The sequence below is a fragment of the Flavobacterium sp. N1719 genome (assembly GCF_025947045.1).
In the GTDB taxonomy this organism is placed as follows: Bacteria; Bacteroidota; Bacteroidia; order Flavobacteriales; family Flavobacteriaceae; genus Flavobacterium; species Flavobacterium stagni.
Genome location: NZ_CP109993.1, coordinates 1,672,473 through 1,730,143, shown reverse-complemented (window position 1 = coordinate 1,730,143; position 57,671 = coordinate 1,672,473). Strand labels below are relative to the sequence as shown.

The 57,671-nt window shown below is 40.0% G+C and carries 49 protein-coding genes and 2 tRNA genes (2 of these 51 cut by a window edge); 28 read left to right on the top strand and 23 right to left on the bottom strand.

Going from position 1 to position 57,671, the window contains the following annotated elements; genetic code table 11:
* Positions 1-821: the 5' portion of an aminotransferase class I/II-fold pyridoxal phosphate-dependent enzyme gene (locus OLM45_RS07420; RefSeq protein ID WP_264509374.1), read on the bottom strand. 439 nt of this gene lie to the left of the window's left edge; only the first 821 of its 1,260 coding nucleotides appear in the window; its start codon is at positions 819-821; its stop codon lies beyond the left edge, outside the window.
* 254 nt (positions 822-1,075) lie between these two features.
* Between OLM45_RS07420 and OLM45_RS07415 the strand changes: the two genes are divergently transcribed.
* The 5 genes from OLM45_RS07415 to OLM45_RS07395 all read left to right on the top strand — a co-directional run bounded on the left by OLM45_RS07415 (position 1,076) and on the right by OLM45_RS07395 (position 6,180).
* The gene (locus OLM45_RS07415) at positions 1,076-1,651 is read left to right on the top strand and encodes a non-canonical purine NTP diphosphatase (protein WP_264509373.1); all 576 of its coding nucleotides are present in this window, start codon (positions 1,076-1,078) and stop codon (positions 1,649-1,651) included.
* A 209-nt stretch (positions 1,652-1,860) separates the two neighbouring features.
* Complete coding sequence (locus OLM45_RS07410; protein WP_264509372.1) at positions 1,861-3,756, top strand: DEAD/DEAH box helicase; 1,896 nt, start codon at positions 1,861-1,863, stop codon at positions 3,754-3,756.
* 154 nt (positions 3,757-3,910) lie between these two features.
* Positions 3,911-4,678 carry a carboxypeptidase-like regulatory domain-containing protein gene (locus OLM45_RS07405; RefSeq protein WP_129460845.1) on the top strand — a complete coding sequence of 256 codons (768 nt, stop codon included), beginning with the start codon at positions 3,911-3,913 and terminating at the stop codon, positions 4,676-4,678.
* Positions 4,679-4,819: 141 nt separating this feature from the next.
* Complete coding sequence (locus OLM45_RS07400; protein ID WP_264509370.1) at positions 4,820-5,476, top strand: hypothetical protein; 657 nt, start codon at positions 4,820-4,822, stop codon at positions 5,474-5,476.
* A 2-nt stretch (positions 5,477-5,478) separates the two neighbouring features.
* Positions 5,479-6,180 carry a hypothetical protein gene (locus OLM45_RS07395; protein ID WP_264509369.1) on the top strand — a complete coding sequence of 234 codons (702 nt, stop codon included), beginning with the start codon at positions 5,479-5,481 and terminating at the stop codon, positions 6,178-6,180.
* Here the strand turns inward: OLM45_RS07395 and OLM45_RS07390 are convergent.
* On the bottom strand, positions 6,131-6,808 hold the full coding sequence (locus OLM45_RS07390; RefSeq protein ID WP_264509368.1) for a TrmH family RNA methyltransferase: 678 nt from the start codon (positions 6,806-6,808) through the stop codon (positions 6,131-6,133). The genes OLM45_RS07395 and OLM45_RS07390 overlap by 50 nt on opposite strands.
* Positions 6,809-6,966: 158 nt before the next feature.
* Between OLM45_RS07390 and OLM45_RS07385 the strand changes: the two genes are divergently transcribed.
* A complete protein-coding gene (locus tag OLM45_RS07385) occupies positions 6,967-7,659 on the top strand; it encodes an SIR2 family NAD-dependent protein deacylase (protein ID WP_264509367.1) in 693 nt (230 codons plus the stop codon).
* 52 nt (positions 7,660-7,711) lie between these two features.
* Positions 7,712-9,055: an adenylosuccinate lyase gene (gene purB, locus OLM45_RS07380; protein WP_264509366.1), complete on the top strand. Its 1,344-nt coding sequence runs from the start codon at positions 7,712-7,714 to the stop codon at positions 9,053-9,055.
* A gap of 149 nt (positions 9,056-9,204) precedes the next feature.
* On the opposite strand, the gene guaB is transcribed toward purB, so the two are convergent.
* From guaB to OLM45_RS07365, 3 genes are all read right to left on the bottom strand, one after another.
* A complete protein-coding gene (guaB, locus tag OLM45_RS07375; protein WP_264509365.1) occupies positions 9,205-10,677 on the bottom strand; it encodes an IMP dehydrogenase in 1,473 nt (490 codons plus the stop codon).
* A 148-nt stretch (positions 10,678-10,825) separates the two neighbouring features.
* The gene (locus tag OLM45_RS07370; protein WP_264509363.1) at positions 10,826-11,689 is read right to left on the bottom strand and encodes a hydroxymethylglutaryl-CoA lyase; all 864 of its coding nucleotides are present in this window, start codon (positions 11,687-11,689) and stop codon (positions 10,826-10,828) included.
* Between the two features lie 41 nt (positions 11,690-11,730).
* The gene (locus OLM45_RS07365; protein ID WP_264509362.1) at positions 11,731-12,753 is read right to left on the bottom strand and encodes a quinone-dependent dihydroorotate dehydrogenase; all 1,023 of its coding nucleotides are present in this window, start codon (positions 12,751-12,753) and stop codon (positions 11,731-11,733) included.
* Between the two features lie 98 nt (positions 12,754-12,851).
* On the opposite strand from OLM45_RS07365, the gene rlmH reads away from it, so the two are divergent.
* Positions 12,852-13,325, top strand: coding sequence for a 23S rRNA (pseudouridine(1915)-N(3))-methyltransferase RlmH (gene rlmH, locus OLM45_RS07360; protein ID WP_264509361.1), 474 nt, complete (start codon positions 12,852-12,854; stop codon positions 13,323-13,325).
* Positions 13,326-13,393: 68 nt separating this feature from the next.
* Here rlmH and OLM45_RS07355 read toward each other — a convergent pair whose 3' ends face one another.
* Together OLM45_RS07355 and folP are read right to left on the bottom strand one after the other, a co-directional pair.
* Positions 13,394-14,029 (bottom strand): hypothetical protein, encoded by a 636-nt coding sequence (locus OLM45_RS07355; RefSeq protein WP_264509360.1) that lies wholly within the window; start codon positions 14,027-14,029, stop codon positions 13,394-13,396.
* Complete coding sequence (gene folP / locus OLM45_RS07350) at positions 14,022-14,849, bottom strand: dihydropteroate synthase (protein ID WP_264509359.1); 828 nt, start codon at positions 14,847-14,849, stop codon at positions 14,022-14,024. Before folP ends, OLM45_RS07355 begins: the two co-directional genes overlap by 8 nt.
* 106 nt (positions 14,850-14,955) lie before the next feature.
* Between folP and OLM45_RS07345 the strand changes: the two genes are divergently transcribed.
* The 7 genes from OLM45_RS07345 to OLM45_RS07315 all read left to right on the top strand — a co-directional run bounded on the left by OLM45_RS07345 (position 14,956) and on the right by OLM45_RS07315 (position 25,134).
* Positions 14,956-15,498, top strand: coding sequence for a DUF1599 domain-containing protein (locus tag OLM45_RS07345; protein ID WP_129460833.1), 543 nt, complete (start codon positions 14,956-14,958; stop codon positions 15,496-15,498).
* A gap of 58 nt (positions 15,499-15,556) precedes the next feature.
* On the top strand, positions 15,557-16,654 hold the full coding sequence (locus OLM45_RS07340) for a MauE/DoxX family redox-associated membrane protein (RefSeq protein ID WP_264509358.1): 1,098 nt from the start codon (positions 15,557-15,559) through the stop codon (positions 16,652-16,654).
* Positions 16,655-16,658: 4 nt separating this feature from the next.
* The gene (locus OLM45_RS07335; protein WP_264509356.1) at positions 16,659-17,165 is read left to right on the top strand and encodes a TlpA family protein disulfide reductase; all 507 of its coding nucleotides are present in this window, start codon (positions 16,659-16,661) and stop codon (positions 17,163-17,165) included.
* Positions 17,165-17,914 (top strand): triose-phosphate isomerase, encoded by a 750-nt coding sequence (gene tpiA, locus OLM45_RS07330; protein ID WP_264509354.1) that lies wholly within the window; start codon positions 17,165-17,167, stop codon positions 17,912-17,914. Before OLM45_RS07335 ends, tpiA begins: the two co-directional genes overlap by 1 nt.
* A gap of 291 nt (positions 17,915-18,205) precedes the next feature.
* Positions 18,206-19,102: an ABC transporter ATP-binding protein gene (locus OLM45_RS07325; protein WP_264509353.1), complete on the top strand. Its 897-nt coding sequence runs from the start codon at positions 18,206-18,208 to the stop codon at positions 19,100-19,102.
* Between the two features lie 6 nt (positions 19,103-19,108).
* The gene (locus tag OLM45_RS07320; protein WP_264509352.1) at positions 19,109-19,948 is read left to right on the top strand and encodes an ABC transporter permease; all 840 of its coding nucleotides are present in this window, start codon (positions 19,109-19,111) and stop codon (positions 19,946-19,948) included.
* Positions 19,949-20,025: 77 nt separating this feature from the next.
* Positions 20,026-25,134 (top strand): T9SS type B sorting domain-containing protein, encoded by a 5,109-nt coding sequence (locus OLM45_RS07315; protein ID WP_264509351.1) that lies wholly within the window; start codon positions 20,026-20,028, stop codon positions 25,132-25,134.
* Positions 25,135-25,204: 70 nt separating this feature from the next.
* Here the strand turns inward: OLM45_RS07315 and typA are convergent, their stop codons facing one another.
* Positions 25,205-27,010 carry a translational GTPase TypA gene (gene typA / locus OLM45_RS07310; RefSeq protein WP_129460825.1) on the bottom strand — a complete coding sequence of 602 codons (1,806 nt, stop codon included), beginning with the start codon at positions 27,008-27,010 and terminating at the stop codon, positions 25,205-25,207.
* A 140-nt stretch (positions 27,011-27,150) separates the two neighbouring features.
* Here typA and OLM45_RS07305 point away from each other — a divergent pair, with 140 nt between their 5' ends.
* Entirely contained in the window at positions 27,151-28,848 is a 1,698-nt protein-coding gene (locus OLM45_RS07305; RefSeq protein WP_264509350.1) for a PAS domain-containing protein, read from the top strand.
* A 5-nt stretch (positions 28,849-28,853) separates the two neighbouring features.
* Positions 28,854-29,258 (top strand): response regulator, encoded by a 405-nt coding sequence (locus tag OLM45_RS07300; protein ID WP_264509349.1) that lies wholly within the window; start codon positions 28,854-28,856, stop codon positions 29,256-29,258.
* A gap of 63 nt (positions 29,259-29,321) precedes the next feature.
* Here OLM45_RS07300 and rpsT read toward each other — a convergent pair whose 3' ends face one another.
* The 4 genes from rpsT to proS all read right to left on the bottom strand — a co-directional run bounded on the left by rpsT (position 29,322) and on the right by proS (position 31,479).
* Positions 29,322-29,573, bottom strand: coding sequence for a 30S ribosomal protein S20 (gene rpsT / locus OLM45_RS07295; RefSeq protein WP_129460822.1), 252 nt, complete (start codon positions 29,571-29,573; stop codon positions 29,322-29,324).
* Between the two features lie 158 nt (positions 29,574-29,731).
* Positions 29,732-29,803, bottom strand: a tRNA-Glu gene (locus OLM45_RS07290).
* A gap of 48 nt (positions 29,804-29,851) precedes the next feature.
* Positions 29,852-29,923, bottom strand: a tRNA-Glu gene (locus OLM45_RS07285).
* Positions 29,924-30,000: 77 nt separating this feature from the next.
* Positions 30,001-31,479 carry a proline--tRNA ligase gene (proS, locus tag OLM45_RS07280; protein ID WP_264509348.1) on the bottom strand — a complete coding sequence of 493 codons (1,479 nt, stop codon included), beginning with the start codon at positions 31,477-31,479 and terminating at the stop codon, positions 30,001-30,003.
* A 101-nt stretch (positions 31,480-31,580) separates the two neighbouring features.
* Between proS and OLM45_RS13230 the strand changes: the two genes are divergently transcribed.
* The 4 genes from OLM45_RS13230 to OLM45_RS07260 all read left to right on the top strand — a co-directional run bounded on the left by OLM45_RS13230 (position 31,581) and on the right by OLM45_RS07260 (position 36,080).
* Positions 31,581-32,603, top strand: a complete 1,023-nt coding sequence (locus OLM45_RS13230; RefSeq protein WP_319799966.1) for a hypothetical protein — start codon at positions 31,581-31,583, stop codon at positions 32,601-32,603.
* Between the two features lie 30 nt (positions 32,604-32,633).
* Positions 32,634-34,169, top strand: a complete 1,536-nt coding sequence (locus OLM45_RS07270; RefSeq protein WP_264509347.1) for an OmpP1/FadL family transporter — start codon at positions 32,634-32,636, stop codon at positions 34,167-34,169.
* Positions 34,170-34,272: 103 nt separating this feature from the next.
* The gene (gene rimO / locus OLM45_RS07265) at positions 34,273-35,574 is read left to right on the top strand and encodes a 30S ribosomal protein S12 methylthiotransferase RimO (protein ID WP_264509346.1); all 1,302 of its coding nucleotides are present in this window, start codon (positions 34,273-34,275) and stop codon (positions 35,572-35,574) included.
* Positions 35,575-35,609: 35 nt separating this feature from the next.
* Positions 35,610-36,080, top strand: coding sequence for a hypothetical protein (locus tag OLM45_RS07260; RefSeq protein ID WP_264509345.1), 471 nt, complete (start codon positions 35,610-35,612; stop codon positions 36,078-36,080).
* A gap of 67 nt (positions 36,081-36,147) precedes the next feature.
* Here OLM45_RS07260 and OLM45_RS07255 read toward each other — a convergent pair whose 3' ends face one another.
* Entirely contained in the window at positions 36,148-36,561 is a 414-nt protein-coding gene (locus OLM45_RS07255; protein WP_264509344.1) for a DUF1573 domain-containing protein, read from the bottom strand.
* A 177-nt stretch (positions 36,562-36,738) separates the two neighbouring features.
* Here OLM45_RS07255 and OLM45_RS07250 point away from each other — a divergent pair, with 177 nt between their 5' ends.
* Genes OLM45_RS07250 through OLM45_RS07240 form a run of 3 tightly spaced genes read left to right on the top strand, consistent with a single transcriptional unit; the run spans position 36,739 to position 39,078 of the window.
* Positions 36,739-38,010 carry a sensor histidine kinase gene (locus OLM45_RS07250; RefSeq protein WP_264509343.1) on the top strand — a complete coding sequence of 424 codons (1,272 nt, stop codon included), beginning with the start codon at positions 36,739-36,741 and terminating at the stop codon, positions 38,008-38,010.
* On the top strand, positions 37,997-38,683 hold the full coding sequence (locus tag OLM45_RS07245; RefSeq protein ID WP_129460814.1) for a response regulator transcription factor: 687 nt from the start codon (positions 37,997-37,999) through the stop codon (positions 38,681-38,683). Before OLM45_RS07250 ends, OLM45_RS07245 begins: the two co-directional genes overlap by 14 nt.
* Before the next feature lie 2 nt (positions 38,684-38,685).
* Positions 38,686-39,078 carry an RDD family protein gene (locus tag OLM45_RS07240; protein WP_264509342.1) on the top strand — a complete coding sequence of 131 codons (393 nt, stop codon included), beginning with the start codon at positions 38,686-38,688 and terminating at the stop codon, positions 39,076-39,078.
* A 67-nt stretch (positions 39,079-39,145) separates the two neighbouring features.
* Here OLM45_RS07240 and OLM45_RS07235 read toward each other — a convergent pair whose 3' ends face one another.
* The 4 genes from OLM45_RS07235 to OLM45_RS07220 all read right to left on the bottom strand — a co-directional run bounded on the left by OLM45_RS07235 (position 39,146) and on the right by OLM45_RS07220 (position 45,500).
* Complete coding sequence (locus OLM45_RS07235) at positions 39,146-41,764, bottom strand: T9SS-dependent choice-of-anchor J family protein (RefSeq protein ID WP_264509341.1); 2,619 nt, start codon at positions 41,762-41,764, stop codon at positions 39,146-39,148.
* Positions 41,765-42,011: 247 nt separating this feature from the next.
* Positions 42,012-43,553, bottom strand: coding sequence for an acyl-CoA carboxylase subunit beta (locus tag OLM45_RS07230; RefSeq protein ID WP_264509339.1), 1,542 nt, complete (start codon positions 43,551-43,553; stop codon positions 42,012-42,014).
* 10 nt (positions 43,554-43,563) lie between these two features.
* Positions 43,564-45,006 (bottom strand): acetyl-CoA carboxylase biotin carboxylase subunit, encoded by a 1,443-nt coding sequence (gene accC, locus OLM45_RS07225; protein WP_264512949.1) that lies wholly within the window; start codon positions 45,004-45,006, stop codon positions 43,564-43,566.
* A gap of 8 nt (positions 45,007-45,014) precedes the next feature.
* The gene (locus OLM45_RS07220; protein ID WP_264509337.1) at positions 45,015-45,500 is read right to left on the bottom strand and encodes an acetyl-CoA carboxylase biotin carboxyl carrier protein subunit; all 486 of its coding nucleotides are present in this window, start codon (positions 45,498-45,500) and stop codon (positions 45,015-45,017) included.
* A gap of 155 nt (positions 45,501-45,655) precedes the next feature.
* On the opposite strand from OLM45_RS07220, the gene OLM45_RS07215 reads away from it, so the two are divergent.
* Together OLM45_RS07215 and OLM45_RS07210 are read left to right on the top strand one after the other, a co-directional pair.
* Complete coding sequence (locus OLM45_RS07215; protein WP_264509336.1) at positions 45,656-46,771, top strand: tetratricopeptide repeat protein; 1,116 nt, start codon at positions 45,656-45,658, stop codon at positions 46,769-46,771.
* Positions 46,768-47,775 (top strand): FAD:protein FMN transferase, encoded by a 1,008-nt coding sequence (locus OLM45_RS07210; protein WP_264509334.1) that lies wholly within the window; start codon positions 46,768-46,770, stop codon positions 47,773-47,775. Before OLM45_RS07215 ends, OLM45_RS07210 begins: the two co-directional genes overlap by 4 nt.
* 62 nt (positions 47,776-47,837) lie before the next feature.
* Here the strand turns inward: OLM45_RS07210 and OLM45_RS07205 are convergent, their stop codons facing one another.
* The 6 genes from OLM45_RS07205 to OLM45_RS07180 form a co-directional block, all read right to left on the bottom strand.
* Positions 47,838-48,638 (bottom strand): T9SS type A sorting domain-containing protein, encoded by an 801-nt coding sequence (locus OLM45_RS07205; RefSeq protein WP_264509333.1) that lies wholly within the window; start codon positions 48,636-48,638, stop codon positions 47,838-47,840.
* 11 nt (positions 48,639-48,649) lie between these two features.
* Entirely contained in the window at positions 48,650-49,183 is a 534-nt protein-coding gene (locus OLM45_RS07200; RefSeq protein ID WP_264509332.1) for a YceI family protein, read from the bottom strand.
* A 12-nt stretch (positions 49,184-49,195) separates the two neighbouring features.
* Positions 49,196-49,540 (bottom strand): hypothetical protein, encoded by a 345-nt coding sequence (locus tag OLM45_RS07195; protein ID WP_129460806.1) that lies wholly within the window; start codon positions 49,538-49,540, stop codon positions 49,196-49,198.
* A gap of 13 nt (positions 49,541-49,553) precedes the next feature.
* Positions 49,554-50,417, bottom strand: a complete 864-nt coding sequence (locus tag OLM45_RS07190; protein WP_264509331.1) for a DUF5777 family beta-barrel protein — start codon at positions 50,415-50,417, stop codon at positions 49,554-49,556.
* A gap of 15 nt (positions 50,418-50,432) precedes the next feature.
* Positions 50,433-50,831, bottom strand: a complete 399-nt coding sequence (locus OLM45_RS07185) for an OB-fold protein (RefSeq protein ID WP_129460804.1) — start codon at positions 50,829-50,831, stop codon at positions 50,433-50,435.
* Between the two features lie 82 nt (positions 50,832-50,913).
* Positions 50,914-53,091 carry a B12-binding domain-containing radical SAM protein gene (locus tag OLM45_RS07180; protein ID WP_264512947.1) on the bottom strand — a complete coding sequence of 726 codons (2,178 nt, stop codon included), beginning with the start codon at positions 53,089-53,091 and terminating at the stop codon, positions 50,914-50,916.
* Positions 53,092-53,162: 71 nt separating this feature from the next.
* On the opposite strand from OLM45_RS07180, the gene OLM45_RS07175 reads away from it, so the two are divergent.
* Together OLM45_RS07175 and bshC are read left to right on the top strand one after the other, a co-directional pair.
* Positions 53,163-56,729: a T9SS type B sorting domain-containing protein gene (locus OLM45_RS07175; RefSeq protein ID WP_264509330.1), complete on the top strand. Its 3,567-nt coding sequence runs from the start codon at positions 53,163-53,165 to the stop codon at positions 56,727-56,729.
* Between the two features lie 33 nt (positions 56,730-56,762).
* A protein-coding gene (gene bshC, locus OLM45_RS07170) for a bacillithiol biosynthesis cysteine-adding enzyme BshC (RefSeq protein ID WP_264509329.1) crosses the window boundary here: on the top strand, positions 56,763-57,671 show its 5' portion. Its footprint extends 687 nt past the window's final position; the window shows 909 of its 1,596 coding nt (coding positions 1-909); its start codon is at positions 56,763-56,765; its stop codon lies beyond the right edge, outside the window.

The following is a 57,671-nucleotide window of genomic DNA, read 5'->3' as shown; positions in this document are numbered from 1 at the left end:
AAATTGTATTTCAAATAATCAATTACATCTTGGTCAGCTGCTACAAAAGCACCAATACTTGCCATCGATTTAGCAAATGTAGAGAAATACACATCAATTCCGTCTTGGCAACCTTGCTCCTCACCTGCTCCAGCACCTGTTTTACCCAAAGTACCAAAACCGTGCGCATCATCGACCAATAAACGGAAATTGTATTTTTCTTTTAAGGCGACAATTTCTTTCAATTTACCTTGTTGCCCGCGCATACCGAAAACACCTTCGGTAATCACAAGGATACCTCCACCATTTTCTTCTGCCATTTTAGTAGCACGCTGTAAATTCTTTTCTAAACTCTCTACATCATTGTGCTTATAGGTGAATCGCTTACCCATGTGCAAACGTACGCCATCAATGATACAGCCGTGAGAGTCTACATCATAAACAATCACGTCGTTTTTCGTCACCAAAGCATCAATAATTGACACCATTCCTTGGTACCCAAAATTTAATAAATAAGCTGCTTCTTTTTGTACAAATGTGGCTAATTCATTTTGTAATTGTTCGTGTAAAGTGGTATGACCACTCATCATACGAGCACCCATAGGATAAGCAGCACCATAGGTTTGCGCAGCCTCTGCATCCACTTTGCGAATCTCAGGGTGGTTAGCTAACCCTAAATAATCATTGATACTCCAATTCAAAATCTCTTTGCCTTGGAATTGCATTCTCGGACCTAACTCACCTTCCAATTTTGGAAAAACATAATAGCCTTCTGCTTGCGAAGCCCAGCGCCCTAACGGACCTTTATTTTGTTGTATTCTTTCAAATAGATCTTTTACCATGATATGTTAGTGCATATTAAAGAAAGCAAAAGTAGGAATTAAGTGTATGTCTTCCTAATGTTATTTTTGGATGATATCAACAATAAAAAGGCTTTTTTTAACCAAATATCCGCTATTATGGAAACATATATTTCCTATTTTTAATCCACAAAAAAATAAAGTCAATTAAACTCATCCGTTCTTAACCTTATAATTCTTAAGTATTCAATTTAAATAAGAATAAGAAATTTATTTACTTTCGTGAAAAAATTAGCATGAAACTCGTCTTTGCATCCAATAATACTCACAAAATAGCCGAAATCCGTGCCATGCTTCCGAAGTCTATCGAATTGGTAGGATTACAAGACATTGGCTGTGATGTCGACATTCCAGAAACCGCAGACACAATTGAAGGCAATGCGCAATTAAAAGCCGATTATGTGACCCAATACTATGGTCTTCCTTGTTTTGCCGATGATACTGGACTAGAAGTTGAAGCGTTAAATGGAGCACCCGGTGTGCATTCTGCGCGCTATGCTGGTGAGCAAAAAAACGCTTTGGACAATATGAATAAACTGTTGTTTGAATTGGACAACAAAGCCTCACGAAAAGCCCAATTCAAAACGGTTATCGCCTTAAATCTCAATGGTGAAACCCACCAGTTTACTGGAATTGTTAGTGGTGAGATTATTCGTGAAAAACGCGGTACACAAGGATTTGGCTACGACCCCGTTTTTGTTCCCACTGGACAATCCCAAACCTTTGCCGAGATGGATGCTTCTGAAAAAGCGGCGCTAAGTCACCGTGGAAAGGCTGTCCAACAACTAATTACATTTTTATCGGATAAATAATCAATTCGTTACGACATCTTTACGCATCGGCATTTTAAAATTTTAATCCCCTTCTTTTTCCACTAAAATCCTGCATTTATCGCAGTTCAATTTTTAGTAATTCCTTGATTTTCAATCGAAATAGCAACATCCACTTTATTACTAATCACTTAATAATTAGCTATATCCAATTATTAAGTCTACCTTTGCACCCGAATTAATACGATCTAATGAATAAATTTGAACAATTAGGCCTTAACGCCCAGCTTTTACAAGCAATTGGCGATATGGGATTTGAAACTCCGTCGGAGATTCAAGAAAAAGCGATTCCTGTGCTTTTGGAACAGGAGACTGACCTTGTGGCTTTGGCCCAAACCGGAACCGGAAAAACTGCAGCTTTTGGCTTTCCGTTAATACAAAAAATAGATGTCGATGACCGCACTACGCAGGCATTGATTTTGTCCCCAACACGCGAACTGTGTTTGCAAATTACCAACGAATTAAAACAATACTCCAAATACATCAAGGGCCTTAATGTGGTAGCGGTGTACGGAGGTGCTAGCATTACCGAACAAGCTCGAGAAGTGAAACGCGGTGCGCAAATCATTGTTGCGACTCCAGGTCGTATGCAAGATATGATTAACCGTGGTTTTGTAAACATTAAAAACATTGCCTATTGCATTCTAGACGAAGCGGATGAAATGTTGAACATGGGATTCTATGACGACATTTGCTCCATCCTTTCTGATACTCCGGATGACAAATCGACTTGGTTGTTTTCTGCAACTATGCCTGCTGAAGTAGCACGCATTGCAAAACAATTCATGTTTGACCCCGAAGAAATCACGGTGGGAACTAAAAACTCAGGAACAGCAACCGTTTCTCACGAATTTTATGTGGTAAACGCGCGTGATCGTTACGAAGCATTGAAGCGTTTAGCCGATGCTAATCCCGATATTTTCTCGGTGATTTTCTGTCGAACCAAACGCGATACGCAAGCCGTAGCCGAAAAATTAATTGAAGATGGTTATAATGCTGCAGCGTTACATGGCGATCTTTCTCAGGCACAACGTGATGCTGTAATGAAATCGTTCCGTGGGCGTCAAATCCAAATGCTTGTTGCAACCGACGTAGCGGCTCGTGGAATTGACGTGGATAACGTTACTCACGTAATCAATTACCAATTACCGGATGAAATTGAAACCTACAACCACCGTTCCGGTCGTACCGGACGTGCGGGTAAATTAGGAACATCCATTGTAATTATTACCAAATCTGAAATCCGTAAAATCCACACAATTGAGAAAATCATCAAACAGAAGTTTGAAGAGAAATCAATTCCGGGCGGAATGGAAATCTGTGAAATTCAGTTGTTACACTTGGCCAACAAGATTAACGATACCGAAATTGATCACGAAATCGACAACTATTTACCAGCCATCAACCAAGTGTTTGAAGGGTTAAGTAAAGAAGAATTGATCCGTAAAATGGTTTCGGTAGAATTTAACCGTTTCTTGAATTATTATAAAAAGAAAAAAGACCTTTCCGGAGAACGCAGCAGCAATGAGCGTAGCTCAGGAGGCTCTATCAAAGCAGGGGATGCAGTACGTTATTTCATTAACATCGGATCACGTGATGATTTTGATTGGATGAAATTAAAAGACTTCTTAAAAGAAACTTTGGATTTAGGCCGTGACGACGTATTCAAAGTGGATGTAAAAGAAGGTTTTTCATTCTTCAACACCGATGGTGAACATGCTGAAAAAGTAATGGATATATTCTCCAATTACCAATTGGACGGACGTAAAATCAACGTGGAAATCTCCAAAAACGACGGTGGTAATCGCCGTGGTGGTGGCGGTGGACGTGGTGATTTTGGAGGAAAACGCGAGCGTCGTGATCGTTTTGCCGATCATTCAGAACGCAGAAGCGAACGCCGTGGTGATCGTAGCGATACCCGTTTTGAAGGTCGCAATGACCGTCGTAGCGATAGTCGCCCCGAAAGACGCCGTTCCGAAGGTGGAAGCACTGAAGGTCGCCGTAGCGAAGGCCGCCGCTCTGAAAGTCGCCCAAGCAATCCAGCTAACAAAGCCTTTGAAGCTGCAAAACGTCGCAGAAAAAGTTAATACAAGCCCTCTTCGGAGGGCTTTTTTATTACCACAAGTTAAAACTTTCTCATTCTGTGAAATATCTTTTAGCTTGTTAATTTTCTGATAATGTTTGTAACCCAAATTGCAGTTATTGTTAAAATGTGTACTTTTAACCTCAGAAAGTAGGGTAATGAAAAAATGGATACTCTTATGGGCAGTATTTTTCTTCGGTTGTGTTTATGCACAAGAAACCGGCGATAAAACCGTTCAAGGTACCATTGTCAACTCAGCAACTGCCCTACCCATTTCCAACGTCAACATCATCAACATTAATCGTGTTAAAGGAACTCAAACTAACGATAAAGGAGAGTTTACGATAAATGCGGCAGTCAACGATACTTTACACATTACTATGATTGGTTTTCAATCCCTTCGGGTTCGCGTTACCAATGACTGGATAAAAAATGGAACAACCCGTTTGGAATTAACTGAAAAAGCGATTGCTTTGGAAGAAGTGGTCATTCGGAAATACCAATTAACCGGTTACCTCGAAGTCGACACTAAATTGATTCCCGTACAAGAAAATTACCGCTATAGTATTTCTGGATTACCTCAAGCGTATGAAGCGGGTGAATCATCACCCAACGCCTTCACCCGCGTCGTCAATTCGGTTTTCAATCCCGCCGATATGCTCTACAATTTCTTTGGTAAAAAACCCAAAGAACTCCGCAAATTACGGGAAATGAAAAAAGATGATACGGTTAAAAATCTTTTAGAAACCAAATACGACCGCGAAACTATCGCTATTTTGTTAGGTGTCGATAAAAAAGATATCGCCGAAATCCTAAGTCGTTGCAGCTACTCCGAAGCCTTTATTGAAACGGCAAATGATCTTCAAATCATGGATGCCATTAGCCAATGCTATGAGCAATACAAGGTTTTAGCCAAGGTTAAATAACATTTCCCCCACTATTTTTTCGTTGAGAATGTGTATCTTGGACGCCTATTAACAAACAGTCCAATGAAAAAAACGTATTACTTTCTCTTACTCCCCATTCTTTTTATTACCCTTACTAGTTGCAAATCGCGTACTCAAAAAATGCATGAATTTGCGAATGCCTTCAATCAAACAGCTTCCATGTCACCTACTCAATCGGGGTCACATGCCGAAGTAGAAGGATTAGATATTATCAAATTGGATTTGGCAACTGCGCTCGATATCAATGACCCCTCCAGTTCGTCCACCTCATCTTTTCTTGAAAAATCACTCCCAAGTATGTTTCAAAACGATGAAACGATGATGGACTTGATCAATGAAGCGGTAAAATTTAAAGTAAATATAACCGATATCAACGGTCGTATTATTACAACTTTGATGATTGACAAAGCCTACTTAGATAAACAAAATAAAAGTTCGTTTAAATCGCCCACATCAAACGACCCAATCACCATGGCTTTGGATGCGTTAAACAGCAATCTTCCTATGAACAATGCTGACGGAACACGATTGATGAAAATTGAAAAGTTGGGTAGTAATACGCTAGAATACACCATGGAAGTTCCCAATGATGTGAAAGACATTATTAGCAGTCCGAACGCTGTTCCACTTGTCAAAGAATCCATTATTCAAGATCCTTCTACAAAAGCTACTATTCTGCGGATGCGTGGTTTGGGTATTCAAAAAGTGAATTACAAATTGGTAGATACCGAAGGTAAAAAATTAACGACTATTGAATTTAACGCGTCCGACTTTTAATTATGGAAAATAATAGCCCATGGCGTTCTGTGTTGAGCGTCGTCATTTTAATCATTGCCTTAGTGCGCATTGTGATGTTTTGCAACCGCCAAAACTCCACTCCAAACTACAATTCGGATCAGCAAATACAAAATATGATGCAAACGCAACAGGAAACAATGCAACGCGTCCAAGAAGCACAAGCTGCAGAAGCTCCGAAACAATTGTATACAGCGTATGCTACTTTAAAAGAGACGGAAGATATTGTATTACTCAATCGTGGTATCGAGCGCTTAGCCAAAGATTCGTTGTTTCCTTTCGACTTGTCAACCAGTTTAAAATTGGAAAAAGGAACTATGTTCATTCGTCGTCCGCAAGCTCCTATCCGTTTCGGATTTAAAGGATCGAATGATGTGATCACCTGGATCAATGATTATACTGAAAAAGGCACCGTGAGCGAACTCTTGGCGGCCACCCATCCTGAATTAAAAATCACCAAAGAAGATACTTCTTCGGAACGAACCAAGCAGATTTTTTACACCTACACCCATGAAGGGCAAAAAATAAATGGTTTTGGCGTGTGTACTACTGAAGACTCGGGTACAATTGCGATGTTGTTCGAACATGAGAAAAAAACCAGTGCGCAATTAAAAACAGAGTTCATGACGTTTGTACTTACTCATTTTGTGAAAGTAACTGACGATCCGAATAAAACCGTTCAATAATACGATCTACATCTTTGATGGAATTTTTCGTCCATTGCAAACGATGTTCCAAAACTTCTTCTTCCGTTAAGTGCCAGTCGATTTCCGATTGGCGCAAACGGGTGGTTAAATCTTGAATCACAATCGCTGCGGAAACAGAAATATTCAAACTTTCCGTAAATCCGACCATCGGAATCTTCAAAAATCCATCAGCTTGTTCCAATATTTCAGGCGACAACCCTTCTTTTTCTGTGCCAAAAAATATGGCCGAACGCTTGGTGATATCAAATTCATGGAGGTAACACGAATCGTTATGGGGCGTGGTAGCAATGATTTGATAGCCTTGATTGCGTAAGGTATCGATACAATTGGGAATGGAATTATACCGATATACATCCACCCATTTCTGTGCGCCCATGGCAATTTCACGGTCGATTCGTTTACCAAACTTCTGTTCGATTACATGCAAACCTTGCACGCCAAAAACCTCACAACTGCGCATCACCGCACTTGTATTGTGCAATTGGTACACATCTTCCATCGCAATGGTAAGGTGGTTGGTACGCAAGGCTAAAATTTTTTTGAATTTTTCTTTGCGTTCCTCCGTTAAAAAATCTTCTAGGTAGGCAAACAATTCCAAATCGACCATTATAGTTTTATTTTTAGACAAAAATACAATTTTAATATAGTCGGTACTAGGAAATAGAAATTAGCACCTATTTCTAGTTTGCATCTTTACACTTTCTTCTTGCATCTCACCTCTTTCTTCGTAATTTGCACAATCATTAAGTAAAAACTACTTTTTCCATGAAAACACTCACCCTATTAACTGGCGCAGGAATGTCTGCCGAAAGTGGAATCGCCACCTTTCGAGATGCTAACGGATTATGGGAAGGACATGATGTAATGGAAGTCGCAACTCCCGATGGTTTCCGTCGAAATCCCGATTTGGTATTGAAATTCTACAACCAACGCCGACGCCAATTGCATACGGTGAAACCAAACGTAGGACACACCACGTTAGCCCAGATGGAAAGGGAATTTAAGATAAACATTGTCACTCAAAACGTCGATAATTTGCATGAAGCGGCAGGAAGTTCCAATGTCTTGCATTTGCATGGCGAACTCCTGAAAGTGCGCTCAACCAAAGACCCTCATTACATCATAGAGTGGCCAGGCGACTTGCATTTGGGTGATTGTGATCCAAACGGTCGACAATTGCGTCCGCATATCGTTTGGTTTGGCGAAGAGGTTCCTGCCCTTGAAGAAGCAGTAGTACGTGTTCAAGAAGCCGATGCAGTAGTGGTGATTGGAACGTCGATGCAAGTGTATCCGGCAGCCGGACTCATCCACTATGCGCGTCCCGGAGTGCCGCTATTTTATATTGATCCCAAACCCGCTACCTTATACGACATCGCCAATCCACTCGAAATCATCCCCGAATCGGCGTCAATTGGCGTGCCCCTACTTTGGGAAAAGTTGAAAAAAGTGTGGAGTTAACTTGGCGTTTCCAAATACAAATCCGTAATTTTGCGCCTTAACAACACAACCTATGTCACTTACTGCACTGAACGCAATTTCGCCCATCGACGGACGTTACCGTAAAGTTACCCAACCCCTTGCCGCCTTTTTCTCGGAAGAAGCCTTAATCAAATACCGCGTTTTAGTAGAAATCGAATATTTTATCGCTTTGTGCGAAGCCGGTTTACCACAATTGAAAGAGGTAAATCCATCGGTATTTCCAAGCCTTCGGGAATTGTATAACGAATTCACTACCGAAGATGCCTTGTGGATCAAGGAAACCGAGAAAACGACGAATCACGATGTGAAAGCGGTGGAATATTTCATCAAACATAAATTTGACCAACTCGGATTAGAAGCGTTTAAAGAATTTATTCACTTCGGACTCACCTCGCAAGACATCAACAATACCGCCATTCCGCTTTCAACGAAACATGCCTTTGAAAAGGTTTATCTCCCTTCTTTGATTGCCGTGATTGCGCGTTTAAAACAATTAGCCATGGAGTGGCATGACATTCCTATGTTGGCACGCACCCATGGTCAGCCCGCTTCTCCTACCCGTTTGGGAAAAGAAATACTGGTTTTTGTAGAACGTTTAGAAGAACAAATGCGTTTGTTATTCAACGTGCCTTTTGCCGCTAAATTTGGAGGAGCCACTGGAAATTATAATGCGCACCGAGTTGCCTACCCGAATACCGATTGGAAGAACTTTGGAACAAATTTCGTGGAAGGCGTTTTGGGCTTACACCATTCTTTTCCAACAACACAAATCGAACATTACGATCACTTTGCAGCCTTTTTTGATGCTTTAAAACGAATCAACACCATTTTAATTGATTTGGATCGCGACATTTGGACGTATGTGTCTATGGATTATTTTAAACAAAAAATAAAAGAAGGCGAAATCGGTTCGTCTGCCATGCCGCATAAAGTCAACCCAATCGACTTCGAAAACTCAGAAGGAAATTTAGGGATGGCCAATGCTTTGTTCGAACATTTAGCCGCGAAACTTCCCATTTCACGTTTGCAACGCGACTTAACCGATAGTACGGTTTTGCGAAATGTTGGAGTACCTTTAGGTCACACCATTATCGCTTTTGAAGCCACATTAAAAGGCTTGAACAAATTACTACTGAATGAAGCCAAATTGGCCGAAGATTTAGAAAACAACTGGGCTGTGGTGGCTGAAGCCATTCAAACCATCTTACGCCGTGAAGGGTATCCCAATCCGTATGAGGCTTTAAAAGACCTTACGCGAACGAACGCTACAATCAACCAAGCTTCAATTCACGCATTTATCCAAACCTTAAAGGTAAATGAGGCTATCAAAGCCGAATTGATGGCAATTACGCCTAGCAACTACTTGGGAATATGAGGGTTATTTTAAATTATAATTTTAAATGAACGGCTTACTGAGGTGAGCCGTTTTTTTGTTTTTGGACATACTTTTCTTTTCTTATTCCTTCAAGGAAAGAAAAAAATAGCGCATCTTATTTTGAAAAGATACGCTATCCTATTTTTATATTATCGGGAATAATTCGGTGCTTCCTTGGTAATGGTTACGTTATGGGGGTGACTCTCTCCGATACCGCTGGCGGTAATTCGCACAAAACGTCCGTTTTCTTGAAGGGTTGGAATGTCTTTCGCTCCACAATAACCCATACCAGCGCGAAGTCCGCCAATAAATTGTTGCATACTTTCATTAAGTTCGCCTTTGTAGGGCACTCTACCTACGATACCTTCGGGGACTAATTTTTTCACATCGTCTTCCACGTCTTGGAAATAACGGTCTTTCGACCCTTCTTGCATGGCTTCCACCGAACCCATCCCGCGGTAGGATTTGAATTTACGTCCCTCGAAAATAATAGTTTCACCCGGTGATTCTTTAGTTCCCGCTAATAACGAGCCCAACATCACACAATCAGCGCCTGCTGCAATGGCTTTCGGAATATCTCCAGTATAACGAACTCCACCGTCGGCAATCACTGGTACACCTGTTCCGCGTAGTGCAGCCGCAACTTCTAGTACAGCTGAGAATTGTGGGAATCCCACTCCTGCTACAACACGGGTGGTACAAATCGAACCGGGTCCGATACCGACTTTCACCGCATCTGCACCATTTTCAACTAAAAACAATGCTGCTTCGGGTGTAGCAATATTTCCAACTACCACATCCAATTGCGGGAATTTTGTTTTTACCGCTTTCAATACTGCAATTACCCCATACGAATGTCCGTGAGCGGTATCGATTACAATGGCATCAACACCTGCGTTTACTAGAGCAGTCGCACGATCAAGAGCATCACCTGTAACCCCAATCGCAGCCGCTACTCGTAATCGTCCAAGGGCATCTTTGTTGGCATTGGGTTTCTGAATTAATTTGGTGATATCGCGGAAGGTGATTAAACCAATCAACTTGTTTTGACCGTCAACAACCGGCAATTTTTCGATTTTATTTTCTTGCAAAATGCTTTCGGCTTCAACTAGTGTTGTTCCTTGAGCAGCCGTCACCAAATTTTCAGATGTCATCACTTCCAATATAGAACGACTGTTCACTTTTTCAAAGCGTAAATCACGGTTGGTCACAATTCCTTTCAATAATCCTTCACCATCTACAACAGGAATACCACCGATGCCGTATTCTTTCATGGCTAATTTAGCATCACCAACCGTTGCCGAAAGCGGCAGGGTTACCGGGTCGATAATCATCCCACTTTCTGCACGTTTCACTTTACGCACTTTGGCGGCTTGCTGTTCGATGGTCATGTTTTTATGCAAAACACCAATCCCACCTTCTTGCGCCATCGCAATAGCCATAGCACTTTCGGTCACGGTATCCATTGCGGCCGAGACAATCGGTACATTGAGTGTAATGTTGCGGGTGAATTTGGATTGAATGCTAACTTCGCGGGGGAGTACTTCAGAGTATCCAGGAATAAGGAGAACATCGTCGTAGGTTAAACCTTCACCGACGATTTTGGTGTTGTGTGCCTTCATGTTGCAATTTAGTTGTTGTAGTTAAATTGCATGCAAATGTAGGGCTTTTATTTGAGGAAAATGTTTAAAATTTGTTATTTGTTTCAGGTTTAAAGTTTAATGTTTCAGGTTGGACGAACTTAAGACTTGAAACCTGAAACTTGAAAAATTAATGAAACTCCCCAAACACGCGTGAAGCAACATTATAGGCGCTTTCAAAACTCATCGGACTCAAATGTGTTTGGGCTTTGACGGTAGTGAAATAGGAAAGCATTTTCTCAGTGGGCATGTTGCCTGTTAAGTCGTCTTTAGCCATGGGGCAACCGCCAAATCCTTGAATGGCACCATCAAAACGACGGCAACCTGCTTTGTAGGCGGCATCCACTTTCTCAAACCATTTATCGGGTGTGGTATGCAAATGCGCCCCAAATTCAACTGTGGGGTATTGGGGTATTAAATTGCTAAAAAGATAATCAATGACTTCGGGTGTCGAACTCCCAATGGTATCCGATAAAGACAAAATCGTCACGCCCATTTGTGCCAACCGCTCTGTCCACTCACCTACAATCTCTACATTCCAAGGATCACCATAAGGATTTCCAAAACCCATGGATAAATAGGCCACCACTTCTTTATTGGCACCGTGTGCAATATCCAAAATCTCTTGTAACGTCACTAAACTCTCGGCAATCGTTTTGTGGGTATTTCGCATTTGAAAGTTTTCCGATATCGAAAATGGAAAACCGAGGTACTGTATTTCTTTGTGGGAAGCCGCACTTACTGCGCCTTGGGTGTTGGCGATAATGGCGAGTAATTTACTGCGGGTCTGACTCAAATCCAGTTGGGCTAAAACCTCAGCGGTATCTTGCATTTGGGGAATCGCTTTGGGCGACACGAAGCTTCCGAAGTCCAACGTATCAAACCCCACCCGAAGCAATGCCTGTAAATAATTGACCTTAACTTCGGTAGGAATAAACGTTTTAATACCTTGCATGGCATCACGTGGACATTCGATAATTTTAACTGCTTCCATTGGCTTCAAATATACTAAAGAAAACGATTTCGCAAGGAAATTTAACCCATTCGCTTGAGTAATTCATGATTAATCGCTTTGACCAATTGTGGCCCTTCATAAATGAAACCCGTATAGAGTTGGACCAAAGACGCACCCGCGTCCAATTTATCCAAAGCATCTTGCGCAGAATGTATACCTCCTACTCCAATAATGGGAAAGGAGCCGTTACTTTTTTCGTGTAAAAATCGAATGACGTCCGTCGAACGCTGGGTTAATGGCTTACCTGAGAGTCCGCCCATCTCCGATTTATTGGGTGAATACAATCCTTCACGGGATAAGGTAGTGTTAGTAGCAATCACCCCTGCGATTTGGGTATCTTGCACAATTTCGATAATATCCAACAATTGTTCTTCCGTTAAATCGGGTGCAATTTTCAATAGAATGGGCTTGGGTAACGAACGCTTTTGATTCTCCGTTTGCAAAGTGGCTAAAAGTTCGGTTAATGGCTTTTTATCCTGAAGTTCGCGCAGGTTGGGCGTATTGGGCGAACTCACATTCACCACAAAATAATCTACGAAAGGGAATAAGGCTTCGAAGCAAATTTTGTAATCGGAGACCGCCTCTTCATTTGGAGTTACTTTATTTTTCCCAATATTACCCCCAATGAGAACGCCTTTGTTTTTCTTCAAACGCTCAACGGCTTCTTGCACTCCCCCGTTATTGAATCCCATACGGTTGATAATTGCCTCATCTTCACGCAGGCGGAACAAACGTTTTTTCGGATTGCCTTCTTGTCCCACTGGGGTAAGCGTTCCAATTTCGATAAAACCAAACCCAAAGTCGGACAACTCATTAAACAACTTCGCATCTTTATCAAAACCAGCGGCTAGTCCGACCGGATTTTTAAATTTCAAACCAAACACTTCTCGCTCGAGACGCGGATCGTTGACTTCATACAACGACCGACACAAACCAGAAAATCCGGGGATTTTAGCTAGAAATTTAATCAGTTTAAATGTAAAATGATGGATTTTTTCCGGGTCGAAACGAAAGAGAATCGGACGAATAAGAATGCGGTACATAGTTGTGTTGTTGTGTGGCGCAAAGATACAATTCGAAATGAACATTTAGACCCTTCGTATTAAAATTCCCTATTTTTGTGGTTTAAAAGAGGTCGGATATGAACATCAAACTTTTGGCGGTAGGAAAAACGGACAATAAGCAATTGCAGCAATTGATGGATGATTATCAAAAGCGGTTGTCGTTTTACATCAAATTTGAAATGGAAATTTTGCCCGACATTAAAAATGCCAAAAACTTATCCGAAGCCCAACAAAAAGAAAAAGAAGGCGAATTGATTTTATCGAAAATTGGTCCCGGGGAGGAATTGATCTTGTTGGATGAAAACGGAAAATCCTTTACGAGTGTGGGATTTTCTGAATTTTTACAAAAAAAAATGAATGCCGGACTCAAAACGCTCGTTTTTGTAATTGGTGGGCCCTATGGATTTAGTGAAACGGTGTACCAAAAAGCCCAAGGTAAAGTTGCTTTATCGGCTATGACGTTTTCCCATCAAATGGTGCGTTTATTTTTTATTGAGCAATTGTACCGCGGCTTTACGATTTTAAAAGGTGAGCCGTATCATCATCAGTAAAAGTTTTTTACTCTCTATCAAAAACCACCTCCATTTTCTGAAGTCCTTTGTATTGTTTCTATAAAAATTTAATTTTTAGCAAACCAATCTTCTGTAAACCAGGTTGCTCCTAGAGCAGGAAATTTCCATTGACTGACGGCAATACGAAACCTGAGGTAATCACCATAAGTTATATTGTGATCAAATTGAAATTGGGGTTTAATCGGCTTATCCGAGGGAATTTGTGCCAAATAAGCCATAACTTTATCCATGGCAAACGGTTTACCTTGAATTTGAATTGCTCCTGTTTTAGCAACATGTACCGGAAAGTTCCCTTCATATTTCCCTTGTTTGAGGTGCACAAGCTGCAAATTGAGAAAAGCCAAGTTGCGCGCTTTGGTATCGGAATAGGAAAAATAATTCTGGGCAGTTTCGCTTTTGTGCGGACTCGCTTCTTTCTTCTTTAGTACAAAATTCACTTCGGGGACGACCAAACGCATCGGTAACCGTTTGTCAATATTAAAAATGTAATTGGTCGAAGTAATGGTGTTCTTCCGATTCAAATCGGCCAGTGTATCGTTTCCATTTTTCTCGAAAAAAATATAAACTGGAGAAAGGTTATCTACGTTTTTTACCACTGTAATTTCGGCTTCGGGTAGCAATACTTCTTTGTTGGAACACGCCGCAAAAACAGCGAATACACTCAGGAAAATAATTTTACGCATGGGATACTTGTTGAAGGAGTTGAACACATTCGTGAGCGGCTTTTACATCATGCAGACGTAGTATCGAAGCGCCTTTTTGCAAGGCTACCGTATGGAGTACTGTTGTTCCGTTGAGTGCTTCTTGCGGAGTCGTTTCTAACACTTTATAAATCATCGATTTTCTGGACACACCAACCAAAATAGGCACTTTTTGAAACGCAAATAATTCCATTTTTTGCAATACTTCATAATTTTGTTCGAGGGTTTTGGCAAATCCGAAACCGGGATCGATGACCACATCATTGATGCCCAAGGCGCGTGCTGCTGCAATGCGTTCAGAAAAATAATACTGCATTTCCTTGACAATATCTTCATAGTTGGTCAAAGTGGTCATGGTTTGCGGCGTTCCGCGCATGTGCATTATGATGTAAGGTACTTGCAAACGGGCCACGGTGGGTAGCATTTCTTTATCTAATAATCCCGCTGAAATATCGTTGATCAAACAGGCTCCCGCTTGAACAGCTGCTTCAGCCACACTGCTGCGGAAGGTATCGATAGAAATCAATATATCGGGAAAATGATTGACCAATAATTCGATAATGGGCACAACCCGTTGGCGTTCTTCTTCCTCAGAAACGGGGGCTGCGTTGGGCCGACTCGAATACCCGCCCACATCAATAAAAGTAGCGCCTTCGTCCAGCATTTGTTGGACTTGAGCAATGACTTGCGTTGGATCTTGCAACTTTCCGCCGTCGTAGAACGAGTCGGGCGTGAGGTTGACAATCCCCATGATTTTTGGGATAGATAGGTCGATTAATGTACCGCGGCAGTTGAGGGTCATACGTCAAAAAATAGGAAAACGTTTTCGGTGAAAAACCACTTTTCACTTGGGTTGTTTTACCCGAATTCGTTACATTTGAAAAAATTTCAAACAAAGATACGAGTTAATGCGAAATACTGCTCAAGAATACGACAAGGTCATCGGAATTTGCCGTGATTTATTTGTCAAAAAAATGACCGATTACGGTAGCGCTTGGCGCATTTTACGATTACCTTCCCTCACCGATCAAATCTTTATCAAAGCGCAACGCATTCGCAGCTTGCAAGAAAATGAGGTGCGAAAAGTAGATGAAGATGAAACCGGAGAATTCATTGGCATCATCAATTATTGCATTATGGCTTTGATTCAGTTGGAACTCGGCGTAGTGGATCAACCCGACTTAGACACGGCAGCCGCTTCGAAATTGTATGACGAAAAAGTAGCCCTTACCAAAGCCTTGATGGAAGCCAAAAACCACGATTATGGTGAAGCTTGGCGCGAAATGCGTGTGAGTAGTTTAACCGATTTGATTTTGCAAAAACTATTGCGCGTGAAACAAATTGAGGACAACAAAGGCAAGACCTTAGTTTCAGAAGGTATTGACGCCAACTACCAAGACATGATTAATTACTCGGTATTTGCTTTAATTTTAATGGAATTCGGGCAATAACAAATCGTTAACACCAGCTCATGTTTGGGGTGGTTATCTTTGTCAAAAACAATGATGCATGGAAAAAAATAAATCGACCATTGCTTGGGGATTGCGTATCCTCGTTTCCTTCTTATTTATCATTTCGGCAATAGCCAAATTATATCCTTCCCCCTATTTTGCGATTTCGACTTTTGAAGTGAAGCAATTGTACCCGATGGGATTTTCACCTGAAGTAGCGGTATTCTTCTCGCGTACTTTAATCGGAATTGAAATGGCGTTGGGATTGTTGTTATTGCAAAACCATTGGTTAAAACGCTTTATCATTCCGGCTACAATTGCACTTTTGGTGGTATTTATCGGGCATTTGAGTTATGAAACTTTTGTAAGCGGAAACAGCGGTAATTGCGGTTGTTTTGGGGAATTGTTACCAATGACACCCGTAGAAGCGATTATCAAAAATGTGATTGCGGTTGGACTCCTTATTTACCTCCAAAAATTACTACCCAAAGGCTCGGATGCACCCAATTTCTGGGTACTCACGACCGTTTTATTTGCGTCCATATTGGGCATTTTCATGTTGGCACCCATTCAACCCCCAGCGGCTGAGTTCACCGTGAGTCAGCCCACAATTGTGCCGCAAGATACAACCTCAGTTGCGATCGAAACGCCCGATTCTATTGCTGCACCCGTAGCGAAAGCCAAGGTGGATACCGTAGCGACTGCAAAAATTACTGAAGCGCCTAAAGAACCTAAAAAAGCCGTTTCGGGTTATGCGAATTTATTCCCAACCATCGATAACGGTAAAAAAATACTGTGCTACTTTGTTCCGGGTTGCGACCATTGTCGGGATGCGGCAAAGGAATTGACCGAAATGCGCAAAGGGAATCCGGCGATGCCACCGTTGTCGGTTATTTTTATGAATGAGGAAGCCGACTTGATTCCGGAGTTCTTTAAAGAAGCGGGGGCGACCTATCCCTACCAAATTATTGAGATTATACCCTTTTGGAATACCATTGGCAAAGGTAAAGATACACCGGGTGTGAAGTACTACTGGAACGGTAACGAAATCAAATACTGGTGGGGTATCAACAATGAAAAATTCAATGCGGGCGAATTAAAGTCGGTTTTGAAAAAGAGTTATGACGAATTGAAAAAAACAAATCCAAAATTATAAGGCTATGAAAAAGATTGTTTCCCTATCCTTGGTACTGTTCTCCCTGTTTTCGTGTGCACAAACAGAAGCTCCAACCGCCCTTTCCAAAGCGAGTTTGAAAGAAAAAATGACGGATGTTGACGGTAACGAATTGAAGTTTGCTGACGTTTTGAAAAAACACGAAGGTAAACTGACGGTAATTGAAATTTGGGCATCATGGTGCAGTGATTGTGTGAAAGCCATGCCTAAAGTCAAAGAAATGCAAGCCGCGAATCCGAAAGTGGATTATGTCTTTATCTCCATGGACAAAGCTTTTGATAAATGGAAAGCGGGCATTGAAAAACACCAATTAGTGGGTGACCACTATTGGGTAAATGATGAAAAAGGAATGAAAGGGAGTTTTGGAAAATCGGTTGATTTGGACTGGATTCCCCGTTATATGATTATTGATAAAGAAGGTAAAATCACGATTTATCGTGCGATTGAAACCGACTTTGACAAATTGAATGCTACTTTAAAATCTTTAGAATAATGAGACGAAAAATTGTTGCCGGCAACTGGAAAATGCACAAGAATGCCGAAGAAACGGAAGACTTATTGAATGAATTGATTGCCCAACTTCCTGAGGATTTGGAGGCTGAAATTGTGGTGGCGCCTACCTTTGTGAATTTGGCTTCGGCAGCAGATCATGTGGAGTTTACGCCGATTACGGTAGCCGCTCAAAACATGCACCAAGCGGAAAGTGGCGCCTATACGGGTGAAATTTCGGCGGACATGTTGAAAAGCATTGGAGTCTCGACAGTTATTTTGGGACATTCTGAGCGTAGAGCGTATTTCAATGAAACCGATGCGGCCTTGGCTAATAAAGTGGACACGGCTTTAAAACACGACATGACGGTAATTTTCTGTTTTGGTGAAGAATTGAAAGACCGTCAAAACGGGCAACATTTCAATGTAGTAGAAAACCAATTGCGCGATGGTTTGTTTCATATCGAGGATAAAGACTGGGCGCAAATCGTATTGGCTTATGAACCCGTTTGGGCGATTGGTACAGGCGAAACCGCGAGTCCGGAGCAAGCTCAAGAAATGCATGAATTTATTCGCAATACGATTCGTTCCCGTTACCCTAAAGTGGCCGAGGATGTTTCGATTTTATATGGCGGAAGTGTGAAACCCGAAAATGCCAAAGAAATCTTCTCGAAACCCGATGTGGACGGTGGATTGATTGGTGGTGCGGCGTTAAAGGCGTCCGATTTTGTGGCGATTGCGAGTGCGATTTAGTCCCCTGAAAAAGCTCCTGAGATACTGAGCCGCTGAGATGCTGAGCTTTAGGGCTTCTAAAAAAAACTCCCGATAAAACATCGGGAGTTTTTTTTGCGCTACGGATTGAGGCCTTGCGGAGCTCGCCCGATGCGTTAGCATGAGGGCAGCGACGGCCGAAAGCCGGACCCCCGACGCAAAACGCGTATCGAAGTAATTGGCGGGATTCGGGGGGAGCGCCCAAAAAATTATTTTCGTCCGTAACAAAGTGGGAATTGGTTCGTCTAAAAACTATAACCTAACTATAAGAACTTGGAAACTATTTTATCTATCCGCAATTTACACAAGCGTTACGGGCGTGTGCATGCTGTAAACGACTTATCGCTGGAAATCCAAAAAGGCAATGTGTACGGAATATTGGGTCCGAACGGCTCCGGAAAATCGACCACCTTGGGCATTGTTTTGAATGTAGTGAACCGCACATCGGGCGAGTACAGCTGGTTTGGTGGCAACTTACCGACGCATGAAGCGTTGAAAAAAGTGGGCGCTATCATTGAGCGTCCGAATTTTTACCCGTACATGTCGGCACAACAGAATCTTGAATTGGTGTGCAAAATCAAAGGTATTGGGTACCATAAAGTACAGGAAAAACTAGAATTAGTGGGTTTATGGGATCGAAAAGACCATAAATTTCGCACCTATTCGTTGGGGATGAAGCAGCGTTTGGCGATTGCTTCGGCCTTGCTGAATGACCCGGAGATTTTGATTTTGGACGAACCTACGAATGGATTGGATCCACAGGGAATTCACCAAATTCGGGACATTATCAAATTGATTGCTGCACAGGGCACAACGATATTGTTGGCTTCGCACTTGTTGGATGAAGTAGAAAAAGTATGTTCGCATGTGTTGGTGTTGCAATATGGAAAAATGTTGTATTCAGGAACGGTGGCTGGCATGGCGCAACAAACGACGGCTTGGGAATTGGGGGCTTCCGATTTGGATGCTTTGCAAGCAAGTTTGAAGGATTACCCCGACCTATCTTCGATGAAGATTGAGAACGGTCGTTTATGGATTCAAGGGAGTTCGCCCATCGATGGTGCGGCGTTGAATCGGTATTTGGCGGAGCGCTCGATTTATTTGGATCATTTGAGTGAACGCAAAAACAGTTTGGAACAAGAATTCTTAAAAATCACCGCATCAAAATAAGCCTTTATGAAACGATTATTAGCTATAGAATTACAGAAAATTTGGTTGAATCGCGCGAGTCGGGTGCTGACCTTAACCTATTTCATTGTGTTGAGTTTGATTGCGTTGATTGCTTCGATTGAATTTGACTTTGGTCCGTTTCACTTTGATGCATCGCAGCAAGGCATTTTCAACTTCCCGTACATCTGGCATTTAAACAGTTTTATTGGGGCACTGCCGAAAATCTTTTTGGCTTTGGTGATTGTATCGATGATGGCCAATGAATATACGTATGGCACGTTGAAACAGAATTTAATTGACGGGATGAGCAAGAAAGAGTTTGTACTTTCAAAGTTTTTGACCGTGATTGTATTTGCTTTAGTTTCAACGGTTTTCATCTTTGTGATTTCCTTACTCTTAGGGCTACTTTATTCAACCTATGACGAAGTGGGTATTATTTTTTCGCAAATGGATTATCTGTTGGCTTTCTTTGTCAAATTGGTGGGTTTCTTCAGTTTCTGTTTGTTTTTGGGGGTGTTGATTAAGCGTTCGGCCTTTGCGATTGGTTTTTTATTTGTTTGGTTTATGACGGAGAAAATAGGCTACGGAATTATTGGAAAATTTGTGGTGGGTGATTTTGATACCACGTATGATTATTTTTTCAAATACCTTCCTTTGGAATCAATGTCCAATTTAATTATCGAGCCGTTTACCCGACTTGAACTTATTCAAGCTATTGGAAATCAAGTAGGTGTTAGCGAACCCAAGATTTACAGTGTGGATTACACTATGGTATTTACGGTTCTTTGTTGGACAGCTATTTTTATTTGGGGTTCGTATGCCTTGATACGCAAAAGAGATCTTTAAACCTTTTAGTGTTAAAATAGTCCAAAAATAGTTAAATACGCATCAGTCAAACGGTGCGTATTTCTTATTTTTGGAACATGAAGAATACCGTTGCCTCCTTACTGTTACTTTTCTTATTACCAGCGCTTTGTTTAGCGCAATTCAGTAAGACCCATTACCTACCCCCATTGTCCAGTTCGCAAGATATGCCTATTGGACCTAAGTACCTTTATATATCTACTCCGAGCATTACTCCCATTCAATTTACGATCAAACAATTGGGGAGTACAAACATTACGGGAACGGTATCTCGTGACACGCCTTATGTCTTTGACACGACTACGAGTGGTAATCCGAGTCAGTTTGTTGTGGATCAAATAGATGCTAATATGATTCTTCAAGATGCAGGCTATATCATTGAAGCAGAGGACTTGATTTCTGTCTCAGGTCGGATTATTGATCAAACGGGAAACCAAGCGGGTTGTGTGGTTTCTAAGGGAATGGCCGCTTTGGGTACACAATTTCGTATTGGTGGGATGACCAACACGTTAGTGACAAGCTATGCTGCACGACATTACACTTTCATTTCCGTTTTAGCCACAGAAAACAATACAACAGTCACTTTTAGTGGCATTAAGACAGGGGCTGTTTTGGTGAATAATACAACAGCTGGAAATGCACCAGCTCCTGTATTACTCAATAGTGGTCAATCGTTTATTATTGCAGTTCAGGGTCCGACAAACGCTAATCGAGATGCCTTAATTGGATCGCTTGTCACTGCTGACAAACCCATTGCGGTGAATTGTGGTTCCATCGGGGGAACCAATGGTGAAATGAGTAATATTGATACGGGGTTTGATCAAATAGTATCCGCAGAACGAACCGGTACCGACTATATTTTTATTAAAAGTACGGGAATGAACAATGTGGAGCGTGTACTATTAATTGCTCATGAAAACAATACAGAAATTTTCTTGAGTGGTGCTACTACACCTAGCTATACTTTAAATGCAGGAGAATATGTTTCTTTAACAGGAGCTGATTATACCGCAAATGGTAATTTATATGTTCATTCGAATAAAAATATTTTTGCGTATCAATCGGTCGGCGATGGATCGATGGCCAATCAAGCCAATCAAGAATTGTTTTTTGTCCCGCCATTGAGTTGTCAAACTCCAAAATCTTTGGATAATATCCCTTTTATTGAGTTGGTGGGTAGTCGATCCTTTACGGGGCGGGTGACCATAACAACGAAAGTAGGTTCGACCTTGAATTTCATCATAAATACTGTTCCGTTTACGTTGGCAGGATTGAGTGCACAATACACAGTTGTGGGTCCGACCCCCGTCATTGGAAATTCCAACTATGAATGTTATACAATAAGTGGTTTACAAGGAAATGTATCGGTGTATTCTACATCCGAGTTGTATTTAGCAGCTTATGGCAGTGATGGTGCGGCAACATTTGGTGGGTATTATTCGGGCTTTGTCTTTAAACCCGAAGTGGTTTTTCAAGAAGTGAATGCTAGTTTAACCAACTGTATCCCAAACGTTGAGTTAAACGTGAATGCACAAAATGGCTTTGATACCTACCAGTGGTATTTTAATAATGTTCCAATTCCAGGTGCCATCAGCAACAGTTATACACCAACACAACCTGGTTATTATAAAGTAAAAGCGGGGTTGGCGAGTTGTGGTATCGAACTCTATTCCGATGAATTTCCAGTGAGTACTTGTCCCACGGATTTGGACAACGATTATGTTCCAGACAATGTGGATATTGACATGGATAACGATGGAATTACCAATTGTGAGGAATCGTATGGTACTCAATATCTAAATTTGACCAATGCTGCGGCGGGAACTATTGTGGTGGGTACCTATTCCAATTCGTTTACAGGTACCGTGACTACTTCAAGTACAGCGAGTACGAATCCTTTAACTTCAACCAATGATGGTACTGTAGTAACCGACATTCCGGCGGGTAAAATAAATTGGGTAAAATACCAATTGAATTTTGCGCAACCCATTTCAGTGGGCATGGAATATGCAGCAACGGCAAATACAGCCGACTTGATCAATGACAAAGGCGAATATTACATCAGTTGCCCTATCAATCAAACAATTACTGTAGACAATCCGAACGATCAATTATTGATTGACACGAATTATGACGGTTTTTATGAAAGTGGTGTGACGCGATTTTCCTCTTTTGAAATTCGTTTCCGTGTAAACAGCAGTACACCATTGGCGGCAGGAACGGGAACATTTAAGTTTCAATCCAACTTAACGACAAGTCTTACTCTACTCCATAAAAATTTAGTGGATGATAGTGCGAACCGAGCTACTTTCCGTTTTTATGCAACTTGTGTTCCGAAAGATTCGGATAATGATGGTATAGCTGATCAATTGGATTTAGACAGTGATAATGATGGAATTCCCGATTTTTATGAATCACAAGGAAATATTTTTTCTGCTTTAACGGGTACTGATACCAACAGCGATGGAATGGACGATTTGTTTGGAAGTACTTTTGTTGTGAATGATTTTGATGGTGACGGTATCCCGAATTATTTGGATTTGGATTCTGATAATGACGGAATTTATGACCTAAATGAATCGGGCAGCAATATTCCTGATATTGATGCGAATGGTAGTATCGATGCAATTGCTACAGGCGGAAATGGTTTACAAAACAGTTTGGAAACCAGTCCGGACAGTGGTTCAATCAATTACACCCTGGCAGATACTGATGGCAATGGTATATTTAATTATGTTGCTTTAGATTCGGATAATGATACTTGTAACGATGTCATTGAAGCCGGTTATACAGATGCCAATGGAGATGGTATTTTGGGCGCTACTAGTCCACCAACAGTGAATGCTAATGGACTCGTTACAGGCGCTGGAGGCTACATAAACCCAAATACCAATTATACTATTGCAGCACCGATTAGTATAACCACACAGCCACAAGATGTAACGGTTTGTGAATTACAAAATGCGGTATTTACCATCACACCTTCGGTTCCCATAGATGCTTACCAATGGCAATTATCAACAGATAATGGAGTTACATGGAGTTCGCTTACCAATACGGCTCCTTATAGTGGTACAACAACGGCAACACTAACGGTAACTAGTGTGACACCAACCATGGTGGGTTACTTGTATCGCGTTGTTTTGAATCGCAACGGCAATAGTTGTGGATTGAATTCAGATCCGGCAACACTCACTACTTATGCATTACCTGTAGTGAATTCGCCTCTCACCTTAGTGCAATGTGATGATGATACAGACGGGATTTCCAGTTTCAATTTGACGCAAAAAAACAGTTTAATTTCTGCTAATGCTGCTTTTGAAACATTCACCTATTTTACTACACAAACCGGAGCAGACACGAATGATACGAGTGTTCAAATAACTAATATAACAGCATATACTACTTCCAATACAACGGTTTGGGTTCGCGTTGAAAATGCGAATCAATGTTACCGAATTGCACGTTTGAATTTGATTGTTTCGGCGACTCAAATACCCGCAGGAACGCATTGGGATTTCATCCAATGTGACTATTATGTGAGTCCGACCAACACCGATACAGACGGTATTGCCACTTTTAATTTCAGTTCGGTGACTACGCAAATCCAAGGTTTACTTCCTACTACTGCTGCTTACACCATTACCTATTATAAAAACGAAGCCGATGCCTTAGCTGAAGTAGATACTAACGGCAACTCTTTAGCTATAACCAATAACGCCAACTACATGAATGTAGGCTATCCCAATGTACAACAAATTTGGGTTCGTGTGGATAGTAATGTGGACAATGCTTGTTTTGGTTTGGGGCCTTACATAACACTTACAGTTCAGGCTTTGCCTACACTTCATCCCGTTGGCACCAACAATGTGATTCGCCATTGTGATGATGATCAAGATGGCAGTTATTCCTTCAATACTTCAAATTTGGAGAGTACTATTTTACAAGGACAAACCAATGTGAACATATCGTATACTACTAGTGCTGGAACACCGATTTCGTCTCCATTCCCTCCAACTTTTACAGTGAATGGCACGGAAACTATTACGGTTCGTATAGAAAATACAGGAACGTTAGCCGCTGACGGACCCTGTTACCGCACGGGCACCATTACTTTTATTGTGGATGATTTACCTGAATTGTTTGCGGTAAACGCAACGGATTTCATTCGTTGTGATGATGAAATTGATCCGATGCAACAAGATGGATTGATTAATTTTGACACTTCAACTATTTCAAGTCAATTATTACAAGGTCAGACAGGCATTGATCTTACTTATACATTGGCTAATGGAACCGTATATACCAATAACCTACCCAATCCGTTTACATCCGGAACACAAAATGTTGTCGTCACTGCGGTGAATCCAATTAACACGAGTTGTCCTGTGACTACGACCTTAGCATTTGAAGTTAAACCGCTTCCTTATGTGAATATTAATGCACAAGGATGGGATGATACCTTGGTTTGTACCAACTTGCCCAATTTTACAGTAACATTGAATGCAGCTGTAAGTCCGGTCTCTTTAATCCCGACCTACACCTACCAATGGTATTTCAATGGAACAGCCATTCCAGGAGCCAATCAATATACCTTGACCGTCAATCAAGAAGGGGATTATAGTGTGGAAGTTTCCAATAGTGCCAATTGTCCAGTGACACGAAACATTAAGGTAAACTCCTCAGTAATTGCAACTATTGACTCCGTTACCGTTGTAGATTTAAGTGAAATCAATACGATTACAGTGAATGTAACTGGAAATGGGGATTATGTATATAGTTTGGATGAATCCTATGGTCCGTATCAGAGTTCGAATACCTTTACTGGTGTACCCATGGGTATCCATACCGTTTATGTAAAAGATTTGAATGGATGTGGAATTGCTGAATATACCGTTTCTGTATTAGGCGTTCCGGCCTATTTTACACCTAACGGAGATGGGTTTAATGACACTTGGAACATTAAAGGAGTAAATGCAACTTTCCATGCCAATACAGAAATTTTGATTTTTGACCGTTATGGCAAATTGATCAAACAAATTTCTCCTTTAGGAGCAGGTTGGGACGGAACCTACAATGGTTATCCTGTCAATGCGGATGATTACTGGTATTATATCAAAGTGGATGATGGACGAATTGCCAAAGGCCATTTTGCGATTAAACGATAAAATTAATTTTATTTTTATGAAAAAAGCCACCTCAATGAGATGGCTTTTCAATTTTATAGCTTACTTAAAATTAAGCAATCGAATTCTTAAAACGTTTACGATCGTTTTCATTCAATAAGATTTTACGTAAACGAATCGATTTAGGTGTCACCTCTACGTATTCGTCTTTTTGAATGTATTCTAAAGCTTCCTCAAGCGTGAATTTGATAGCTGGCACAATACGTGTTTTGTCATCAGCACCCGCCGAACGGAAGTTGGTCAACTGCTTCGTTTTCGTAATATTGATTACTAAATCATCTGCACGTGAATTCTCACCTACTACTTGACCTTCATAGATATCTTCATTCGGATCTACGAAGAATTTACCGCGATCTTGCAATTTATTGATTGAATAAGGAATTGCTTTTCCATTTTCCATGGAGATTAATGATCCATTGATACGACCAGAGATGTCACCTTTTAAGGGTTCATAACCGATAAAACGGTGAGCCATGATCGCCTCACCAGCAGTAGCCGTCAACAATTGATTACGCAATCCAATGATTCCACGAGAAGGAATATTAAATTTGATAATCATACGCTCTCCTCTTGGCTCCATGCTCAACATCTCTCCTTTTCGAACAGTTACGAATTCAACCGCTTTCCCCGAAACATTTTCAGGTAAGTCAATCGTTAACTCTTCAATAGGTTCGCATTTTTGACCGTCAATTTCTTTGATAATAACTTGTGGCTGACCGATTTGTAATTCGTATCCTTCACGACGCATGGTTTCGATTAATACCGATAAGTGCAATACCCCACGACCGAACACCATGAATTTATCCGCTGAATCGGTTTCACTTACACGAAGAGCTAAGTTTTTCTCCAACTCCTTGGTCAAACGATCTTTAATGTGACGGGAAGTCACAAATTTACCTTCTTTTCCAAAGAAAGGCGAATCGTTAATGGTAAACAACATACTCATTGTTGGTTCATCAATCGCGATACTTTTTAACGCTTCTGGATTCTCGAAATCAGCAATAGTATCCCCAATTTCAAATCCTTCGATACCTACCAATGCACAAATATCACCCGCGTGCACTTCGGCTACTTTCTTACGACCTAATCCTTCAAAAGTATGCAATTCTTTGATTTTTGATTTGGTAATCGAACCGTCGCGTTTTACTAATGAAACAGGCATATTTTCACGTAAAGAACCACGCTCTAAACGACCGATTGCAATACGACCTGTAAACGATGAGAAGTCTAAAGAAGTCACCAACATTTGTGGGGTTCCTTCAGATACTTTGGGAGCAGGAACATTGTTCACTACCATATCCAACAAAGGTTCGATATTTGTAGTTACATTTTTCCAATCTTCCGACATCCAATTATTTTTAGCAGAACCATATACGGTTGGGAAATCCAACTGCCACTCTTCTGCACCTAATTCAAACATTAAGTCGAAAACTTTTTCGTGAACTTCTTCAGGCGTACAGTTTTCTTTATCTACTTTATTGATAACCACACATGGTTTTAATCCCAAGTCAATCGCTTTTTGCAACACGAAACGCGTTTGAGGCATCGGACCTTCAAAGGCATCAACCAAAAGACAAACTCCATCTGCCATATTCAATACACGTTCTACTTCTCCACCAAAATCGGCGTGGCCCGGAGTATCAATAATGTTGATTTTAGTTCCTTTATAAACAACTGAAACGTTTTTGGAAGTAATGGTAATTCCGCGTTCACGCTCCAAATCGTTGTTATCTAAAATCAAATCACCTGTGTTTTCGTTTTCACGAAATAGTTGACAATGGTACATAATTTTGTCAACCAAAGTGGTTTTACCGTGGTCAACGTGTGCAATAATTGCGATGTTTCTAATCGATTCCATGTGAAAATTTTGAAGGTGCAAAGGTACACTTTATTTTTCGAAAAAAGAACCTCGTTATCAATAGTTTTGATACTCGATTTAATATGGATTTAATTTATCTTAAAACACCCTGTTTCGTTTTTTTTGCTATTTTTGGAGTAATGAAAAAATTGACCCATACTTCACATTTATCCTTTTTCCTCCTCGTTTTTGCGATGGTTTTTGGAGGTGTTGTATTGGTCTCATTTTTTTCTTCTCAGTATTTCATTTTAATAGGAATCATAATTGGCCTGACTGTTGCGGGTTTACTTACTTTTTGGATTTCAAAAAAAGAAACAACCAACGAAACATACATCCATCAATTCGAAAAAGAATTTGCCGAATTATCTGTTTCCAACGAACGATTTGAAATTGTATCCAAAGCAACCAGTGATACCATTTGGGACTGGGATATAAAAACCAACCGATTTATTTGGAACAAAGGCATTCAAGGTGTTTTTGGTTACAAAAAAGAAGAGGTAGGTGATAATTTACAATGGTGGTTTGATAAAATTCACCCAGAAGACAGTTTAAAAATGTCCGTCAAACTGTATTCTTACATTGCCCAAAAATCTGAAAAATGGCAAGATGAATACCGTTTCATGGCGGCAGACGGTTCCTATCGCTATGTTTTTGACCGGGGCTTTTTGGTAAAGGATGAGAATGATCAAGTTATTCGGATGATTGGTGCGATGCAAGACATAACCAAATCCAAAGAAGAAGAGCAACGTTTACAATTACTAGGAACTGTAATCACGCAAAATAGGGAAACCGTAATCATTGCAGAATTAGCAAATGCTGACCATCCAGAAGATCGAATTGTTTATGTCAATCCAGCCTTTGAAAGCATGACTGGATATACGCAAGAAGAAGTAATTGGTAAATCAGCTTCGATTTTTATCAATCGGTTTAAAAACAAACGCGATGTCAAACTAATTTCTGATGCCCTTAAGAAAAAAGAGGCTTTTAAATTTGAAACCCTTAATAAGCGTAAAAACAATGAAGAGTATTGGGTTAATTTAACCATTATTCCGATCACGAATAAAGACAACCAACATACGCATTGGATTTCTATACAAAGGGATATCACAGAAGAAAAACTCAAGGAAAAAGAACGCGAACAATTAATTAAAGAGTTAACGTTAAACAACTCGGATTTAAAACAGTTCTCCTACATTACATCACATAATTTACGTGCACCACTATCAAATCTTACCGGACTATTGACACTTTTAGAAGATCTTGAAATTGAAGATGAAGAATTGAAAGAAATCATTTCAGGTTTTGAGCGCTCTACCCAACAGTTAAATGAAACCGTTAATGACTTGGTGAATGTCATTATTATTAAAGACAAACCTTCTATTGAAAAGGAACCTATTGTGATCCGCGATGTCTTTGAAAACATCTTCAATCAACTTAATTTTCTGATTCAAAATTTAAATCCAATTATCAAATTGGATGTCGATAAAGTAACTTCATTACACGTAAATAAATCGTATTTTGAAAGTATTTTATTAAATTTGACTACCAATGCACTCCGCTATCATGATCCTTCCCGTCAATTAAAAATTGACGTGACAGCCAAAAATAAAGATAAAGACATCCAATTATCATTTAAAGACAATGGCTTAGGCATTGATTTGAAACGCCATAAAGAAAAAGTATTTGGACTTTATCAACGCTTTCATGATAACCCAGATAGCAAAGGATTGGGTTTATATCTTGTGAAATCGCAAGTTGAATCGATGGGTGGAACCATAAGTATCGAAAGCGAAGTGGGCGTTGGTACCACGTTTACCATTACCTTTAAAAACGACTAGTATATATGTATAAAAAAATACTTTGTGTCGATGATGACCCGATTACATTAATGCTTTGTAAAAAAGTGATTCAGAAAAGTGAATTCTCTGAAATAATTGATATTGCCAATAATGGTGAAGATGCTCTAAAGTATTTAGATGCCATTAAAAACGGACATGTTAGTGATCCTGACTTTATTTTACCTGAATTAATGTTTCTAGACTTAAATATGCCAGTAATGGGCGGTTGGGAATTTTTGGATGAAATGACGGAAAACAATTATATTACCCATTTTCCCAATCTAAAAGTAATTGTTTTGTCCTCCACCATTGACCCAAAAGACATTGAAAAGTCGAAATCCTACCCAATGGTTTTGGACTTTTTATCAAAACCGATTACTCGAGAAATGCTAGAATCCTTGAAAAAATAAAAATTACTCCATAAAAAAAGCCCCGATTTACATCAGGGCTTTTTGATTTCGTATAACGTGAAATTATAGCTTGTTAACGTGTTTCGTTAATTTCGATTTCAAGTTAGAAGCTTTATTATCATGGATGATATTTTTCTTTGCTAACTTATCAATCATTGAAATTACACTAGCCAATTTAGCAGCAGCTTCTGACTTAACAGTTGACAAACGTAAAGCTTTGATAGCATTACGCGTAGTTTTGTGCTGGTATCTGTTAAGCACTCTTTTTTTCTCGTTACTTCTAATTCTTTTTAAAGCTGACTTGTGATTTGCCATTGTCTTTTTAATTTAATTGTTGTAATAATTTTTTTAAACTATTAGTTAAAAAAGAAAAACCTCCCACAATAATAAATTATCACTTTGGTTTTAACTAATAAAACAAACGTTTGAGACACTAAACACTTATTTTATAAAACTAATTTACAACTAATTTGTAGCCCGTAGGGGAATCGAACCCCTCTTGCAAGAATGAAAATCTTGAGTCCTAACCGATAGACGAACGGGCCATTTTCTGAACCTTTTTCGATAAACAATAAACCTTCAGAACATTTTAGTAGCCCGTAGGGGAATCGAACCCCTCTTGCAAGAATGAAAATCTTGAGTCCTAACCGATAGACGAACGGGCCTACTGCTCAAATGCGGATGCAAAAATACAACTATTTTTTATTCACGCAAGCCTGCATTTAAACTTTTTTCTATTTTTTTAATAGGCTTTGGCAAACAGCACTCTACCTGAGGATTTTGCACCGGTAAGCACACATTTTCCGTCCTCTTTCACTTGATCTAAAGGGATACAACGAATGGTCGCTTTGGTCAATTCTTTGATTTTTTCCTCGGTTTCTGAAGTCCCATCCCAGTGCGCTGCCACAAATCCACCTTTCGTCGCCAAAACTTCTTTGAATTCGTCAAAGTTTTCAACTTTAGTAATGTGGGTATCGCGGTATTCAAAAGCGCGGTTGTACATGCTTTCTTGAATCTGGGTCAATAAGGATTCAATGTATAATTCAATGCCGTCTTTTGAAACTACTTCTTTAGTCAAGGTATCACGACGAGCAATTTCGAAGGTTCCGTTTTCAAGATCTTTAGGTCCAATGGCCACACGAACAGGCACGCCTTTCAACTCCCATTCTGCAAACTTGAATCCAGGTTTTTGCGTAGTACGGTTGTCGAATTTCACAGAAATACGCAATTTTCGTAACGCAGCAGTTAATGTATTAGCAGCTTCTGAGATTGCGGCAAATTCCTCTTCACTTTTATATATAGGAACGATAACCACTTGAATTGGCGCTAAATTGGGAGGCAATACAAGTCCGTTATCATCCGAATGCGTCATTACTAACGCCCCCATCAATCGGGTTGAAACTCCCCAAGAAGTTCCCCATACGTATTCTTGCTTTCCTTCGTTATTGGCAAACTTCACATCAAAGGCTTTGGCAAAATTTTGACCTAAAAAGTGGGAGGTTCCCGCTTGCAAAGCTTTACCATCTTGCATTAAGGCTTCAATACAATAAGTTTCTTCAGCTCCAGCAAACCGCTCGTTAGCTGTCTTCACCCCTTTGATGACTGGGATCGCCATAAAATTTTCCACGAAGTCAGCATACACATTCATCATTTGCTCGGTTTCTTGAATCGCTTCCGCTTTTGTGGCATGAGCAGTGTGTCCTTCTTGCCATAAAAACTCGGCCGTACGAAGAAACAAACGCGTACGCATTTCCCAGCGCACTACATTGGCCCACTGATTAATTAACAAGGGTAAATCTCGGTAGGACTGAATCCAGTTTTTATAGGTTGACCAAATAATGGCTTCACTTGTAGGGCGAACCACCAATTCTTCATCCAACTTTGCATTGGGATCTACGATGAGTTTTCCTTTATTTTCTTCATCGTTTTTAAGGCGGTAGTGCGTCACTACAGCACATTCTTTAGCAAAACCTTCTGCATTTTTCTCTTCCGCTTCAAACATGCTTTTCGGCACAAAAAGAGGGAAATAGGCGTTGCTATGTCCCGTTTCTTTGAACATACGATCCAGCTCCGCTTGCATTTTTTCCCATATAGCGTAACCATAAGGTTTTATCACCATACAGCCTCGTACTCCCGAGTTTTCAGCCAAGTCAGCCTTCACTACTAATTCATTATACCATTTGGAATAATCTTCCGCTCTTTTTGTCAAATTCTTACTCATAGTGAACAGTTTGGCACAAATATTGTTTAATCAAATTTTAACTTAATAGTTCGGCAAAACTAACTATTTTTGTAATGACCAACAATAAAAATGCTATAGATATGAAAACAATTTCTCTAAAACAATTCGAGAATTTCCGATGGCTATTTACAATAGGCTTAGGAATCTTGGTCACTTCATGTGGAACCTATCAAAATTCATCGTATTATGATAATGATGGTGTATATGGAAGTTCAGACAACACACAAAATCGTGTCGTACAAAATGACAACGCGAATAGTGAATACTACAAAAATTATTTCAGCAACATCAACCAAGAGAATGAAGAAATTTTTACCAATGTAGATAATTATACCACGCCAGTTGACACAACTTCAACTGCAAAACAAGTAAACACTGACGGTTACAATGGATGGGGACAAAATTCCACCAATGTAACCGTTAATTATTTTGATGCATACGGTGCTGGTTGGAATGGTTGGTATGGATCTGGCTGGGGTTGGAACAATGGCTGGGGTTGGAATTCATGGTACGGACCAGGCTGGGGTTGGAATACTGGCTGGGGTTGGAATACTGGCTGGGGTTGGAACTCATGGTACGGCCCAGGTTGGGGTTGGAACACAGGCTGGGGATGGAATTCTTGGTACGGCGCAGGCTGGGGCTGGGGAGGCTGGTACAGTCCCTACTACGGAAATTACGGTTGGGCTTCCAACTATGGTTATAACGGTGGAAGAAGAAATACGATTTACAGAAATAATTTAGGCGGAATAAATGGAAGTCGAGTGGCCAATGGATTTACTCGTTCGAACACTGTTAATCCCCGAAACTCTGATGTTCGTCCCACCAACTTAGGAGTACGCCCAAATAATGGAGGCGTTCGAAGTACAACTGTTGTGAACAATGGTAGTCCAAGAGCGGTAACAAATCCAAACTCTGTTGGAAACGTTCGCAATAATTCGGTTCAAAATGTTACTCCTACACGCACTGAAAGCACACCTAGAAGTTATACCCCCACACGTTCCTATTCCCCAAGCAGCAGTAGCTATGGTGGTGGAAGCTATGGCGGAGGAGGCGGTGGCTTCAGCGGAGGAGGCGGTCGATCTGGCGGTGGCGGAAGACGTTAATTTTAATTTACCTATTCAATATATTTTACTATGAAAAAGATATTTGCCATTTGTTTGACGGGATTGAGTTTTTATACCGCTTCCAGTCAAGACATCAATGATGCACTTCGATATTCTATCCAAGATTTAAATGGAACCGCCCGTTTCAGAGCGATGGGTGGAGCTTTTGGCGCTGTAGGTGGTGATTTGAGTGCCATCAGCGTAAATCCTGCCGGATCATTAATATTCAACAACAACCAAGCGGGAGTTACCTTAAGTGACTATAACATCGCTAATAAATCCAATTACTTTGGAACCCAACGCAATGAAAACGACAACCATCTTGATTTCAATCAAGCGGGAGCCGTTTTCGTGTTTAACAACAATAGTAAAAAAGGGGATTGGAAAAAATTTGCTATCTCCTTGAATTACGAAAACACAAAAAACTTAAACAATTCCGTTTACTTTGCAGGTACTAATCCCTACAATTCGGTTGATCAATACTTTTTGAGCTATGCCAATGGAAGAACTCCCAGTGAAGCGGTACCCTTTGGCAATATTACAGGATACACTTATGATCAATTGTATTTCAATGAACAACAGGCCTATTTTGGTTATAACTCTTACTTAATTGACCCTTTCAATCCTAGTGACCCAAATAACACCAATTACTACACCAATGTAGCACCAGGAGGAAATTACTACCATACTTATTCATTGAATTCCAAAGGGTACAGTAGTAAATTAGAATTCAATTTGGCCATGCAATACCAAGATTGGTTATTATTGGGACTTAATATGAATTTCCATTTTGTGGATTTCAGACAAACTACAAGTTTCTATGAAACTAACAACAATCCAATCTACTCCACAGGTACTACTGTAGACCAAATTCGTTTTAATAACGAACTTTACACGTATGGAAATGGATTTTCGATGCAATTGGGTGCCATTATTAAGGCCAATAAAAACCTTCGTTTTGGATTGGCCTATGAAACGCCAACTTGGTTAAAATTGAATGACGAATTACGTCAAAACATGATTACTTCTGGTTATGGTCTTAATGCCAATCAGAACAACACTCAATACAACACAGTGGTTGTTGACCCACAAATTACCATGTTATACGAACCGTATCGCTTACGTACAGCTGATAAAGTAACAGCAAGTGGTGTGTATATTTTTGGCAAAAGAGGCTTGATTAGTGCCGACGTTTCCCGAAAATTTTATGCCGGAAATACGTTTTCTCCACGCCGCGATTTCACCGAAGAAAATGCGAACATAGATAACGTACTTCAAAGTGCTACAGAAGTTCGACTAGGTGCTGAAATCAAAGCCAAACAATGGAGTTTACGTGGTGGATATCGTTGGGACCAAAGTCCGTACAAAAACCACTACACCATTGGACACTTAACCACGTATTCTGGCGGAATTGGCTACAGTTTTGGTGATACCAAATTGGATATATCATACAGTCATGGTTTTAGAAATTACAACCAACAAATGTTTAATCGTGGATTAACCGATAGTGCACGGACCAAAGCCGTTTATGATAACGTGAGTGTCACTGTACTGTTTGAATTGTAATAAATCACAAAAAATAGTCACAAGCCGTTCATTTTTGAGCGGCTTTTTTATTTCGAGACTCAAATAAATAGCCTAATTTTGCAGTCCATTTTTTAGTAAGACTATGAGAACCAAATCGGTAAAAAAAAATAAAATAAACGTAATCACTTTAGGTTGTTCCAAAAATACCTATGATAGTGAAGTGTTAATGGGGCAATTGAAAGCCAGTGGTAAAGATGTCGTTCATGAACAAGAAGGTAATATTGTTGTCATTAATACGTGTGGATTCATTGACAATGCAAAAGAAGAATCGGTCAACACGATTCTAGAATATGCCGACAAAAAAGAACGTGGCATAGTAGACAAAGTATTTGTTACAGGCTGTTTATCCGAGCGCTATCGCCCTGATCTTGAAAAAGAAATACCGAATATCGATCAATATTTTGGCACAACAGAACTTCCTCTACTTTTAAAAGCTTTAGGTGCGGATTATAAACATGAATTATTAGGAGAACGATTAACAACAACCCCTAAAAATTATGCCTATTTAAAAATCGCTGAAGGTTGCGATCGCCCTTGTAGTTTTTGTGCGATTCCTTTGATGCGCGGCAAACACGTTTCACAACCCATTGAAAAATTGGTTAAAGAAGCCGAAGGTTTAGCCCGAAATGGTGTAAAAGAATTGATTTTAATCGCGCAAGACCTTACCTATTACGGATTGGATTTGTACAAAAAAAGAAATCTAGCCGAATTACTAGAGGCGCTTGCAAAAGTAGACGGCATTGAATGGATTCGCTTGCATTATGCCTTCCCTTCCGGATTTCCTATGGACGTTTTGGATCTTATGAAAAAAGAACCCAAAATCTGTAATTACATCGACATCCCTTTACAACATATCTCCGATTCAATTTTGAAATCGATGAAACGCGGAACCACACAAGAAAAAACCACGCGATTATTAAAAGATTTCCGCGAACGTGTTCCTGGAATGACTATTCGCACTACATTGATTGTTGGGTATCCTGGTGAAACGGAAGAAGACTTCCAAATCTTAAAAGATTGGGTACAAGAAATGCGCTTTGAGCGATTGGGTTGTTTTACCTACTCCCACGAAGAAAACACCGGTGCTTTTGCTCTTGAAGATGATGTTCCAGAAGAAGTCAAATATGCCCGTCAACAAGAAATTATGGACATTCAATCTCAAATTTCTTGGGATTTGAATCAGGAAAAAATTGGCCAATCCTTCAAATGCGTAATCGATCGTAAAGAAGGCCAATACTTTGTGGGTCGAACAGAATTTGACAGTCCGGATGTAGATAATGAAGTGCTCATTGACGCGACACAATATTATTTAAAAACAGGTGAATTTGTAAATATTAAAATTACAGATGCTACTGAGTTTGATTTGTATGGCGAACCTGCTTAATTTTTGATTACCTTTACTTTACTAATTTTTTGGAAATGAAAAATTCTATTCTTGCAGCATTCCTTGTTTTAAGTTCGGGTTGTTTTGCTCAAATGTATGGAAACGGCTATGGTGGTGGATATGGCAATGGATATGGTAATCCTTACGGACGTTCATCGATGGGAATGCAACCCGCACAACCCCGTGAAAAAACAGCGGATGAAATTGAAAAAGAACGGGTGGAGACTGTAAATAAAACCGTCGAAAAACTTAAAACCGATCTCACGCTGGATGAATTACAAGTCGTTATCGTACGTAAAGAATTTGATGCTAGTTCTAAAAAAATAAATGCCGTAATCAAAAAAGAAGGCTTGTCACAGGATGAAAAAATGAAAGAAGTCCAAGCCATCAATGAAACTGCGGAACGTAACATCATGAACTTCCTAAACGAAGAACAAAAAAAGAAATTTAAAGAGATGATCGCCGATCGTCAAAAACGAATGGAAATGATTAAATCACGGTCCTAAATAAAAAAAAACTCCTGACTTTCATCAGGAGTTTTCCGTTCTTCTTAATCACCTTTATATCGAAAACTTATGATTTTGCAACCACAGTTCCTTTAAAAGTCAACACTTTTGGAGTTTCTTCAGCGTTTGTTGTCACTGTAATCGTTTTGGTGAAAGCACCAGCTGCTGCTGCATTGTACGATGCTTTTACATACCCCATTTTACCGGGTGCAATAGCTTCTTTGGTATAATCTGAAGTTGTACAACCACATGAAGGTTTTACATTGGTGATCAATACCGACTTCGTTCCTGTATTTTTAAACGAAAACTCGATTGGTTTCGGAGTTCCTTGTGGAATTTCACCTACATCAATGGTTTCTGATTTCCATACAATTGAAGAAGCATTAGCCATTTTCACTGTTGCTGATTCAACCACAGAAACCGATGTAAACGACATCAACCCAAAGGCTACAGCTGCTAAAGATAATTTTAATGTTTTCATATTCTTTTTGTGTTTTGAATTTATAATTAAATAAGTAGAATGCTTAACTTGATGAAACAAATGTAAAGCGCTTCTTTTTCTATTGTTGTTAAGCGGTTTCAAATCTTTGTTAATGACTTGTTAACAGCAATAAAACCGCTATTTTTTAGCTAATTTTGAGTACCAAGAAGTAGAAAATTGAAAACAAAAAACCTAAATAGTATTATTGTACTCGGGATGATTGCCACCCTAGGTATCCTTGTGGCCCAACTCCTATGGACCAACCAAGCTTTTAACCTAGAAGAAAAAAAATTCACCCAAAAAACCCATATTGCTTTACTTGAAGTTGTAAAAAAATTATATGAAGGAAAAGGCAGTGAACTTCCCTCTAACAATCCCGTTGAAAAAGTAGCCAACGATTATTATATTGTCAATGTCGAAAATGACTTTCAACCTGACATTTTGGAATTCTATCTGAAATCCGAATTTGCCAAAATGAATATCACGACCGACTTTGAATACGCCATGTACAATTGCCAAAGTGATGAAATGGTCTATGGAAATTATGTCTCTTTTACAGATAGAAAACCTACTTCCCATACCGTCTATTTTCCAAAACATAAAAACTTAGTGTACTATTTTGCCGTACGATTCCCCAATGAAACGACCTATTTGTTAAGTTCGCTACGCTTTTGGTTTATACTCTCCTTTGCTTTAATGATTGTCTTATTTGTCTACGTCTACTCGATTTATACTATCATCCAACAAAAAAAATATTCAGAACTCCAACGGGACTTTATCAATAACATGACTCATGAATTTAAAACCCCCTTGTCCTCTATCCTATTAGCTTCAAGTTATCTCAACAAACAAGATGCTATTCGCGATAATAAAAAACTACACGATTACACCGAAATCATCATCAACCAAAGTAAAAAACTCAATCATCATATTGAAAAAGTGTTGAATATTGCCAAAAGTGATGAATCTCCACTCGCTCTTCAACCCGAAAAACTACAATTGTTGCCCCTACTTGAAGAAGCCGCTGACTCCATTCGGTTGAAAAATGATCAGCTCGTAGTATCCATTAATGCGAATCGCGACTATACCATAGAAGCCGACCGCTTTCATTTTTCAAACATCATTTACAACCTTATCGACAACTCGGTCAAATATTGCGATATTACACCCAATATTCAAATCACGGTTAACGAGGACCGAAATGGCCTCCGACTGGATTTTTCGGATAACGGTATCGGAGTCGCTCCAAAAAATTTAAATTTGATCTTTGATAAATTCTACCGCGTTGCCGATAAAAAGAGTAATGAAGTCAACGGATTTGGATTAGGCCTTTTTTATGTCAAAAAAATATGTACCCAACACCAATGGAAAATCAGTGCGCAAAACAATAAAGAACAAGGTTTAACTATTTCAATACAAATACCCAAAAAAAGCTATGAGCAAATATAAAATCTTGTATGCCGAAGACGATGAAACCATCGCGTTTCTCACCAAAGATCACTTAGAAAGCTATTATGATGTGCATCATTTCCCCGATGGCGAAAGTGCCCTTCATGCCTTTCCCAAAGGTGATTTTGATTTGTGTATTTTGGATATCATGATGCCTAAAATGGATGGTTTTGAATTGGCAGAAGCCATTCGTGCGAAAGATCAAGAAGTACCCATCCTTTTTCTTTCAGCCAAAACCTTGAAAGAAGATCGTATTCGCGGACTTAAAATTGGCGCAGATGATTATCTCGTGAAGCCCTTTAGTATTGAGGAATTGATGCTTAAAATTGAAATCTTCTTAAAACGCTCGCAAAAGAAAATCGCAACGCCTTCGCCCTTCTACTCCATTGGTAACTATCAATTTGATGCGGCCAATTATCGGGTATTTAATGAGACGGAAACCATTTCGTTAACCCAACGGGAATCCGACTTACTTAAACTTTTCTTGGATCATAAAAATCAAGTTCTTAAACGGGAAGATATTTTGAAAGCGCTGTGGGGTGAAGATGATTATTTTATGGGGCGAAGCTTGGATGTATTCATTTCCCGACTTCGCAAAATATTCGCCAATCAAGACGGAATCACCATTGAAAACTTACACGGCATCGGATTTAAATTTAACTGTACTTCATAACCATGTATCCTCAACTACAAGAACGAACAAAAGCAGCCATGATTGACAGTGTACTACTGATCAGTTTAATTATTGTCACTGGCGACCTATTACAATGGATGCCTAATCCTAGTCCAACCTTAAAAGCCACCTTATTTTTTTTATATTTTGTATTGTACGAACCGTTATTGGTCAGTATCCGTGGGGGAACTATTGGTCATGCGTTAGCTGGTATATCGATTCGAAGATTCCATTACACCACTGAAAAAATCAACTTTTTTGCCGCCCTTTGGCGTTTTTTACTCAAAATAACATTGGGCTGGATTTCCGTTATTAGTTATTTTACCAATAAAGAAGGACGGATGATTCATGACAAATTATCCGGAGCCATTATGGTCTACTCCAAAGAAGTGTAATAAAAAAGGAGCAAAAGTTCATTCAAATGACCTTTGCTCCCTCTTGATTCTTAATTCTTGTTTTACTTTACCATTTCACCACTTTTTTCACGGTACTGCCTTGCGCATTAAACACCCGAACAAAATACATGCCTGGTGCATAATCCTGTAAAGTGATATGAATTGGCGTTCCTTCTATACGATTACGATACATTCGTTTTCCAGTATAATCATAAACCTCAACAGAAGCGCCTTCTAGTTGGGAAGAGAAATTTAACGTTATGCTATCGTGCGTCGGATTGGGATACAATACAAAATCAGTACTATCAAAAGCAGTATTGGCTAAGCTATTGACAAACTTCGTTTGAAAAGTATTGGTGTAGATTGGCGGATTGTAATCAAAATAGATTTCTGCACTATTGGGGATTATTGTTCCCACTTGATAACCCGGATTGGGTTTGATCTTGAATGTAACATATCCCTGACTCGCCGCCTCACTCACCGATTTTGGTTGTAAAAAGATATCGTCAAAATAAAATTTGAGTTGTGAACCGTCACGCACCAAACGACACGGGTGACTCGCTTCCAACAATTGTATACTGCCTGCATTGAGTTGACTGTCTAATAGATTATCTATGCGAACATTTTCCGCATAAAAGTTCCCCTCATTTTGGAAATGAATCGTGTATTCTAAGGTATCATTAGGTCCAAAAGTGCTATACAGAATTTGAGGTCCGTGACGTTCTATCACAAAATTCGGGTCATACGCCCCAACAATGATCTGACTCAAAGAAGTGGTATTATTGGCCGTAATAACATCCATTGGATTTAATGTTAACGTTGCCTGATGGGTAATTAACTGACCCAAACTTACATTGGGTAATACATCCAAAGTCATCACTATTTGTATGACAATTTGTGATAATGGAGCTAATCCTGAAAAGGTGTAACTCAGTCCCTGAGGGGTAATAACAACGCCGGGATAATTCGAAGTAAGACTCACTACCCCTGCTCCCTTTTCAAAGTTCACAGCACCCGAAGCGGTATTAAAACCATTATTGATAACGGATAAATTAACCATAAATTGAAATCCTGGTCGTGGAAATAAAATCGGAACAATATTGACCGCTACATCAGAATACGGTTGGGTTTGGGTAATCGGGAATGGCAATACTGTGGGAGGTGATGCCGTTTGTTGGTTGGCAAACCCTGTTCCTGAATACGTAAAATAAGTACTATAATTAGGGTTTACAGTAGCATTTATCGAATAGGTATTCGTGCTATTGGCATCGTAGATGGCATTGGTAAAGGCTCCAAACTGCATGGTTTGTGGTGCCCCTGCGTTCTGACTAATTTGAAAGTTCAAAAAGGGGAATTCCAATTCGCCATTATTTTTGACCCCATCATTATTGGTATCCAAAAACGGTTCCATCTTAATACTTTCTCTTTGTGCACAAACTATTGTTGCTTTAAATCCTTCATAGTTGATTGAGCCGTTGGACTGAAACTGTAAAGTAATACAACCATTTTGAGAGGTCGAAAAAGTAGTTGGAGGCAATGTACTCCCTGAATATTGACCTAAAATTGGGTCTGATGTGGAGGTGCCGTCATAGATGGTGAGCACATCAACTCCTGTTTCGGTATTGAACTGACTAAAAAGGACCCCCATTAAATCATCAATACTATTAGGACAAATAGTAATTACATAATTGCTATTATCTTGATAATTCCCGGTGCTTCCACCATTATCATAAATATCGGTTCCACAAGCTCCATTGGGTTGTGTCATAGTACTAGAAGTAAAGGGCACCCAAGCAGTAAATCCAGTACCGAAATTACATATAGAACGAACATAAAAATCATAACAGGTCGACGGAATTAAATTTGAAATATGATAAGTGGTTGAAGCAGTTAAGATACCTCCAGTAGTAACCAAAGGAGCAGGTGAACCGCAAGGGGCTACATAAACTTCCCAAGCTTGTGAATTTCCATTCTCAGACCAATTTAACGTAAGTGTGGTTGGTGTTACATTCAAGATGTTTAGATTCGAAGGGGGTAAACATGCATTACTGGAGATGCGAATATCATCTAAAAAAACAGCATCGCCAGCAATTGCGGCTGTTGGCTGGGTTGTTTTCCATTCAAAAGCAATACTTACGGATGATCCACTGAAAGCAGTCAAATCGACTGTTTTTTCTTCATAGATAAAACCAGAGGGCAAATTTACTTCTGAAAAAGTGGTTAAAGTGGTTGTATAACTGGAAGGCAATCCTACGTTGGCACTTGTAGGACCTACGCAAATTTTTACTCTCAATTCTGACCCTTGATCTCCGGCTTGTTGTGTGCGCACAAAAAATTTAATGGCACCACCATTGGGAACTGTAAAAATAGGCGTCGTCAAATAATCTTGTGAAGTGTTTCCTGCACCGATATTCTCTGTTGTACAGTAAGCTGCTTTCAGCCCGGAATTTGCAAGTCCAGCTTGAGTGGTTTGTGTAATCAATCCCCAACTCGAGGTCGTCCCAACGCCGTTATCCAATATCCCCCACTGATTTCCATTGGTTCCCGTAGGCAACGACCATGATGTAGGATTGGTTGTCACCAAAGGATTGGTTGCCGATTCAAAGGTTTCCGTCATGGGATTCGGAAATTGTCCGCTCACAATAAACGAGAACATAAGGCAAATATTAAAGTAGCTTTTTTTCATGGTCGTTTGATTTTTGTTAAAAATAACCATTTAATCAGAAGTAAAATCTTGTAAATGAGTATTTGTATGAAATGAATTAGTAGTTAAATTTCGCTACAACTCTGAGAGAATGCTAATTGTAGTTGGAAATATTTACGTTTGTCAATATTGTGGGAGAAGTTGGATAAAATGTTAGCGAACTACAACCGTCAACCCTTTTCATGCTCCATTGCATAAAAAAAACCTGCTGTAGTAGCAGGTTTCTTTTTTATAACGGGATGTTTCCGTGTTTTCTGTTAGGTACGGGAACTTCTTTGTTCTCCAACATGGCAAAGGCTTTGATCAGCTTTCTTCGCGTGTCACGCGGTAAGATTACCTCATCCACAAAACCGCGCTGTGCTGCCGTGTACGGATTCGCAAACAATTCCGCGTATTCGGCCTCTTTTTCTAAAAGTTTGGCAGCAGGATCAGCGGCTTCGCTAATTTCTTTTTTGAAGATAATTTCTGATGCACCTTTAGCTCCCATAACTGCAATTTCTGCACTTGGCCACGCAAAATTCATATCGGCACCAATGTGTTTTGAGTTCATTACGTCATAGGCTCCACCGTAAGCTTTACGGGTAATCACCGTCACTTTCGGAACGGTTGCTTCACTCAATGCGTACAATAATTTAGCCCCATGAACGATAATTCCGTTCCATTCTTGATCGGTACCGGGTAAGAATCCGGGAACGTCTTCCAACACCAACAAAGGAATATTGAAACAATCGCAAAAACGGGTGAAACGTGCGGCTTTGATCGAACTCTTCACATCCAAACAACCGGCCAAATACATGGGGTTGTTTGCCACAATACCAATACTGCGACCTGCCAATCGGGCAAATCCCACCACAATATTCTCGGCATAATCTTTATGAATTTCAAAAAACGAATCCTCATCGATAATTCCGTTGATCACATCGTGTATGTCGTAGGGTTTGTTGGCATTATCGGGCACAATGGTATCCAATTGTTCGCGCAACTCCTCGCCTAAGGTATACGGCAATTTTGGCGTTTTTTCTTTATGGTTTTGCGGCATATAACTCAACATGCGCTTGATATCTTCCAAACATTCAATTCCGTTGGGAGACGTTAAATGCGCAACACCCGATTTGGTAGAATGGGTACTTGCTCCCCCCAATTCTTCCGAAGAAACTTCTTCATTGGTTACGGTTTTTACCACATTCGGACCTGTAACAAACATATAACTGTTGTTTTCCACCATAATGGTAAAATCGGTAATCGCTGGAGAATATACGGCTCCACCGGCACAAGGTCCCATAATCGCTGAGATTTGTGGAATCACGCCACTTGCTTGCACATTACGGTGAAAAATATCGGCATAACCACCCAAAGAGCGAACACCTTCTTGGATACGCGCCCCACCCGAATCGTTCAAACCGATCATCGGTGCACCGTTACGCATGGCCAAATCCATGACTTTACAAATTTTCTCTGCATGGGTTTCTGAAAGTGATCCCCCGAAAACGGTAAAATCTTGGGCAAACACATACACCAATCGGCCGTTGATGGTTCCATAACCGGTAACCACACCATCACCGTAATAGACTTCTTTGTCCATACCGAACTCTGTGGTACGGTGGGTCACCAACATTCCGATTTCTTCAAACGAACCTTCGTCGAGTAAATATTCTACCCGTTCCCGAGCCGTTAACCGTTTCTTTTCGTGTTGTTTCGCGATTCGATTAGCGCCTCCACCCAATTTGGCCAAGGCGATTTTCTCATTCAATACTTGTATTTTATCTTCCATGATTTCGTAACTAAGCGTTGGGTACGCGTAAGATTTTTTTATCGTTTAAATAATTTTGCAAGGCCAAATAGGCCGCAATTTCGGCTTCAGTATCCAATTGTGCTTTCAATTTTTCAGCATCGTAATATTTTTTCACAAAGCCGGTATCAAATTCGCCCGAACGGAACGCTTCGTGTTGCATCACAAATTTTCCAAACGGTAAAGTGGTAGCTACCCCTTTTACTATATAATTATCGATAGCCTCAATCATTTTTTCAATGGATTCCTCACGTGTTTTACCATACGTTACCAACTTCGACAACATCGGGTCGTAATAAATTGGCACATCCATTCCTTCGGCAATACCGTTATCCACGCGAATTCCTTCGCCCTCGGGTAAGCGATAGACTTCGAGATTCCCCACATTGGGTAAGAAATCATTCATCGGATCTTCGGCATAGACACGCAACTCCATGGCGTGACCGTGAATTTGCAAATCGTCTTGTTTCATAGGTAGCGCTTCTCCGCGTGCGACACGAATTTGCAATTCGACCAAATCCAATCCCGAAATCAATTCGGTCACCGGATGTTCCACTTGCAAACGGGTATTCATTTCTAGGAAATAGAAATTCAAATGTTCGTCCATCAAAAACTCTACGGTTCCAGCCCCTAAATAATCACAGGCTTTGGCCACTTTCACCGCCGCTTCTCCCATTTCTTTACGTTTTTCAGGAGTAAGAATTGCAGAAGGTGCTTCTTCCACTACTTTTTGGTGGCGGCGTTGCACCGAACATTCTCGTTCGAATACATAAACCACATTCCCATGACTATCGGCCATCACTTGGATTTCGATATGGCGGGGTTTGGATACATATTTTTCAATGAAAACCGAACCATCACCAAAAGCCGAAGTCGCCTCACTGATCGCGCGTTCCATTTGTGCTTCAAAATCTTCTTCGCGTTCTACCACACGCATCCCTTTTCCTCCACCTCCGGCAGAGGCTTTGATTAATATCGGAAAGCCCACTTTTTTGGCAGTTTTTTTCGCTTCTTCTACATCGACGATGGCATGGTCAACACCGGGCACCATCGGAATATCATAATGCATCACGGCTTCTTTGGCGGCCAACTTACTTCCCATCATTTCGATGGCTTTCGGTTTGGGTCCGATGAAAATAATTCCATTTTCCTCACAAAGTGCCGAAAACGATGCATTTTCACTCAAGAAACCATAACCTGGGTGGATGGCATCGACACCGAGTGATTTGGCGACTTCCAATATAGTGTCTCCTTTTAAATAGGATTGGGCTGAAGGTGCGGGTCCGATACAAACCGCTTCGTCGGCAAATTTTACATGCAGGGCATTACGGTCGGCTTCTGAGAAAACCGCTACCGTTTTAATTCCCATTTTTTTCGCCGTTTTCATCACACGGATGGCAATTTCTCCGCGGTTGGCGACTAATATTTTGGTGATTTTCTTCATTATTCAAATTCGATTAAAAGTTGGCCCTTATCCACCGCTTGTCCTTTGACCACGGTAATCGACTTGATTTTACCGTCGCGAGGGGATACGAAACTGTTTTCCATTTTCATGGCTTCGAGAATCAAAAGGGGATCATTTTCAACTACCTCTTGCCCTACTTCTACGTTGATTTCCAAAATCAAACCGGGCATGGGTGCTTTGATGGCATTGACCACTTTGTGACGTCCACGCTGGATTCCCATACTGGTAATGAGTTGGTCCAATTCATCAGCAATAGCAACTTCGTAAGTATTGTTATTAACTTGTACCGTGTATTTTTTGGCGATAAAATCAGCGGCTACAATTTCAGCTTTGTACGGCAGGTTATCCTTCAAGACATGAAAGGAATGAGCCCCAGTTGCCACAGCATCGAGGTGGTGAACCTCACTTTCATTTACTTCGAAAGTAGCTCCGGAGTTGACCGAAAGTTTATACGTTTTTTGCATACAATTCGTTTTTTAGGAATGTAAATTTAGGGAAACGAAATCGATTGAGCCATGACAAAAATCAATTAATTTGGCAATTTACTATAGTTATAAAAAAATTTAATAGTTGATAGGGAAAATCGCCTTTTACTTGTTTTAGAACTGAATTGAATACCATGAGAACAAAAATCCTAGTTGTAGTAGTTTGTTGTATCGGACTTACAACTTTCGCGCAAGATGAAAAAGAGTTAATGCAGGCACGGTATGTGAAGGTATACCACGAAGGCCGCTATCGCGATGCGATTAAAGTTTTGGACAGCTTTTTGGTGAAACACCCTGATGATGCGATGACTTGGTTGGATCGCGCGGTTACCGAAGAAATGTATTATGACTACCGAGGTGCCATCAACGATTACAAAAAAGTGGTTCAATTGGAACCCGATGCACCCGATGGGTATTTCTTGAGTGCTTTATTGGAAGACAAATTAGGTTGGTACCCACAAGCTTTGCGCAATTACACCCAAACCGTTCGTTGCGAACCTTCCAATGCCGATGCGTATTGTTTTCGGGGAGTGATTTATAAACGCATGGGAAAATTGAAAGAAGCCGAAGCGGATTTCAATCGTGCGATAAAAGAACGGTCCAATCATGATGAAGCCTATGCTGAAAAAGGATTATTGGCATTGGAAAGCAAAAACTATAAAAAAGCGGAGCAGTTTTTAAAACTTTCGGAGACGTATTTTGAGGGCAATGCCAAAACGCAATTGTATTTGGGATGGTATTATGCTCATACTGGTCAACCCGAAAAAGCGTTGGCTTATTTTGAAAAATGCTTATCACTCAATCCCTATCAAGACGGTTTTTGTTATTGGGGTTCGTTTAAAAAAACGGTCCCTCACTCCCTATTACAATTGTTACATCAAAAAATGGAACAACAGCCAATGAATCCGAATTTGGGACTAATCGCTGTTTATCTCAAAGACTATGCTGCCGCCAAAAAACACCTGGAATCCTATTTCCAAAAGGAAACGGGAACTTGGCCACAAATCGATGCATTGGCGCAAGCAAATTATCATTTGAACTTTAAAAAAGAAGCCGAAGCGATGTATCAAAACTACATGAAACAACATCCTGAAGCGGTAGATGTGCATTTCAATTATGCCCAATTGTTTAAAAAGGATTATCCTGAAAAAGCGAAGTTAGGCTTACAAAAAGCTTTGCTTGTTCAACCCGACAACACGATTTATCAAGAAGCTTTAAAAAAATTACAGACCCCAAAAAAGAAAAAATGAAAGGAAAAAATATTCCCTTAGCCCTACTACTATTTCTATCTCAATGGGGATGGAGTCAGCAAAACGAACCCGTATACTTTGAAGGATTTGCTCAAGGGACAACCTACCACATTACCTATTTCGATGCCCAAGATCGTTTTTTACAGCGGCAGGTTGATTCGATACTAAGCGATTTTGATTTATCGGTTTCCACGTATAATCCGAAGTCGGTTATATCTAAAATAAACCGCAATGAAGCGACTGCTGTGGATGCGTATTTCAAAGTTTGTTTTGCCAAAGGTAAATCGATTTGGAAAGCAACGAAAGGCGCATTTGACCCTACGGTCTATTCCTTAGTGAACGGCTGGGGTTTCGGGCCGGGTAAGAAACAAAAATTGGATCAACAGAAGATTGACAGTATTTTGGTTTTTACGGGTTTTGAAAAAATCAAATTGAAAGGGGATCAAGTGATTAAAAAAGATCCGCGGGTGAAATTGGACTTTAATGCTTTTGCGCAAGGCTATTCCGTAGATGTTATTGCCCGCTATTTGGAACAAATGGGGATTACTTCCTATTTGGTGGAAATTGGGGGTGAAGTCTACGCACAGGGCAGAAAACCCGACGGTTCATTTTGGACGGTGGGTATAGAACAACCTATCGATAATAAAACGGAAGCCAATCCGAACAAAGCGATTGTACGATTGGAGAACTTAGCGATTGCTACTTCGGGAAACTACCGAAAATTTACGGTTGAAAATGGGGTAAAATTGGCCCATCATATTGACCCTAAAACGGGGTATCCCACGAAGAACAATTTATTGAGTGCTTCGGTATTTTCCAAAGAATGCATTACCTCTGACGCTACTGCTACAGGGTTATTAGTAATGGGATTGGATAAGGCAAAAGACTATTTAGCAAAGCACCGTGAAATTGAGGCCTATTTAATTTACTCCGATGAGCAAGGACGGTTTCGAGTATTTGAAACACCGGGATTAAATGCAATTCTTACTGAAGTACAACCATAAAAAAAGCATCCTAATCGACTTAGGATGCTTTTTTTTTCTAAAGAACTAACTAACTCTGAGAACTATTTTTTCAAATATAATTTGTGGGTTGCGGTACCATTATCGTTGGAAACATTTACGATATACATTCCTTCACTCATTTCGGAAAGATTGATAGGTAAAATATTGTTTTCCAAAACACCCGTAATTTCTTTACTATAAACAACTTCTCCCAATACATTCAAAACTTGTACTTTCTTAATGGGTTGGTCATTGGCCACTTCTACATTAAAAATTCCTGTTGATGGATTCGGATATACAACGGTTTCAGGTACAGCTACGAAAGTTTCATTCGCTAAAGTCGGTTGCCACACCAATGTCATTCCCGTCATACTCGTATCAGCAGTGGGCGTTTGCGAATCAACTGCTGTTCCTTTTGTAAATGGAAAATAACGGGTTTGCGTGTTGGCCGTTCCATGTCCCCATGTTTCTTGAACACATACACGGTAGGATCCATCGGCAACGACTGTACCAGCAGTATTGGTTCCATTCCAGGTTACCGTTTGAGAGGTAAAGGTTGTTGTTGTCGCACCAGTGGTTGCATCGGTTACATTTTGAGCTGATTTAGTTACCCATGTTGGTAAATGGTCATTCGTACCCGATCCCCATCGTCTTAATTTGGTTTTCACGAAAGTTGACGTTCCTGCTGTTGTTCCACAAGGCGTACAACTTTCGATCCATACAGCGATTACATAACGACCGTCGGTGGTGTAGTTACCAGTGGTATGTTTTGGGCAAGTAAATGTAAACGTTAAATTACCTGCAGTTTGCGCATTGGCTACAAAACCTACAACTGCCAATAAGGTTATGATTAGTTTTTTCATTGTTTAAGAAATTAAGGTTTGGGTTCTAAATCTAAATTAACAGAAAGTTTCGCAGTTTCTGCTAAAGTCTTTTTTGCCAGAGCTGGCACATCGATGTTATAATCTTTCAATTTCACTGTAAAATTACCGGCGATACTTACTTTGCCTGAGGCTACCGTCACCGTCATTTTTGTCTTCACTTTTTGAGTCACACCGTGAATGGTTAAGTCACCTTCTACATCATAGCTCCCTGACTTGCCTTCAAATCCCACAACTTTTCCTTTAAAAGTAGTTTTGGGTAATTTATCACTTTCCATGTAGTTTTCATTGAAATGCTCTTCCATGAGTGGTGACTTAAATTTGAACGACTTCACCATCGCTTGAACGGCAATATCTCCCGTTGCTTTATCAAAAATACACGATACGGTATTGCTGGTTGCTTTCACTTCATCTACCGAACTACCTACAGTAGCGTCAAACTTTATTTCACCAGAACGCGTCATCATCTTCTGTGAAAAACCAACCATTGAGGTCAGTAACAAAACTACAATTCCAATCTTTTTCATTTTAATAGGGTATTAATTTTCAGGGCAACCATGGTCTTTCCATAGTCCAATCATTGTCACCGTATTGGTTGGTAAAGCTCCGTCGGGTGGCATAATATCATTACAAGCACCTTGAACGCGACAAACTAATTCGCCCAATTCAGCCGCTTCTTTTACAGCTGTGTAGCTATCTAAATCGGGAAACTGATCCCCATTAGAATGACAACTTGTACAAGCCGCACTCATTACAGGTTGAATGTCACGAGTATAAGTTGGATCCGTAACTAAGTCGGATAAATCTTGTGTGGTATCTGAACTACAGGCCCAAAAACCGACAACAGATGCTAAAATTAAAAATGTGATGTGTAAATTTTTCATAGTAATTGGGGTATTAGAATACGCGATATAGGTTAAATCCGAAATAAATTCCTTTTTTAGTTTCACCAGCATGAGTGTAATAGTTTACATCATCCATATTTTGAGTGTTCGAGAAAACCAATTGAAAAATATGGCCTCCCGTATCAATATCCATCCCTACTGTGAAAGGGTTTCGGTAAGGCGAATTAAATTCATCCGGTAACGAAACTCGGGCAGAATAATCGGCTGTCAAACTGATACGTTTTGATAATTTTAAACGAGCTCCAGCTCCTACTAAATACACATTTTCTTGATCTCTTAAACCATCATACATATTTCTGTGTACAAATGTGGGCGCCAACTGGGCAGAAAAACGTTCGTTAAATTTTCTAGAAATCAATAACTGTGATGCGAAAGCCATACGGTGATTGAATTTAGCTTTGGGAAAAAATTGCGTAATTTTATAACTATCAATATTTGCCGTATTGTAGCCTACAATTGTGAATGGAAATCCGTCAACTTGTTGCGAAGCAAAACGATATTTCACACCCATTTCATAGGTTTTTTCATTATTTGAATTTCTAGAAGCCTGAATCGATAACCAATCGGTAATACCATAGATACCCCCAATTTCTGTTTGGGCACCATCCAATCCGAAGAAGTTGTTAATCCCGTTGTTCAAATCTCCAAAACGGTGTGAGACTACAAAATACCATTCTTTCTTGGCAGGCAGTTTAGTGGATTGCATTTGGGCAATTTGAACACCTTTAAAAGCAGCAGAAACCACTTCTTTTTTGGCATTGTCTCCATCCAATTCTTTCATTAAATCGTCTTGTGCATGTCCCATTTGGAAGGCAAACAAAACAGATAAGCTTACAATTACTTTACTAATTTTCATATTGATCTTGTGATATTACTTACTCAAACTACTTTGGTCTACTTTTAATTCTCCGAACATATCGTCAAATCCCATAACGCGACCTTTAATTTTTAATTCAGTTCCTACTTTTACTTCTGCTGGAACTTTTGTAAAATTACAGGTAACTACTTCATCAATGATCACATTCTGACCATCAATGGAAGATACTTTTCCTGTAAATTCCACAGCTTTCTCTAAGTACTTCTTATTGGCAGCATCGGCATTGGTTTGGAATTCTTTAACAATATCTTTGGCTTTCAAAACAAAAGCTGCTTCTTCATTTTGAACATCGCGTTTGCCCATATTGTAGGCGTAATAACGACCTCCAAAATACCCTGCTACGACCAGAAAGGCCAAGATTGTAAGGATTTTTAAAACTTTAGTTGTATTCATCGACGAGGTTATTTAACTGTTAAACAATTTATAAAACGATTCCCCTACCCCATTCAACCTTAAAATTTTCTTAAATTGGAATTTAAATAACAAGTAGCTGATTTTTAAGTACTTGTATTGATTTGGAATTCCAAAACAATTCAAAATTTTCAAAGGTTGATTCGTAGGACTTTTGTAGAACAATAAACGTTTTTTGTGGGGCATTTGGTTTTAATTCTTCCAAAGTTTTTATCAACCATTTTCCCTCTTCTTCAGGCAAATGAATGGTCAGCGTATCCATTTTTTGAAAAAAAGTAAGTTGAACCATAGGCCAAGTTTTCCCTTTTTTGGATTTGGTATAATAGTCAACATGGGGTGAATTACCTAACCAAACTACTTTGGCATTGGGTTTTGGGATCAGTTCAATTTCACTTTCCAAGCATTTTTCTATATAATTTGCGGGTATTTTGGTTCGAGGTATCTTGAAATCAAACCATTCCTGCAGATCAAAGTCAAACCCTATACCGTGCATATAATTCAATAAGGATTTGCGCAATCCAAAACTAAACCGGCCATGATCTATCCCAGTTTGATCAACATACTGAATATCATTGTGAGCGAATTCAATTTTTGGAATTTCGGGAACTACGCCATAATCCTCGGGATGTAAACCCACCGGACTGTGGGCGGTCATGGCAAATTGGTGCCAAAAACCGGATTGCAAAATACCGAGTTCGAATAGCTGCCGCACCATTTCCAGACTATCTACAGTTTCTTGAACCGTTTGTGTAGGATACCCATACATTAAATAGGCGTGAACCATAATGCCACTTTCTGTGAAATTTCGGGTCACGCGAGCAACTTGTGCTACCGTCACCCCTTTTTGAATTAAGTCCAACAAACGATCTGAGGCAACTTCCAATCCCCCCGAAACCGCAATACACCCCGAAGCTTTAAGTAACAGACATAAGTCGTACGTGAAACTTTTCTCAAACCGAATATTGGTCCACCAAGTCACCACTAAATTTCTTCGGATAATTTCCAAAGCCACTTCCCGCATCAAGGCTGGTGGTGCCGCTTCGTCTACAAAATGAAAACCGCTTTCACCCGTTTGGGTAATTAACGTTTCCATTCGGTCGACAATTATTTTGGCGTGTACCGGTTCATACACCTTGATGTAGTCAAGCGAAATATCACAAAAAGTGCATTTTCCCCAGTAACAGCCGTGGGCCATAGTCAATTTGTTCCAACGTCCATCGCTCCATAAACTATGCATGGGGTTAGCCATTTCAATGACCGAAATATAGTCTTGCAGTAAAAAATCAGAGTAATCGGGTGTTCCGACTTGATTTTGTTTGTAATCGGATTGTGTTGCATCGTTTTTATAAACCACTTGACCGTCCTCCTTCATGTAAGTTCGTTTCCAAACCTGTTGCTCTTTGGGCACATTAAAATTGGTATGCAACAATTCTACTGGCAATTCCCCATCATCAAGCGTAATAAAATCAAAATAATCAAACACTCTGGGTTCTTTGAGTTCCCGTAATTCGGTATTGGAAAACCCACCGCCCATGGCTGTTTTTACGTTGGGATAATTGGATTTAATCCATTGTGCACAACGAAAAGCACTGTATAAATTTCCAGGAAAGGGAACTGAAAAACAGACCAACTTGGGTTGTATTTCCTGCAGCTTTGTTTCCAAGAGGGTTAAAGTGAATTCATCAATAAACGTTGGGGACTGTTGCAAGCTCGCATGCAGTTCGTCAAAACTGTTGGCACTCCGACCCAATCGCTCTGCATACCGTGAAAATCCAAAATTTTCATCTACACATTCAACGATATAATCGGAAATATCCTCCAAATATAATGTAGCCAAATGCTTGGCTTTGTCTTGCAATCCCATAGCACCGAAGGCTTCCTCTAAATGATCGAGTTGATTGAATCGAGAAGCTTCGGGCAAGAACTGACCTGCGCAAATTTGACGGGCAAGATTGGGTTGTTTGCCTTGTAAAAAAGCGATTACGGAGTCTATGGTTTGAATATAGTCATATTGCAATTGTTGGATACGGAATGCATTTTCAGAAAGTGATTCAGGAACTGCAACTTTGAATAGTTGTTGTAACCCTTTTTTTGAAAACAAAGCCAAGATCACTTCGAGTCCTAAATCCATTTGATAGCTCGCAATATTTCGCGTATTCAAAAACCCTTTTAAATAGGCCGTGGCGGGATAGGGAGTGTTTAATTGAGTAAATGGAGGCGTGATAAGCAGTATATCTTTCAAAGCTTGCTTTTTAACGATTATTTTTTTCAAAAATAAGGCTTATTTTATAGATTTGCACGTAAATCTAAGCCATGAAAAAGATAATTACGCTTACAATCCTTATTGTATCTCATTTTGTATTTGCTCAGCAAACTTCTGATCAAATCGAAAACAAGAACATTCATCCCGAAAAACTAGCTTTTTTAAAGCGAAAATCCCAACAAGAAAAATCGGTTCAAACTACTCTTGTGGTGAGTCCGAATGCCTTACCTGCTGTACAATTATGTTCCAATGGAAACTTTGAAGAGTTTGAAACAGTTGGAGGAACATCGGTTTTACGCAATTTTGAATACACGGAATCTGACCTTATCAATCCTATTCAATGTTTGAATGTTGATAGTCCGGCCAATTTGCGTATTGCCGACTACAATCCGAACACTTTTTCGGTGATGGCTACAAGTGTACCTTCCAATTATATTGACCCTTACATTGGCGATATTCAAGCTTTTGATCAATTTGCAGTCAAATTAAATTACCGTGAGAGCAGCACTACGGCGACCTTAATGGAAGCCCATCGTTTTAAAACCGACAACGAAGATTTTTTTAAATTCAATTATAAAGCAGTATTGCAAAGTGTGGATGGTGATGCCCATGTCAACGAACAGCCCTATTTCAAAGTTAGAATTGTTTTGAATTCAGGACAAGTGGTCAGTGAAATGTGCTTAATTGGCGATCCAAACAATTGTATTTTTACGATTGCCCCCTACATGGAATCGGGCAGTATGATTTTATATACACCCAATTGGCAGGCCGGACTCTTAGACATCTCTTCTATTCCGAATAACACGCCATTTACCGTACAATTTATTGCTACAAGATGTGGTTTAGGAGCACACTTTGGCTATGCCTATATTGATGACATTTGTCTTTTGCACTCCAACGAATCTTTACAAGGTTTGGTCACTTTAAATCCGTTGAATGCGATTTGTCCCACCTTACCATTAAACGTTTGTGGAACGTTCTCGCTTCCTTCATCAGGTGGCATTCAAGCTACAATTGCAAGCATTCAATTAACAGTTCGCGATGAAAATAACAATACGGTGTATTCTTCTTCTTCGCCAACCACATTAGATATAACCAATCAACAATTCTGTTTTAGTTTGGCGGCTGCCAATTTACCCAACATAACCTCAGGGGCCTATAATGTAGGGGTCTCCATCAACTTTGGTGTAGCACAAACCAATTGTTCGGGGACCACTTTTAATTCGGTTACTGACAATGATGCCAATGCGGGATGGGACATTTGGTTTTTAAATTGTACGAACTGCCCATTGTCCGTTACTCCAGGAAATTTATCACTTTGTGATGGAAATGATGATGGGAAAGAGTTTTTCAATCTAACATTGGCACAAAATCAAATAACCTCCTCACCAGGAGTAACATTTGCTTTTTTCACCACCCTCGCTGATGCTACCGCCAACACGAATCCGATTGCGACACCGAACGCTTTTGAAAGTTATACGTCCACTGTATTTGTTCGTGTTACAGTAGACGCCAACTGTTATAAAATAACGACCTTAAAACTTACCGTTCGCAATCCATTTGCTTACATTTCAGGTATTCTCAATGTTTGTTACGGCAGTACAACCTTGACGGCTAGTCCGGGCGTATCCTACCTTTGGAGTACAGGTGCTACAACTTCCTCCATTGTGGTGACTGCTGTTGGAACGTATTCCGTTCAAGTAACAGATTCCAACGGTTGTATATCCAATGCAATGGTGACCATCACCAATTCTGCAACAGCACCCCTACCCGATTTGACGATTATTCAACCGGGATGTGCAACTACAACAGGAAGTATAACGGTTACATCACCAGCGAGTCTTTATAGTTTTGATGGGGGGGTGACATGGGGAACTTCAAATACAATTAGTGGTTTATTGCCGGGCTACTATGAAGTAAAAATTCAAACGGTTGCGGGTTGTACTTCTTACAATTCAGGGGTACAAATTTCGCAATTTCAAGCTCCTTTTCCCAATTTTACAGTAGATCAACCTGATTTTTGTGGCGATACGGGTACCATTACTATTACCTCTGTAGCCGATTTCTATAGTTTTGACGATGGGGTGACTTGGGTAACGAATCCAACTGCGACAGGCTTACCTTCTGGGACATACAATATCCGAACAAAAGATAGTAATGGGTGTTTTTCCAATTACTATGCGGTTGAATTGGATGGCGAATTTTTAGACCCACCTACATTTGATAAAATCGATCCCTATTGTGGGAATTTAGGAAGTATCACCATTACAACTCCAGCCACAGCCTACAGTTTTGATGGTGGACAAACATGGCAAACATCAAATACGTTAACCAATTTAGTGGCGGATAGTTATATCATAAAAATTAAAGATGCATTGGGGTGTACTTCTCCAAATGTTTATGTGTATCTCGATAATCTCGAAACCAACTATCCCGATTACATCGTCGATGAACCGGGTTGTAATAAATACGGTACTATAACCATAAAAACAACGGGCGATTTGTATAGTTTTGACGGTGGAGCGACTTGGGGAACATCCAATATACGCTATCCAGTCAATGGTGGAACGTCTTATCAAATTAAGGTTATGCGCTTACCTTCTTGTTATAGTTTGACAAGTACGGCCTATGTTTACAATATGTTTATACCCAATCCGGATGCCCATGATTATGCAACCGATTATTGTGATGATTTGAATGATGGGAGTGAAATTATAGATTTGACGCAATACCAATCCAACCTGATTACCAATGCTACCAACTATAGTTTTAGCTTTTTTGCCACACTCGCTGCTGCCCAAAATAATGGTCCTGCAATAAACAACCCAACTACTTATACAATGTCCAATGCAAACAACGTTGTATTTGTTCGTGTAACAGATGGAAACAGTTGCTATTCCATAGTATCCATCACTCTTAATTTCTTGGATTCCCCCTACATTACCATGCAAGATGATTATACGGTATGTGAAAACACCTTGACTTTTATTCATGCGGGTTACGGCTATTATTCCTATTTGTGGTCAACGGGTCAAACAGGAAATTATATTTTAGTGAATCAACCCGGGAATTACTGGGTTACGGTGGGTGAAAATCATAACGGACTCGTGTGTACCTCAACAAAGAATTTCACGGTAACCGAATCTGAAAAAGCGACCATTACATCTATTGACACCGTTGATTGGACTTTGGAAGAGAATGTGATAACGGTTATTGTCGATGGCATTGGCGATTATGAATATTCTTTAGATGGCAGTAACTATCAAGCTAGTAATGTATTCGATCATTTAGAAACGGGGTATTACACCATTCATATTCGGGATAAAAAAGGATGTGGTGTCGTGAAAGGGAATGCCCTCCTGTTGCATTATTCTAAATTTTTCACCCCAAATGGCGACGGCGACAATGACCGATGGAGTATCAATTATTCCATTTATGAAGAAGGGTTAATTATAGAAATTTATGACCGACAAGGAAAGCTTATTCGCCAAATGAAAAACGGGTATGCTTGGGATGGAACCTATAATGGTGCACTCTGTCCTTCTGACGATTATTGGTTTGTAGTGAAACGGGCTGATGGAATCATTCACAAAGGACATTTTACCCTGAAAAGATAATTTTAAGTTGTATTTTTGCTTAAAATTTCTAGCATGGACACCGACTGTATCGATTACCGCAGTTTGCACCAATTTTCTTCCTTAATTAAAGATTACCTGGATCAAAATCCGAAGGTGCAATCGTGGTATAATCGGTATCCTAATTTGGAAAATTTCAAAGCTCAATTGGATGAGAAATCAGCTAACTACCCATCTGATTTTAGATCAACTCTTGTAGTAGAATTAAAAGACCAGTACCGTGGATTTGAAATTTCTGAGAAAACAAAAGTCAATCTTGATTCCTTACATTCGTCAACGACTTTCACCGTCACAACCGGACATCAATTAAACCTGTTCACAGGTCCCGTTTACTTTATTTACAAGATTGTTTCAGTAATCAATTTATGTAAAGAATTAAAGAAAACGTATCCCGAACATGATTTTGTCCCGGTATATTGGATGGCTACGGAAGATCATGATTTTGAAGAGATTCAGTCGTTTCGTTTTCAAAATTCCAAAATCACATGGAACTCGACACAAACCGGAGCCGTTGGCCGTTTTATAATCGACGATTCGTTTGATTCTACTCGGAAAGCATTTTACACACAAATTCCTTCGGGTGAACGCGGTGATTTTTTACGCGAACTTTTCAATGCAGCGTATCAAAAAGGTCGAACATTAGCAGAGGCAACCCGGCAATTGGTTCATTCTTTGTTTGATGAACACGGTTTAGTTATCATAGATGGAGATGCCCATTCCTTGAAAAAAGCCTTTATCCCTTTTGTTTTACAAGAATTAAGGGAACAAACATCTTATAATGCTGTTCAAAAAACTATTCAAGAATTTCCTCCTTATAAGGTTCAAGTAAATCCGCGCGAAACAAATTTGTTTTATCTGGCTGAAGGAATTCGCGAACGCATCGTTGTTGAAAAAAATACCGTTTCCATTCTTAATACAGCACTG

Bases quoted from the DNA above. Each gene is read 5' to 3' on its own strand.
- OLM45_RS07320 (WP_264509352.1), top strand. From the start codon at position 19,109: ATGAAACGATTATTAGCTATAGAATTACAGAAAATTTGGTTGAATCGC.
- OLM45_RS07235 (WP_264509341.1), bottom strand. From the start codon at position 41,764: ATGAAAAAAAGCTACTTTAATATTTGCCTTATGTTCTCGTTTATTGTG.
- OLM45_RS07215 (WP_264509336.1), top strand. From the start codon at position 45,656: ATGAGAACAAAAATCCTAGTTGTAGTAGTTTGTTGTATCGGACTTACA.
- rimO (WP_264509346.1), top strand. From the start codon at position 34,273: ATGAGAACCAAATCGGTAAAAAAAAATAAAATAAACGTAATCACTTTA.
- OLM45_RS07370 (WP_264509363.1), bottom strand. From the start codon at position 11,689: ATGGAAGCAGTTAAAATTATCGAATGTCCACGTGATGCCATGCAAGGT.
- OLM45_RS07355 (WP_264509360.1), bottom strand. From the start codon at position 14,029: ATGCGTAAAATTATTTTCCTGAGTGTATTCGCTGTTTTTGCGGCGTGT.
- OLM45_RS07385 (WP_264509367.1), top strand. From the start codon at position 6,967: ATGAAAACACTCACCCTATTAACTGGCGCAGGAATGTCTGCCGAAAGT.
- OLM45_RS07260 (WP_264509345.1), top strand. From the start codon at position 35,610: ATGAAAAATTCTATTCTTGCAGCATTCCTTGTTTTAAGTTCGGGTTGT.
- OLM45_RS07270 (WP_264509347.1), top strand. From the start codon at position 32,634: ATGAAAAAGATATTTGCCATTTGTTTGACGGGATTGAGTTTTTATACC.
- OLM45_RS07190 (WP_264509331.1), bottom strand. From the start codon at position 50,417: ATGAAAATTAGTAAAGTAATTGTAAGCTTATCTGTTTTGTTTGCCTTC.
- OLM45_RS07395 (WP_264509369.1), top strand. From the start codon at position 5,479: ATGGAAAATAATAGCCCATGGCGTTCTGTGTTGAGCGTCGTCATTTTA.
- OLM45_RS07315 (WP_264509351.1), top strand. From the start codon at position 20,026: ATGAAGAATACCGTTGCCTCCTTACTGTTACTTTTCTTATTACCAGCG.
- OLM45_RS07205 (WP_264509333.1), bottom strand. From the start codon at position 48,638: ATGAAAAAACTAATCATAACCTTATTGGCAGTTGTAGGTTTTGTAGCC.
- proS (WP_264509348.1), bottom strand. From the start codon at position 31,479: ATGAGTAAGAATTTGACAAAAAGAGCGGAAGATTATTCCAAATGGTAT.
- OLM45_RS07220 (WP_264509337.1), bottom strand. From the start codon at position 45,500: ATGCAAAAAACGTATAAACTTTCGGTCAACTCCGGAGCTACTTTCGAA.
- tpiA (WP_264509354.1), top strand. From the start codon at position 17,165: ATGAGACGAAAAATTGTTGCCGGCAACTGGAAAATGCACAAGAATGCC.
- guaB (WP_264509365.1), bottom strand. From the start codon at position 10,677: ATGAAGGCACACAACACCAAAATCGTCGGTGAAGGTTTAACCTACGAC.
- OLM45_RS07175 (WP_264509330.1), top strand. From the start codon at position 53,163: ATGAAAAAGATAATTACGCTTACAATCCTTATTGTATCTCATTTTGTA.
- OLM45_RS07230 (WP_264509339.1), bottom strand. From the start codon at position 43,553: ATGGAAGATAAAATACAAGTATTGAATGAGAAAATCGCCTTGGCCAAA.
- typA (WP_129460825.1), bottom strand. From the start codon at position 27,010: ATGGAATCGATTAGAAACATCGCAATTATTGCACACGTTGACCACGGT.
- folP (WP_264509359.1), bottom strand. From the start codon at position 14,849: ATGACCCTCAACTGCCGCGGTACATTAATCGACCTATCTATCCCAAAA.
- OLM45_RS07305 (WP_264509350.1), top strand. From the start codon at position 27,151: ATGAAAAAATTGACCCATACTTCACATTTATCCTTTTTCCTCCTCGTT.
- OLM45_RS07185 (WP_129460804.1), bottom strand. From the start codon at position 50,831: ATGAATACAACTAAAGTTTTAAAAATCCTTACAATCTTGGCCTTTCTG.
- rpsT (WP_129460822.1), bottom strand. From the start codon at position 29,573: ATGGCAAATCACAAGTCAGCTTTAAAAAGAATTAGAAGTAACGAGAAA.
- purB (WP_264509366.1), top strand. From the start codon at position 7,712: ATGTCACTTACTGCACTGAACGCAATTTCGCCCATCGACGGACGTTAC.
- OLM45_RS07405 (WP_129460845.1), top strand. From the start codon at position 3,911: ATGAAAAAATGGATACTCTTATGGGCAGTATTTTTCTTCGGTTGTGTT.
- OLM45_RS07195 (WP_129460806.1), bottom strand. From the start codon at position 49,540: ATGAAAAATTTACACATCACATTTTTAATTTTAGCATCTGTTGTCGGT.
- OLM45_RS07210 (WP_264509334.1), top strand. From the start codon at position 46,768: ATGAAAGGAAAAAATATTCCCTTAGCCCTACTACTATTTCTATCTCAA.
- OLM45_RS07390 (WP_264509368.1), bottom strand. From the start codon at position 6,808: ATGGTCGATTTGGAATTGTTTGCCTACCTAGAAGATTTTTTAACGGAG.
- rlmH (WP_264509361.1), top strand. From the start codon at position 12,852: ATGAACATCAAACTTTTGGCGGTAGGAAAAACGGACAATAAGCAATTG.
- OLM45_RS07300 (WP_264509349.1), top strand. From the start codon at position 28,854: ATGTATAAAAAAATACTTTGTGTCGATGATGACCCGATTACATTAATG.
- OLM45_RS07245 (WP_129460814.1), top strand. From the start codon at position 37,997: ATGAGCAAATATAAAATCTTGTATGCCGAAGACGATGAAACCATCGCG.
- OLM45_RS07200 (WP_264509332.1), bottom strand. From the start codon at position 49,183: ATGAAAAAGATTGGAATTGTAGTTTTGTTACTGACCTCAATGGTTGGT.
- OLM45_RS07255 (WP_264509344.1), bottom strand. From the start codon at position 36,561: ATGAAAACATTAAAATTATCTTTAGCAGCTGTAGCCTTTGGGTTGATG.
- OLM45_RS07240 (WP_264509342.1), top strand. From the start codon at position 38,686: ATGTATCCTCAACTACAAGAACGAACAAAAGCAGCCATGATTGACAGT.
- OLM45_RS07335 (WP_264509356.1), top strand. From the start codon at position 16,659: ATGAAAAAGATTGTTTCCCTATCCTTGGTACTGTTCTCCCTGTTTTCG.
- OLM45_RS07340 (WP_264509358.1), top strand. From the start codon at position 15,557: ATGGAAAAAAATAAATCGACCATTGCTTGGGGATTGCGTATCCTCGTT.
- OLM45_RS07365 (WP_264509362.1), bottom strand. From the start codon at position 12,753: ATGTACCGCATTCTTATTCGTCCGATTCTCTTTCGTTTCGACCCGGAA.
- OLM45_RS07415 (WP_264509373.1), top strand. From the start codon at position 1,076: ATGAAACTCGTCTTTGCATCCAATAATACTCACAAAATAGCCGAAATC.
- OLM45_RS07400 (WP_264509370.1), top strand. From the start codon at position 4,820: ATGCATGAATTTGCGAATGCCTTCAATCAAACAGCTTCCATGTCACCT.
- OLM45_RS07410 (WP_264509372.1), top strand. From the start codon at position 1,861: ATGAATAAATTTGAACAATTAGGCCTTAACGCCCAGCTTTTACAAGCA.
- OLM45_RS13230 (WP_319799966.1), top strand. From the start codon at position 31,581: ATGAAAACAATTTCTCTAAAACAATTCGAGAATTTCCGATGGCTATTT.
- OLM45_RS07345 (WP_129460833.1), top strand. From the start codon at position 14,956: ATGCGAAATACTGCTCAAGAATACGACAAGGTCATCGGAATTTGCCGT.